The organism is Arsukibacterium sp. MJ3 (genome assembly GCF_000987765.1).
Taxonomy (GTDB): Bacteria; Pseudomonadota; Gammaproteobacteria; order Enterobacterales; family Alteromonadaceae; genus Alishewanella.
The window spans coordinates 1-57,671 of sequence record NZ_LAHP01000021.1 but is presented as its reverse complement, the minus strand read 5'-3'; the positions used below and the strand labels follow the sequence as shown (position 1 = coordinate 57,671).

The window sequence follows — 57,671 nt, the reverse complement described above, 5'->3', positions numbered from 1 at the left end:
TTAATGCTACAACCTATTGGCGAGCTAACCTTGCAGAAAAAAGGCCATCGTGTCCGTGTACGTTAAGGCTTGGGTGTAATGAACATTAACTTGCCGTTAAGCGAGAACTACCACGACATACTTTGTCAGCAGATCCCGCTGCTAGATTTACGTGCGCCACTGGAGTTTGCCCGCGGTGCTTTTAGTGGCAGTGTTAACCTGCCTTTAATGAGTGATACCGAGCGCGCGGCCATAGGCACCTGCTATAAACAACAAGGCCAGCAAGCGGCAATAGCGCTGGGCCACCAACTGGTGAATGGCGCGATAAAAGCCGTTAGGGTAGAGGCCTGGCGTAATTTTGCCCTAGCACAGCCACAAGGTATGTTGTACTGCGCCCGTGGCGGGCTACGTTCGCAAATTTCCCAGCAGTGGTTGGCAGAGGCCGGTGTGGTGTATCCACGGGTAACCGGCGGCTTTAAAGCACTGCGTCAGGCCGCCATTAACGCCATTAATTACGCTGCAACCAAACCATTGTTACTGCTTGCCGGGCCAACCGGCAGCGGAAAAACCCGTTTATTACAACAGTTAAACGCCGTTGATTTAGAAGCACTGGCCAACCATCGTGGCTCAGCGTTTGGTCGTAAGCTGGCTGCGCAGCCAAGCCAAATTCGCTTTGAAAACGATTTAGCCGGGGCGCTGCTGCGGGTGCAGGCTACTGAACCGGCTTACTTGCTGCTGGAAGATGAAAGCCTGCTGATTGGGCAGCGCACCCTGCCGCCTTCGCTGTATCAGGCGATGCAGCAAAGCCCTCAGTTATTATTGCAAGAGCCGCTGAGTGAGCGTATCGAGGTAATACTACAAGATTACATTATCGATTTACGACAAGAAGCAGTAGATTTGTATGGTGAGCAAGGTTTTAGTGAATTTAGCAGCATGCTACAACAAGCAATGGCGCGTATTCGTAAGCGATTAGGCGGCGCGCTGTACCAAGAGTTAAATGCTTTACTGCTGCAAGCGTTGTCTGAGCAACAACGCAGTGGCGATATCAGCTTACATCGCAGTTGGATAGCGCGGTTGCTGTGCGACTACTACGATCCAATGTATCTGTATCAATTGCAAAAGCGCGGCTTACCGGTGCTAATGCAGGGCAATGCCACTGAGCTTTTACAATGGTGGCAGCAGCAAGCTGAAACCGCTTAACGGGTTACCGTGGTATTTGTTATAAAAACGCTATAGTTCTGCTGTGTTTAACCTAATAAGAACAAAATGTTATGCAAAAATATCTGACGGAACTACGCTGGAAAGTAAGCGTCACTTCCGTCTTCTCACTCAACGAAGCCGATAAGCTTTGAATTGACGGGCTGTTAAGTGCCAACAGCCGTCATACGTTGTCACCTTTAAGCGCTGCTAACAAAACATTCATTAATATTGTCTACTAAGGAATTTTGCCATCAAACCTGCGGCACCAGAGTTTAAAACGAGGTCTCCTGACCCCTCTCTTACCAGTGGCTCGATTTTATCGCATATGATCCGACTTGCTATACCTGCGTCAATGGGCATGTTGTTTAACACGCTATACAATCTAACTGACATTTGGTTTGCGGGTTATTTGTCGGCCGATGCACTGGCCGGCATGTCGATTGCTTCAAGCGTATTTTTCTTACTCTTGTCGATTGGTATTGGGATCCAGTCAGGTGCTTCGGCCATGATTGCTCCTGGCGCTGGACGAAACGACACCAGCGGAGTAAAAGACTGGGTGAATAATGTCTGCGGTATGGCCATTGGCTTTAGTGCGACATCATGTGTTATTGGTTATTTTACCGCTCAGCCTTTGGTGGTTTTACTTGGCGCCGAAGCGCATATCGAACCTTTGGCGATGGAGTATTTGTGGGTAACGTTGGCCGGCTCTGTTGGCTTTATCTTGTCGTTTGGTGCCGCAGGTGTTTTGATGGCGCTTGGTGATACCAAATCAAATCGCAATGCTTTGGTCATCGGTTTTTTTGCTAACTTTATCTTAAATCCGTTGTTTACCTTTGCCCTAAGTCTGGGTGTCAGTGGCATTGCCTTGGCAACTGTCGTGATAAAGTTTGCGACGGCTTTTTACTTGTTGCGGGTGTTAGCTAAGCGCTTAGAAATACGTATCAGGCCCAGATTTGATTGGCCACGACATAAGGCTTTGTTGAGGCAAGTGCTACCAGCAAGTTTTAATATGTTGACGATTGTCTTGGGCAGCTTCATTACAGTGGCCTTAATAGGTCAATTTGGCAGTGAACATGTTGCGGGTTACACCATTGGTTTACGTCTTGAGCAAGTACTGTTGTTGCCTGCGCTGGGCCTAAATAGCGCTGTTATGGCTATCGTAGGGCAAAATATGGGGGCGGGCAAAAACGAACGCATCGTAGAGGCGTTTCAAAAAAGTTTACTGATTGGGCTTGCCATGGCGGTGGTGTCCATTCCGCTGATGTGGTTTTTATCCCCCTTTACCGTTGGTTTATTTACTGATAGCGAGAGCATCAAAAGCACAGGCATAACCTACCTTCGAATTGATACATTAGCGTTTTATGCTTATGTAGTGTTGTTTCAAAGCGTCGCGGTTTTGCAGGCCATTCAAAAGCCTATGTTCCCCTTATATTTGGGAATTGCGCGCCAACTTGTTATTCCAGGCTCGATCAATTATGTGTTGATTATGGTGTACGATTTTCCGATGATATCAATGTTTTATACGATTGTGATTGTGGTTATCGTTAGTGCCGTTGTGGCCTATTTTTATACAAAGCATGAGATTGATTTACTGCCTGGTCGTTGATGAATCAAATGGAATCATTAGGTCTACCAACTATCGGCCCAAAGCGGAAGCTCCTTAATAAAGACCTACTCAATTTGTTTAATAAATAAGCTTCCTTTTCGACAGCTTTGTGTCTATACCAAGATATCACCTAATGGCTTGTCAAATTATCGGGAGGTCATTATGGACAAACGTATTGCTTGGAATAAAGGCCGGCTTGTTGGGCAAAAAGTGCCGTTGAAACTACAAGAAATTTGGTCGATTCGAACGAGGCTTGAGATCGCCAATAATATTAGGGAATTGGCTATGTTCAATCTTGGGATTTATTCAAAGCTTAGAGCTTGTGATCTTGTTGCACTTAAAGTAGCAGATATCATGCGCTCTGGTGATATTCTGGCCAGAACCAGTATCGTTCAACACAAAACAGGTACGCACGTTCAGTTTGAAATCACGCCACTAACCCGCAAAACAGTCAAAGCATGGATAGATAATAAATCATTGAAGTATGTCGATTTTTTGTTTCCCTCCCGAATGCAAAAAGGGCATGCATATAACGACACGGAGCTATTTTCGAATGGTGCTTAAATGGATTAAGTCGATTGGTTTAGATCCTAATAATAAACTAATTGAAAATGCGACGTTTCGCTGATTCTCAGTGATAAAATTTCTGCGTTGCGTCTTTGGATAAAAATCCTCGGAGTGGACACTGTGACCTTATATTTCCTTACCGCCTTAATATTTCTCGCATTGGACGCCGTAATGCTTACCTTTGTGATGAAGCCACTTTTTACGCAACATCTTGGCGATTCAATGCGAGATGGTCTGATGTTGGCCCCAGCTGGACTATTTTATCTCGCTTATGTTGCCGGATTGGTTTTTCTTGTTTCAATGCCCGCGTTGCGTGACGCGGATCCAGCCCGCGCGGGTTTGCATGGCGCGATTATCGGCGCGATGGCTTACGGGACCTACGAATTCACGTCCATGTCGATCATGAAAGACTGGTCGTGGGTGATGGTTGTGACCGACACAACGTGGGGCGCTATGTTGACAGGATTTTCTGCATGGGCTGCTGTCTGGTTGTTGCTGCGTTTTCAAAGCTGAGGCGCAAAGGATCCGTAGGAAGTGGTTTCCACCACGAAGACCTCGCCGCAAATGTCGCCAGAACTATTTATGAAGAAACGTTAAACTTGCTCATTTTCTGCACATTTCTTACGTAATTTTTTGATCTGACCCCAATTATCTGTGACCCCAATTATCATGTGATAACTTAGCTGCGGGCAAAACGGCCCAGTTGCTGCTGGGTGCGGGCGGTGCCGCTTAGTAAGTCTTTCGCTGCCTGGTCAATAGATGCCATCTGCTGGTGGGCATCAGATGTCACCGTTTCTATGGCTGTTAAATGTTGGTGCGTTTGCTGATAGCGTTGTTCCAGCTGCAATACGGTCTGGCTGATGTTCTGAATACCACTTTTCGCTTGCTGTAATTCCTGCTGTAATTTACCAAATTCACCGCTGGTATCGGCGATTTGTTGCTGGGCCTGCTGCGCTTGCTGATTCAGGCTTTGTGACTCGGAACGGGTTTCAGCCACCAGTTGTTCCATTTCATTTAAAAAACCGGAAATTTGCTTGGTGGCATCATTTACCTTAGCGGCCAGGGTACGTACTTCATCGGCCACCACGGCAAAACCCCGACCGGCATCACCAGCGCGGGCGGCTTCAATGGCAGCGTTAAGGGCCAGCAGGTTCGTCTGATTAGAAAAGGTTTCTACCATAACCAGAATTTGCCGCACATTTTCGGAGTTTTTATGCAGGCCATTAATGGTGGTGCCAAAGGTGTCTAACAATTTAACAATACCGCCCAGCTGGTCGCTCAGTTGCTGCATCTGGCCACTGGCCACTTTTGCTTTATCTACCGCATGGCCCGATACCTGGTTAACTTCATCGCCATGCTGGACAATTTCGGCCAGATTATCTAACACCTGATCACTATCGCGACGAATTTGACCGCTGCGTTTTTCAGTATCCTGTAAATGCTGACGGGTACTTTTTACGGCAGTCGAAACCTGTTCATTTACCTGATGCGTTTCGCGTGCCTGTTGGTGAATATCAGCCAGCAATACGCCCAACTGGCTGACAAACTGGTTGTACTCTTCAGATAGGGTACGAAACTCATCAAAGGTGAACGCCGGCAGACGCAGGTTTAAATCGGTGCCTTTGCGGTTAGTATCGTGCAGCGCCGCCACCAGGGTTTTTACTGGCCGGACGAATAAGTGATGCATATAACCAATGGTAAAAATAAAGGCACTGAGGCCCAGCACCAAAAGAGTCCACCAGCGGCCATTGGCGCCACCTTCGGGGTAAGCGAGATACAGCGCCAGCAGAAAAAAAACAGCCAGAAAACTGATGTTGCCGACTATTTTCCGGCTTAATGTGCCAAAAAAGGTGCGTTCTACAAAAAGATAAAGAGAGGAAACGCTGCTCATAAAATTACAAACCCTGTCAGGCGAAACTGAGTAAAACAGCATAACACAGCGTAACCGGGCTCGCGACCTGCCAGCAGCGGATTGATATGATCTACAACAACAATCCGCTAATTTTCTACTAGCAAAAAGTGGCTGGCGTTTAGAGTAAAAAGCGCTATAGTTTTGCGGTGCCTAACCCAATAAGAACAATATGTTATGCAAAAATATCTGACGGAACTACGCTGGGGCGTTATTTTTACGCTAGTGATGTTGTTATGGCTGTGGCTGGAGCACATTGTTGGGCTGCATGGGGCTTATATTGAGCATCATGCCACCTATACCAACCTGTTTGCCATACCTGCCATTTTGATTTTCGTGCTGGCACTGCGCCAGAAAAAACGGCGGGATCACAACGGGATGATGCGCTGGAAACAGGGCATCGTTGCCGGTTTGCTGATAACCCTGGTTGTAGTAGTGCTAAGTCCGGTATCTCAGTGGTTATTCCATACTTTTATAAGCCCCGATTACTTTGCCAATGTCCAGGCTTACGCTGTTACAGAGCAGATGATGACGCCGGACGAAGCTGCTGCGTACTTTACGTTATCAAGCTATATAGTACAAAGCCTGATAGGCGCTGCGGTGATGGGTACGGTAACATCAGTAATTGTGGCATTTTTCCTGCGAAGCAGAACCTCCTGACAATCACCCGCCCCTGCGCGCAACGTAGTGGAGCTTGACGACGAGCGCAAAGCCGCCATGGTAGGAAACCTGCTGGTGGTATTGTGCGGTGATCATCACGTGCAGCCGGTAAAGCAGCAACGAAAACCGAGCGTTAAAGCGTTTTTAGCGCTTTTTCACCGCCGGGTAGCGAATAGCGCAAAATGCGCCAGAATACCGTGCCGTATTGTCTTACAAAACTGCCGCTGTTATAAGGAATGCCATACTTCACTGCTACGGCCTGTACTTGTTTTGCCATCGCCGGATAGTGCCGTGCCGGAATATCCGGAAATAAGTGGTGTTCTATCTGGCAGCTTAAATGACCGGTTAAAATATGTAGCCAAGTCGGGCCGGTAAAGTTAGATGACCCCAGCATCTGCCGGTAATACCATTGGCCACGGCTTTCGCCTTCGCACTGTGCAGCGGTAAATACATGCACGTCTTGGGTAAAATGGCCGCAAAAAATCACCGTTGAGGTCCATACATTGCGGATTAAATTGGCCAACAGGTTACCCGTTAACACCCACAGCCACATTGGGCCGGCAATTAACGGGAAAAAACCATAGTCTTTTAACAGTTGCCGGGCACCTTTACTAAAAAAGGCTTTTTTCAGTGCACTGTCGCTTACCTGAGTAAGGCGATCGGTTTTTTTCTTGCCGGCAAATACCCGTTGGCCGGCTAATTCATGGTAAGACACGCCCCACTGAAACAACATGCTTAGTAATAAATACGTGCCGCCTTGCCATAGGTTACGCAGCCGCCAGCGAAAATCATTACTTAAGCGCAGCAAACCGTAACCAAAATCACGGTCTTTGCCAATAATATTGGTGTAGGTATGGTGCTCAAAATTGTGAGTACGCTGCCATGAGCCGGCATCGCAGGCAATATCCCACTCATAGCGTTTTGAGTGCAATACAGGGTCATTCATCCAGTCGTATTGGCCGTGCAATACATTGTGGCCAATTTCCATATTGTCGAGAATTTTGGCCAGCGCTAATAACAGCACGCCAAGTAGCCACAGCCAGGGCGTAATAAAACCCAGCACCATCAATACGCGGCCGCTAAGGGCGCTTAAGCGCTGCAGCAGCAAAACGCGGCGTATATAGCGTGCATCGTGCTCGCCCAGTTGCGCCTGTACTTGTTGTTTCAGGCTATCCAGCTCGTGCTCAAGCGCCTGGTATTGTTCAGTAGTCAGTTTCATTTAATGTCCTGTTACAGCTTAATTACAAGTTCGGTTACCGGCTGGCTAACGCAAAGTTGAATTTGCTCGCTACCATGACCACTTAACACGCCGCTGCGTATATCACGCACCTGGCCGGATACTTTGTCGCAAACACATTGAAAACACACGCCCATTCGACAGCCAAAGCGAGGGCTAAGGCCATGCTGCTCGGCATTTTGTAGCAAGCTTTGCTGGTTATTAAGGGTAATTTCTGTGGCAGTGCCAGCACGAATAAAACGGGCTGTTAGCGGTTCGGTACTGCCTGCCTGCTGGCCCGGCGTTATAACTGGCATAAGCAGGGCAAGGCCAAATTGCTCTTGCTTAATATGCGCTGCACTTACCCCGCTACTGATTAGTGCAGCCCGCATGTGCTGCATAAACGCTGCCGGGCCGCACAGATAAAATTGTTTAGCATTAGCGTTAGCACAACATTCTGCTTGCAGGTGCGCTGCCGGTTCAATGCGGCTATCCGATAGCTGTAAAGAAAAAAGCGGTTGCTTGGTTGCCAGTTGTTGTAGCGCGCTTAGCAGGGCCGCGTTTTCTTCCCCGCGACAGCGATAATACAAGGTTACCGGCGCTAACCAATGGCGCTGGCTTAGCAACATAGCCGCGATAGGGGTAATACCTGAGCCCGCAGCAATAAATACCGCTGCGTTTGCAGGTTGCTGCCAGTAAAAATCGCCCTGCGCTTTACTGATACTTAGCATGGTGCCGGTTTGCAGTTGCTGCAGCAGTGGGGTAACGCCACCTTGTGCATTCACTTTGCAACACAACTGAATATGCCGTTGGCTGTGCCACAGCTTAAGCGACGAGCAAATACTAAACGTACGGCTTAGGTAACGGCCATTGTGGTTAATGCTAAGTACGATGTGCTGGCCAGGCACAAAACCAGGCCAGCGGCCAGATACCTGCAGAGTAAGCTGCAGCATGTCGTCGGTTTGCCACTGCTTATCCAGTAACGTAGCGCGATATAAATGCGGCATATAGCCTGGCCAACACCGCTGTAATAAAGGCAGAAAATACAGCCGTAAGGTTGGCTGGTTACCCAGCATCAGGCAAAATGAGCGCCACAGTCGTAACAAAAGTTGATCCACAAGTGGTTTCCCGATACTAAGACATACAGATAATTTCAGCGCACACTTGTACACTAAAATATCTGGTTTGGCCAGATCGTGATAAATTAAATTTGTGCATTTAAGTATAAGACACTAAAAATAAACATATTATTTTTTTAAGTGATTTGTGTGCTTTTCTTTTTTCAGTGTACAGATGTGTTTTTTGAAAATGTTATTGCCAGCATAAGCTGTGTGAAATGGCTCTTTCTGGCGGGGTGCTATGCTTTTTAGCAAAATCTGCTAATAACTTATGCGGCAGCTGCGTAAGATACAAAAGTTGGTCTATTCTTAGGCTATTCAGCTAGCGTATAAGTATTTATCTTATTTTGAAAAAATTATTCAGTGAGTTAAAGCGCCGCGCGGTGTTCAAATCATTATTGGTCTATCTGGGCGTATGTTGGTTAGTTTTGCAAATTATCGCGGTGCTTACTCCGACGTTAAATCTTAACCCGCTGCTAGGTTCAGCCTTGTTTGTGTTGTTAATCTGCTGCTTGCCACTGGTTATTTATTTTGCCTGGTATTTTGATATTAGCCTGGCGGGGGTTAAACGAACCCCAGACCTTAACGAGCAAGCCTCTGCTGGCAAAACATCGTGGCAACTTGGCCATTTCGCTGGTCTTACCCTGGTGATGCTGGTTAGTGTCTACCTTGGGGTGGAGTATTTTACGGCTATTAAGCAGCAGCAGTTAGCAAAACAGCAGGCCGTGGCACAAGCCCGTTTAGCCCGCACTGCCATTAGCACTATTGCTGTGTTGCCATTTAGTGATAACAGCCCGGCGCAAGACCAGGGCTATTTAGCGCTGGGTTTAGCAGAGGAAATGACCAGCTTACTGGGCAGTGCCGGTAACTTTAAAGTATCGGCTTCGCGTTCCAGCCAGTTTTTAAGTGAACAAGGCTTAACGGCACAGCAAATTGGCCAGCGGTTACAAGTCGATACCGTGCTCAGTGGCAGTGTGCAGGCGATTGGCAAGCGGTTAAATGTGCGGGTAACATTACTGAATGTTAATAGCGGCAGCACGCTGTGGAGCAATAGCTATGCGCGGGACCTAACCGAAGTATCTGATATTGAGCAGGATATTGGCCGCTCGGTGGTTAATTTGCTGCAGGATAAATACCTTGAGGCAGGTAGTTTTAACACCCTGGCCAGCACCCGCAGTGCCGATGCGTATGTAATGTACTTAAAGGGCCGCGAGCAGTATCGTAAACAAACCACCGAAGCCATGCAACAGGCCCGGCAGTTATTTGAGCAAGCGGTGGCACTCGATCCCGAGTATGCCAGAGGCTATGTTGGGCTGGCGGATACTTTATTGTTGTTGGCTGAGGGTGACACAGTTGTACAAGGCTTTGGTGTAATAAATAAAGATATAGCAGTGAGCTTAGCGCAGCAAAATATTGATAAAGCGCTGACACGCCAGCCAGAATTGGCTGAAGCTTATGCGGTAAGGGGCTTAATTGGCTTTATGCAAAATAAGTTTGAGCTAGCCATCGCAGATTATGAGCAGGCGATACAGCTAAATCCCAGCCTAGCCATTGCTTATATGTGGAAGTTTTTGGCATTAAATTCACTACAGCGCTTTGATGAGTCCTTGCTGGCGTTAGCGCAAGCACAGCAACTTGATCCGTTATTTCACAGCATTAGTCAAAACTTAGGGATAACACTGAGCAAATTTGGCCGCTTTGACGAGGCAATCGCTATTTTTAAGCAAATGCAACTAGATTTCCCACAATCACCGTTTTCTCATCAGGGTTTAGCCGATATCTATTTTGGCCAGGGCAACTTGGTTGGTGCTATTGCTGAAGCGCAACGAGCCATAAAGCTTTCGCCTGATAACCATACTTTGGGCCATAAATTGATTGGCCCGCTGGTGCAGTTGGGCTTAACCGACATTGTGAAGCAAAAAGCCAGTGATCCAGCCTGGACCAGCACCACCGATTTTTATCAGGAAACCTTATTAATTTTTGAACAAGATTTTACCAAGTTATTTTCAAGAATGGACTTTAAGCTGGCGGCAAGCCCAGACGATTACTGGCTGCAGTTTGAGGCGGGGTGGTACCAGGCAATGTTTGGTAATAAACCTCAGGCGCTGAAATTATTGACTGATAATTTAGCGTTGATTGAGGCGGAGGATATGTTTGGTATGCCACATTGCTCGCCGGCAATTGAGGTGGCCTGGGCTGAGCGTGAGCTGGGCAACAAAGCCTCGGCGCAAAGTTTAATTAAGCAGTGCAATAGCTTATTAGAGCAGCAACTACAATCGTCAATAGCTTATTTCGAACTACACTATTTAGCAGCACGGATTTATGCGTTAAATGGCCAGCCAACCGAGGCTGTTCAGGCACTGGCAAAAGCAATTGAAATAGGCTGGCGGGAATGGTGGACCAAGTATGATCCGCTGCTGCAAAGCTTGGTAGGCGAGCCTGAGTTTCAACAGTTAATTCAGTTTATGGATAAGGACTTAGCCCGGCAAAAAGCCGAAGCGCTAAAATTGTTTAGTGAGTAATAGGCTTAAAAGGGAAAACAACAAAACAAGCGAAAGCCTGTTTTGTCGTTTTTTATCCATATTTGTAAAATATTAGCTGACGGTTTTACGTTGTCGTCTTACTATAATGGTTACTAAGCCTATTAAAAACAGTGTGATAGTGGCCGGTGCGTTAACGGGCGTAATAGGGCCAGTAACTGCTGGCAGAATACGTAATATTTCAGCGTCCGAGAAAAACGAGGTTGGTGCAGAAATAATCTCCGAGTTAGACTGATAAACGCTGGTATAACCACATACGAAAATAAAGGGTTCATTATCTTCGCCAGAGCCGTCTGGATCAAAGTCAGGGTTAGGTTTTTCAATACATTTCTCTTCAAATACTATTTCATTTCCAGGCTGGCTGCTGCTCCAGAAAAACCTGCCATTAGTGGAAGATAGGCCAACGCTAACAAAGGCCAGGTAATCACCCGGCGCGAAATCGGTAGTCGGTGGCGTATTTAAAGTTACCCAACCATTTTTTATAATGCCGTCCGGGGTTGTTAAATCTCCGGCGGTATTAATATCGCCGGGTAGAGTAATACCGTTAATATTCCATTTAACGTCGTAGCTAACATCTGGCGTGTCAAAATACAGGCTAAAAAAACCAAACATATCCAGCGCATCACCCTGGGCAAACTGCCATACGCAAGGCTCGCCATAAATAGCCGCCTCTAATTGCGCGACTAGAGTATCAAATTCCGCTTCGGTAATGCGTCCCTCACTTAATTCGGATCGCAGAAAATCAATTTCTTGTTCTAAATTATTTAAATCGTCCCTGGTATAGCCTTTAATACAATCATTAGGCACTGAGCCTAAACCGCGGCCACCACCGCCCACCGCCCGTAAAATACTGTTAGCGGCAAAAGGGGCATCAAAATTAAAGGCCGATTCAATAATGCCTACTTCGTTTAGATATTGGTTATCAACATAATAAAAAGCCTGCGAGTAATTAAGCGTTAAAGTGCCTCTGCCGCTAGTTCTAACCAGGCCGGCATCGGCAAACTGGCTAAATAAAAACAGCGCTAACAAGGGCAGGGTAAGTAGTTTTAGTTTAGCAGTCATAAATATTCCTTAATAGTTACTATTGAACGTGGGCGGTTTACTTGCCGACAGCTAAACGACAGGAAAGATAAGGGCTAGCGATACTACTTTTTAAAGTTGCTTTTAAACATGGTTAAAAAATAAGCAAGATTTAAACCAGAATTGTAATAAGCTTTTTATACAAGTACTTACCCCTTTAACTTTGCTGCTAAAGTTGTAAATTGCAAAATATGCTGACACCTTTTTGCGCCAAGCAAAAAAAAACCGCTGCCGGGCAGCGGTTTTAGTGTTAAAGGCTAAGGGTTAAGGGTTAAGGGTTATAAACCCAATGTTGTTGGCATGGCTGGTGCGTTGCTAAAGTCTTTTGGTGGGTTAGCTTTTAGCTCTTTTAAGGTATGCTCAATGGCGCGCTGCAATTGCACATCTACTCCTTTATTTACGGCTATTGGGTCCAGTTCCACTTCGATATCTGGTGCTACGCCTTCGTTTTCTACCCGCCATTCATTGTCTGGGGTGTAGAAGCGGAAAAACGGTACTACGTGAAAGCCGCCATCTATCATCGGTGGGTTAGTAGAAATACCAATTAAACCGCCCCAGGTACGGGTGCCGATGGTTTTACCAAGATTCAGGCGTTTAAAGGCCCAAGGCAGAAAATCGCCGCCAGAGCCGGCGTCCTGATCTATTAACATGGTTTTCGGGCCATAAATGCCGCCGCCCGGTGTGGTAAAGACCAAACCATCACGGTCTTTCCAACCGGATAAAAATGGCCGGCCGAGAATTTCAGTAATGTAGTTCGCTGCCTGGCCGCCACCGTTTTTACGCTCATCTAAAATAATCGCCGGTTTGTCGGTTTGGGCAAAGAACATGCGGTTAAAAAAGTAAAAACCACCGTCTGCGGTATTGGGTAAATAAACATAGGCTACTTTGCCATCGGTTTGCTCTGCCACCAGCTGCCGGTTTTGCTCTACCCAGTGCCACAGCCGCAACTGGCTGTCGTTAGCTACCGGCTCAACGGTGATATTACGCTGGTTTTTGCCACGGGCATCGTCGGCAATGCGTAATACAGTCTGTTTACCCTGGGTGTTATCCAGCAAGGCAAACACATTATCGCTGGCGTTAAGTGGCTGGCCATTTATCGCCAGTAAATAATCACCGGCTTTAGCACTGGCGCCCGGAACGTTTAATGGTGCTTTTAAAAAGGGGCTCCAGCGATCGCCCTGGTATACGGTGGTAAACTGGTATTTGCCATTGTTAATGGCAAAATCAGCACCCAGCAGACCCACTTTACTGCTGCCTTCCTGATGCACATCGCCGCCACCAATACGGTTATGGCCTACCTGCAGTTCGGCAATCATTTGTACCAACACGTCGTTTAAATCTTCCCGTCGTTGCACGTGGGCTAGCATAGGCTGGTATTTGTCGTAAATGGCTTGCCAGTTAATGCCATGCATATTGGCATCGTAAAAATACGCTTGCTGCATGCGCCAGGCATCATCAAAAATTTGTTGCCACTCTTTGCCGGGGTCAATAAAACTGCGAACCTCTGCCAGCGCTACTGCTTTAGCTTCTGGCTTGGCCTTGGCATCGCCCACCTCTAATTTGTTTGGCATGCTTAACAACAGTATTTTTTTGCCATCGTCGCTTAAGCTGTAACTGGCAATATCCTGCTTAACGCTTTCAGATTTTTTTTCTTCAAAGTCAAACCGGTACAAGGTAGCATTGTTGCGGCCATCGGCGCCGGGCAATTCGTTACTGCTACCTGGCTGGTTTCGCTCCAGATAAAATAGTGCGCCGTCGCTGGCGACGCTTAAGCTGTCGTAGTTTCGCTCGGCTACCGGTAAGGCAACAATGCGGTCTTGCAGGCCGCTCAGGTCAAGCTTAACTGCTTTAACGGCAACGTTATTGTCATCCTTATCTTTTTTATCGTCTTTTTTTGCCGCTGCCTTTGCGGGCTCATCGCCGCTTTTTGCTAACAGCGGCGATTTACCGTCACTGGCCAGCACATAGGCATAAAGGGCTTTGCGCACCGGCCGCTCGCGGGTAGATAAATCTAGGCCTACCTGAGAGGGGCCGGTATTAACCGAGGCAGTAAAGTATAAATAATCCTGAGTAAATACCGGGTCATCAGCGTGGCTCATGCCGTCGGTAATGAGATTGGCACTATTGTTAGTAAAATCAAATAACGTGATCTGGCTAAAATAATTAGCCGCTGCCACGGTATAGGCCAGATAGCGGCTATCGGGCGAGAACGACACCTTAAATTCGGTGCGACGCTTTGAGGTATCGAGCTTTTGGCTGCGTTTGGTTTTCAGGTTAAAGGCGTACAGGTTTAAATGATTGTCGTGATAAACAATTAGGTTGCCATCGGGCGAAAAGCTTAACAAGTTAAAATAGCCAGTGTCGGCCAGGGCAAAGCTGTCGGGTGCACTTAACCCATCTTGAACTTCAATTACCAGCTGGTGCTTATTGCCGGCATCGGAAATATAGGCCAGTTTAGTCGCGTCCGGGCTCCATATACCGTCAAATTCACGTACACCGCTAGTTTGCGTAAGGTTGCGGGTAGAGCCATCTGCTACCGGTACCGTGAAAATATCGCCACGGGCACTAACTATAACCCGCTGGCCGGTGGTGGATAACCGGGCGCTGGTGAGGGTTTTGCTGGCATCTTTCCACTGTGGCCGTTTTTGAACTGACTGCGTGTTAATACTAATGTTAATTGGCGTGCTCTGGCCTGTGCTAACGTCAAACTGATGTAAAAAGCCACCGGCTTCATACACTATGCTGTTGCCATGGCCCGCTGCACTGCGTAGATCCCAGTCGGTATTTTTAGTGAGTTGTTGCACTTGCTTATCACGATAGTGGAAGAGGTTAACGGCAGTGTTGTCTCTATCAGATAAAAAATACACGGTGTCGCCAAGCCAGAATGGGTTAAATTCGTTGGCATTGGGGTGGGGGATTTTCTCCAGTTGTTGTTTTTCTAAATCAATAATCCACACCGGTGGTGTGCTGCCACCACGGTGCAAGCGCCAGCCACTGCTGCCACTATACGCCATATTGTTTGGCCGGTAGGCTAACTTTTTACCATCAGCTGACAGCTTACCTTCAAAGGCAACTGCTGCCATCAATTTGCTGGGGTACCCTCCATCGACACTTATCTGGTACAACTGATTACTGCGACTGTTGGCAATTTCCCGGTTGGAGGCAAATAGTACGCTTTTGCCATCCGGACTCCAGCCATTAACGGTGTCGGTACCTGGATGAAACGTTAGCCGCGTTGCTGGGCCGCCACTGGCGGGCATTACATACACATCGGTGTTGTTGTCATAACTGGCTGAAAAGGCCAGCCAATTGCCGTCGGGAGAAAACGTTGGGGCAAATTCACTGGCCGGATGGCTGGTAAGCTGGCGTGGGTTTTGGCCATCCCGGTCGGTTACCCAGATATCGCCACCATATACAAACGCTAGCTTATTTGCTGTTATATCAGGCTGTTGTAGCAGACGGGTTTGATTATCTGCGCTATCGGCCTGGGCAGTGAAGGCCGTTAGGCCCAGCCCAATGCCGCACAGCAGTGCAAGTTGCTTTGGTGTAAACATGCAAATCCTCTGAAGTTATTATTTTGCGGTTGAAGTAATATCACCCCCAAGTAATAGCACAGCACTGCGCCGGACTAAAACAAAAACACTGTAAGCAGAGATTTCTATGCGATTAAAAGCGTTAAAGCAGGGGTTGTAAGGCAGCAGCACGTTCTTGTTCGGTCAGTATGCCAGTTAGCAGGCTTTTATGACGTAAACGGCGCATCGTTTCTGAGTTTTCTAGCAAGGCTGTTTTAAAATACGCCGGATCGTCCAACGCATCAAGCAAACTAGACCAGCGTATATAAGCATAGTGTTTAATTAGGCCAGCCTGATAACGTTGCTCTAATTTTTCTACCAGGGGTGGCACCAGGCTTGGATCGGCTATCAGTTTATCGGCTATGGCACTGTGTAACGCCAGTAACTGTTGCTCATGGCCGGGTTTAAAGGTGGTTACGCGGCGGCGACGGCTTGAGTGCATTAGAGCGTGTCGCACTGGTTATTGCTGCAACGTTGCCGGCTGGCAGCCCAGCGATTATACCCCCATTTAGCAACAGGGTAGCAGAGCGGGGTACTCATTAGCCATGGCAAAAAGCGCCAACCGGCCAGCCGCCAATAGCTTAGCGTAGCGTCTATACCGGTAATAAATTGGCTACCGTCCCATAAATGAATAACGGCCAACATTTGTTGTTTACTGGCACCTTGATAACCTTGAAAATCCTGCTCGCTAATGTCTACCAGTTGTAGTTTTTGCCGCAACTTCGGACCTAACCATTTAATTTCGTGGCGGCACAGCGCACAGCTGCCATCAAAAAATAATTTTTTCATTGCCGATAACTCCAAATTTGGCGATAACAGCAACAATTACGGTTTTAGTCGCGCTGACGATCACCGGCTCGCTCAGAAGGCGGTGCTAATTAAATAACCGGTATAACCGAAAAATATCGCTAATAACAGCGCGCCTTCCAGGCGGTTAATTCGCCCGGCCTTTTTAATGCCGATACCTAATACTAATACCATAACGGTTAGGCCAAACATTAAGGTCCAATCGCGGGTTAACAGCATGGGGTCAATGCTCATTGGTTGAATTAACGCCGCAATACCGACAACGGCTAAAGTATTAAACAGATTTGAGCCAATAATATTACCCAAGGCAATATCGTGTTCGCCTTTTTTTATTGCCATTAAGGATGACGCAAGTTCAGGCAAAGAGGTGCCAATAGCCACAACAGTTAAGCCAATAACTAAATCACTAACCCCCAGGCCCTGAGCAATATAAACGGCACCATACACCAGCAAGCGCGAGGCAATAATTAACAATACTAAACCTATTACCAGCCAGCTTAAGGCTTGTTTTAGGGTCATGCTGTTACTGCTAAGTTCAGTGGTCATATCAGTTGCCAGCGCATCCTGGGGGTTGCGCATACCTTGCCAGACTGACCAGCTCATTACCGCAGCGAACACGCCAAGTAAACACCAGGCATCAACCCGGCTTAACTGATGATCAAACAGTTGCCAGCCAGCAAATAAGGTAATAGCTAATAACAGCGGTAATTCTTTTTTTAACACCTGAGAGTTGACATTAATCGGGCTTATCAAGGCCACTAAGCCAAGGATAAGTGCAATATTGGTAATGTTTGAACCGTAGGCATTCCCTAGTGCTAACGCCGGGTTGCCATCGGCAGCCGCCATGGCTGATACCACCATTTCTGGTGCTGAGGTACCAAAACCGACAACCAGCATACCGATTAGTAATGGCGGCATGCCGCCATATCGGGCAGTAGACGACGCGCCATCAACAAAACGATCAGCACTCCAGACTAATAATGCCAAGCCAGAAATTAACGCCAACACTGCTAATAACATTATGCTTTCCCTGTAAATAATAATGTCGCCTAGCATATCAGTTGTAAGTTTGCTTGCCAGCGAGCCGCCAGGGGTTTCGCGAACTATATTTTAGTTGTTACAGTGATGTGTTAGCGCAATCAATACATAAGGTGGTAAACGGTACGGCGTTTAAGCGGGCCAGACCAATGTCTGCACCACACTGGCTGCAGTCCAGATAACTACCCTGTTCCATCCGCTGCAGTGCATGGTTTATTTGCTGCAGTTCGTCGGCGGCATTATGCTCTAAACTGTTTAACACCTGCTCATTTTCCCGCTCTGCTGCTTGTTCGGCAGAGTCGGCACTGCGGCCTTGCTTAAAATCGTGAGCAATAGCCGACAGTTGGTGCTCTAACTGAGCTTTCAGAACTAATAATTTATGTTTTAGTTGTTGTAGCGGCATGATGATCCCTATTATTTTACGAGTCAGTTTAAGCATAGACTGCTTTTTGCCAACTAGCGTTGATCTGGCTCAATCCTGCTGCTGCTGTTGTAACTGCCACATTCTGGCGTATTCGCCTTGTCGGGCAATTAACTGCTGATGGTTGCCTTGTTCTGCTAACTTGCCGTCTTTTAACACAATAATATTGTCGGCATCGGTAATGGTAGATAAACGGTGGGCAATAACCAGACTGGTGTGGTTGCGGGCCACGTCACGCATGGCTTGTAAAATGGCTTGCTCGGAACTGGAATCCAGTGCTGAGGTGGCTTCATCAAATACCAGAATGGACGATTTTTTTAAAATAGCCCGGGCAATGGCGATGCGTTGCTTTTCACCACCAGAAACTTTTAAACCACGTTCGCCGACTACTGTTGCATCACCTTGCGGCAGGCTGTCGATAAACCCGCGAAGATGAGCCAGATTAATTGCCTGCTCAATATCGGCAGCGTTGGCTTCGGGGTTGCCATAGTGAATATTGTCTCTAATGCTGCTATTAAACAGCACCGTGTCTTGTGGCACGATAGCAATTGAGCGGCGCAAACTATCTAGCGTAATGCTGCTGATATCCTGCCCATCCAGCTCAATTTTACCGGCGTTTAGGGCATAAAAACGGTATAACAAGCGAGCCAAAGTACTTTTGCCGGCACCACTGGCCCCAACAATAGCCACTTTACTGCCCGCAGGTACGCTAAAGCTTAAGCCCTGCAGAATAGGACGGTCTGGCTGATAGCCAAATTGCACATTTTGAAATTGCAGCGTGCCTTGTTGTAGTTGCAGGGTTTTGGCGTCAGCAGTGTCGGCAATAGCGGGCTGGCGGTTAAGTAGCCCCAGCATATTTTCTAAATCGGTTAATGCCCGGCGAATTTCCCGATAAACAAACCCTAAAAAATTCAGTGGCAGAAATAGCTGGATCATGTAGGCATTAACCATCACCAGTTCGCCCAGGCTAATATTGCCCTGCTTAACTTCTGCCGCAGCCAGCCACATTAAACCGGTAATGGCTGCGGCAATAATTAGTGCCTGACCAGAGTTCAGTGCCAGCAGGCTTAAACGGTTTTTTAACCGTGCTTGCTCCCACTGTGCCAAAAACCCATCGTAAATGTCGGCTTCATAGCGCTCATTATTAAAATATTTAACCGTTTCATAATTTAGTAAACTGTCGATGGCTCTACTGTTCGTGGTGTTGTCAGCCTGGTTTGCTTCACGAATAAATTTATTGCGCCACTCGGTAACGGTTACGGTAAAAAAGATATATAAACCAACAGCAATAACGGTAATAACCGCATACAGCGGCGAAAACAACAGGCTGAAAATAATCGCGACTGCCAGAATTTCAAACAGGGTTGGCACAATATTGAACATTAAAAAACGTAGCAGGAAGCTTAGGCCGTTACTGCCGCGTTCAATATCACGACTAATACCGCCGGTTTGCCGATCAAGGTGAAAGGCCAACTCTAGGCTGTGTAGATGTTTGAACACCTTTAAGCCAATTTGGCGCATGGCATGCTCGGTTACCCGACCAAATAGCGCATCGCGTAATTCACCGAAAAATACCGAGGCAAAGCGTAAGCCGCCATACAGTAATAGTAAGGCGGCGGGCAATATAATGATGGTGCTGACTTTAGTATCGAGCGCGTCGATAATTTCCTTTAATGCCCATGGCATTAACAAGGTAGCGGCTTTGGCGGCTATCAATGCTAGTACTGCCAGCACAACACGGCCTTTAAATTCCATTAAATAAGGCCAGAGTGTTTTGACGGTCTGGCGTAGGTTCATGGCTTCTGAGCGTTTTAGCGGTTCAGGTTGTTTGGCAGTGCTTCGCATACCGCGCATTGCTTACTCTTAATTAATCGTAATCAACCGTCATTATGCATAAGTACACAGATAAGCGGTATCCTGAATTACTTTAACCTGAAACTTAACTTTCGCAGCTACCTGAAAATGCTGGCCACTAATATAGGTTTGCCAGTCCGTTGACCCCGGCAGTAACACCGTTAATGCGCCGCTTATTACTGTCATTACTTCATGCTGGCTGGTTGAAAATTCATACTCTCCTGCCGCCATCACACCAACAGTAGCCGGTAATTGCTCCCCGGCAAAAGCGATAGAGGCCACCTTGCCTTCAAAATACTGATTAACTTTAAACATTTTACTACTCCAATATATAAACGGCTGACTAGTAAACATGATTTGGCAAAAAGATGAAAGGCATGCCACTTAATTAAGATGTCTTGATGGCTACATTGTTTTAGGAGTAATTGTAAAACAAGGACTTGGCTGCGAGTAAAATTTGCTGACATCTAGATGTAAAAAAATAGGTTGTCCAATTTAACCAAAGTTAATGAATCTGACATAAAGGCAGTTTATATTCGCTTGTCCTTAATAATTAAAACAGGAAGAATAAATGAAAATCAGGATATTATCAGCAACCATCGCCATGTTATTGGCGCCGGCAGTTCATGCCGACTTATTTATTTCCGAATATATTGAAGGTAGCAGTAACAATAAAGCGTTAGAGTTTTTTAACCCAACGGCTGCCAGTATTGATTTAGCACCTTATGCAGTAAAGGTGTATTTTAATGGTAATGTTAATGTAGGAACCACTATAAATTTGCAGGGTATTGTTCCAGCAAACAGTACTTTTGTTTATGCCTCCAGTAATGCTGCTGCTGCACTGGTAGCGCTAGCGGATCAAACTTCTGGGCAAAGTCTTTGGAATGGTGATGATGCGATTACACTAACCAAAAATGATAGTGTTATTGACTCAATTGGCCAAATTGGTGTTGATCCCGGTTCTGCCTGGGGTAGTGGCGATATTACTACGGCAAACGATACTTTGCGCCGCAACGCGGTTAGCTATGACATTGACCCTACTGATAGTTTTGACCCTGCGGCACAGTGGGCCGGTTTTCCTCAGGACGATTTTAGTGATATTGGTTTATTTAATGGCAGCGGCGGTGGGCCAGGCGATCCAGAACCCGAACCAGAACCTGATCCGGTTTTAATTTGCGGTAACACCGCTACCGCTATTTTTACTATTCAGGGTAGTGGTGCTGCCAGCCCGTTGCTGGGAGAGGTCGTTCAGGTAGAAGCGGTAGTTACCCAAACATTACCTGGCTTACGTGGCTTTAATGTTCAGGCAGTTGGTGCTGAACAAGATGCTGATCCGGCCACTTCAGAAGGCGTGTTTGTTTTCGTAAACAGCTCGGATATTGGCGTTACAGCAGGCCAACGCGTAAGGTTGCTGGCAACGGTAGCCGAATTTAATGGCCATACTCAACTGACCAATGTTAGTGCTACCCTTGATTGTGGTGTGAGTGAGTTGCCAGCAGCAACACTGCTGACCTTGCCGGTAGCTAGCCTAGCTGAACTTGAAGCCGTAGAAGGGATGTTGGTGCGATTTGAGCAGGCGTTAACGGTTAACGATACCTTTACCCTGGGGCGTTTTGGTGAATTGACACTGGCCAATGGCCGGCGCTATACGCCAACCCAGGTGGTTGCTCCAGGTGCGGATGCCATTGCCCTGGCTGCAGCGCAGCGCTTAAACCGGATTATTCTGGATGACAATAGTACGGTTCAAAATCCGGCCCAGGTTCCTTATCCCGCGCCTGGCTTATCTGCAGCTAACCCAGTGCGTGGCGGGGACACCATAGTAGGTTTAACGGGTACTCTACATTATTCATTCAGTGAATATCGCATTATGCCAAGTGAGCCGGTAACCATCCTGGCAGACAACCCAAGAACGGCAGCTCCGACGTTACACTCAGATGGCAATGTAAAAGTGGCCAGTTTCAATGTCTTAAATTATTTTAATGGCGATGGCTTAGGTGGTGGTTTCCCTACAGCACGTGGTGCCAATTCTGCTTTCGAGTTTGAACGGCAACGAGAAAAAATTCTGGCCGCGTTGGCCGCAATGGATGCCACTGTTATTGGTTTAATGGAGTTGGAAAACGATGGCTTTGCCAGCACCTCAGCGATAGCTGATTTGGTTGACGGTTTGAGAGAAGCAAGCGGTCAACCCCAATGGCAGTTTGTACAAACGGCGGTAAGCCCGATTGGCACTGACCAAATAACGGTTGGCTTGCTTTATCGTGCTGATTTATTGCAACCGGTAGAGGCTGCCCGTTTACTTGATTCAAACAATTCGGCGTTAGACGATGCTGGCCAGCCGTTATTTGATGATAACCGCAACCGACCCATGATGGCGCAGCGCTTTCGGTTAATCGCAAACGATGCCGAGTTTGTAGTAATGGTGAACCATTTGAAATCGAAAGGTTCAGGCTGTGGTGCTGCTGATGGTGATAATGGCGATGGCCAGGGTAATTGCAATATCAGCCGGACACGTGCGGCGCAAGCTATTGGTATTTTTGCAGATGAGCACTATGCTGATATACCGGCAATGGTTATTGGTGACTTAAATGCCTATGCCAAAGAAGACCCGATCACTACTTTGGCACAAGCCGGTTACTACAATGTGTTTGAGGCGTTAGATAAAGCCGACAGTTATGGCTATGTGTTTCAGGGCTTAGTGGGATCGCTGGATCATGCCTTGCTCAATCAATCTGCGCTGGATGTACTGGCCGATGCAGCGAAATGGAACATCAATGCCGATGAGCCCATCGCCCTGGATTACAACGTTGAATTTAAAACTGAACAGCAAATATATGACTATTACGCACCTGACGCTTATCGTTCTTCCGATCATGATCCGGTCATTGTAGCGCTGCAGCTGGCACCGGTGTATCCACCGTTAACTGCAACACTGGAATTAATCCGGGTAAATCGTGGTCGCTCGGGCGCGACACTGGTGCAATTGCGCTGGAGTAGTGATGCGGAGCAAGCGCTGACCTTGTACCGGGATGACAGCCCGGTGGCAATGTTAAGTCGGCCAGGACGTTACAATGATCAGTTTAAAGATGCAGCAATTAACAGCGTGACTTATCGTTTATGTCTGGATGCTACAGCGCAGTGCTCAGAGCCGCTGGTAATTAACTTTTAATGTTAGTTGATAGCTATTTCTAAGCAATCATTTAAAAAAACCTGCCGGCTGGCAGGTTTTTTATTTTACGTTTTAAAATAGTTTATCAAGCTGCTTTGCTTTTGCTTTTAGCTTGCTCTTGGTTTAACGCATCGGCACCGTTTGGCTGTTGCGTTAAACTATTATCAGCTGCCAAATGGCCGGGTTCGAAGTCGTCAACATTGATAACAAACAAACGGCCTTCTTCAGCCAAGCATAATTTTGCAGCTTCTTCTTTACTGATCACTCCAAGCTTCAGGCCTAAATCAGCCACTTCATGCAGCCGGTAAAATGGCAGGCGCTTGTTAGCTGCTTTGCAGACTTTATCGAACAAGGGTTCAGCTGCCAGCACATCTAACAACACTTGCTCAACCCGGCCTAACTGGTTGCCTGGTTCATTCGTAAGGTATAAGTGAAGACCAAGACGAGAGCGGGCTTCGCATGGCGTTTGCATAATACGGGCAACTTGATGCTCCACTTGATCAGACGCTTTGCGTAAGGTACGGCCCCACGGGAATACTACCCGTTTTAATACAATACCCACTAAGCGGTTTGGAAAGTTGTCAAACAACTCATTTAACGCCAGCTGTGCTTTGGCCATATTATCTTCACAAGCCCATTGTACCAATGGTAAATCCTGCACCTGACGGCCTTCGTCGTTATAACGCTTTAATACCGCTGATGTTAAATATAGCATGCTTAATATGTCGCCCAGTCGCGCTGAAATGCGTTCACGGCGTTTTAATTCACCCCCAAGCGTGCCCATAGCAACGTCAGACATTAATGCTATAGCGGCGCTGAAGCGGTTCATTTGCTTATAATACTTAGCCGTTACATCGTTATAAGGTGCATGGCTAAATATGCCGCCAGATAACGATAACCAAAAGGTTCGGAAAAAATTACTGATAGCAAAACCAATATGGCCAAACAGGGCTTTATCAAACGCGGTAACAGCCGCACCCTGGTCATCTAACTGCGCAGCTTGTAATTCCGCTAATACATAAGGATGACAACGAATAGCACCCTGGCCATAAATGATCATATTACGTGTCAGGATATTGGCACCTTCAACCGTAATCGCCACCGGCGCGCCCTGATAACCCCGTGCCAGGTAGTTGTTAGGCCCCATACAAATGCCCTTACCACCGTGCACATCCATAGCATCATTAATGGCGATACGCATCCGCTCTGTCATATGGTATTTAGTAATGGCTGAAATAACCGATGGCTTTTCGCCCAGGTCAATAGCGCCAACTGACATAGTAGTCGAAGCGTCTGCCATATAGGCGTAGCCGCCAATACGGGCCATAACTTCTTCAACACCTTCCATTTTACCGATAGGCAGTTTGAACTGGCGGCGGATCCTGGCATATGCACCGGTTGCCATAGCAGCTGCTTTAATACCACCGGTGCTATTAGAAGGCAGAGTAATCGCCCGGCCAATTGACAAGCATTCCATCAGCATTTTCCAGCCTTGGCCAACCATTGGCGCACCGCCGATAATATAATCAAGCGGGACAAAAATATCATTGCCTTGAATTGGTCCATTTTGGAATGGCACATTTAATGGAAAATGACGCCGACCAATTTTTACTCCAGGTGTATTAGCAGGGATCAGCGCACAGGTAATGCCCAGCTCCTCTTTGTCACCTAATAGTTTTTCTGGGTCAAACAGTTTAAAGGCTAGGCCAATTACTGTGGCAATAGGGGCCAGCGTAATATAACGTTTATCCCAGGTCAGGCGCATGCCTAATATTTCTTTACCTTGCCATTCGCCTTTACACACTATACCAAAATCAGGAATAGCACCGGCATCAGAGCCTGCTTCAGGGCTGGTCAGGGCAAAACAAGGTACATCCAACCCTTTGGCCAGCCGTGGTAAATAATAGTTTTTCTGCTCATCAGTACCGTAATGTTGTAGCAGTTCGCCCGGGCCTAACGAGTTAGGTACACCGACAATGCTCGACAACATCATGCTTTTACTGGTGAGCTTTTGTAGCACACAAGACTGTGCAAAGGCGGAAAATTCCAACCCTCCATATTTCTTGGCGATGATCATCGCGAAGAAACCTTTGTTTTTAAGATAGTCATACACTTCAGGTGCTAAATCGGCACGTTCATGCGTACTGTGCCAATCGTCAACCATGGCCAGTAGCTCTTCAACCGGGCCATCTAAAAAAGTTTGTTCTTCCGCACTCAACCGTGGTTTGGGGAAGTTATGCATTTTGTGCCAATCTGGATTACCACAGAATAAATCGGCTTCCCACCAGGTGGTGCCGGCATCTATGGCTTCTTTTTCAGTTGTTGACATTTCAGGCATGATTTTCCGGAATAACCCTAGCACCGGCTTGGTAATATATTGCTGCCGGAAACTGGCGATATTAAGGGGCAGGGCTATCACTAAAAAAATCAACCACGTCGCCATACCAGCAGTATCGGTCAGGCTACCCACCACAAGTAAGCCAGCAATGGCGGCGGTAAACAAAGTTAAACTGGCCCGGTAATAAGCCAACACACCAATTGCCACTATTATGGCAAGTACTAAAACGAACACATTCATTGTATACTCCTGATAAGAGGTCAGACCACTAGCGATTAAGCTTAGAATGCTTTGCAATAAGTTGCAAGCACTATCCGACATTTCACGCAATGTTGTAGAAAAAATTTACATTTATTACAGACAATACGGTTAACGTTAGCAGACTGGCTCAGGCTAAACGAATATTGGCAATGATTACTGGCGAGAATATTAAGACTATAACGTTAAAATAAGCAGTGCACTGAGTTAGCAGCAGGCTGACAACTCAGGCATATAAGGCGGTAGCAGACGAAAGTTATTCAGCGGGACTGAATACAAGCTTGTTTAGTTGCACATCAAATTGTTCAACATTATCTTCACCGCGCCACAATCTTACCAGCATATAATCGAGTTCAGGTGCAACCCAGGCGTAAACTTGCTTTTCCGAATCGTCCATTCTGGCGATCCGTAAAGTACGAACGGTACCATAGGGTAAGGCGAGTGGCTCTTCCATTACCACCTTGTAGTGATAGGTTTTGTCATTACCATTGCGATTTAATACCTGATAAAAAAATTCTGTTTTACCGGCGCGTAAATCAAGAACCAGTTGCTGATGATAACTAAGCGGATCTAACCAATCTTCTTGCCAGTCAATCGCCTTCTTTTCCCGTTTTTTACCCACCAGTAATTGCTGTTCGGTGTGATCTAACAGCAACTCATAATGGCGGCTGGGCCCGCTACCTTTGCGACTCATCAAATAGTGCAGTGGTGTAACCTGGCCATCGTTAACGGTAAATTCACTGGTTTCTTGGCGTTTGTCGCTGAAAATAAGCCAGCTTATGTCACTGCTGTAGCCCATTTGATACTGACCATCATGGTAACGAAGAAATCGGTTGGCTGTACCATGACTTTTACCCGCACGGTAGACTACGTATTCTGCTGAAAATTGCAGGAATTGTGACTTATCAATTTGCGGCGTATCTACTGAAGTTGTGGGCTCGGTTTGAGCATAGGTTATTCCGGAATGAGCAAGCAAGCTGGTACAGAGTAATGACGCCAGCAGGCGCCATTTAAGTTTCGTCCTCATCGTTCGCATATCCTTGTTCTGACAATAATTTATTATCCAACCATGCTTCATCGCCGCGTTGTTGTAAACGATTTTGACAAAACCAGCGAATGACCAGAGGGTAAAGCTGGTGTTCCTGCTCATGCACTCGCGCTGCCACGGCTTTAACATCGTCTTCGGGAAATACTGGCACCTTAGATTGCAATATTACCGGGCCACCGTCTAGTTGTTCTGTGACAAAATGCACACTACAACCATGTTTGGTGTCGCCGGCATCAATTGCTCGTTGGTGCGTGTGTAATCCCTGATACTTCGGCAGCAAAGACGGATGAATGTTCAATAATTTTCCATTGTAGTGGTTAACAAAGCCAGCAGTGAGGATCCGCATAAAGCCGGCAAGTACCACCAGATCTGGCTGGTAACTGTCTATCAGCGACAGCAATTCTTTGTCATAGGCATCACGGCTGGCAACCTTTTTGTGGCTTAGCGCATGGTTGGCAATACCGGCATCAGCCGCGCGGTGTAAACCGTAAACTGCCGTTTTATTTGATATAACAGCCGTTACCCGCCCAGCGATAAAACCGCTGGCACAGGCATCGATAATGGCTTGCAGGTTTGAACCATTGCCGGAAATCAGTACTACAATAGATTTCATCAGCAACCTTACTCGTTAATAATGACTAAGGCTTCATCAGCTGAGGCAGCCTGTATTTCACCCAGATGCCAGGCTATTTCTCCGGCAGTGTGCAAGTTGGCAAGAGTAGCGTCAACGTGTGCCGCTGGCACCACCAGTAACATGCCAACACCGCAGTTAAAAGTGCGGTACATTTCATGGCGGCTAATATTTCCTTGCTGCTGTAACCAATTAAAAATGGCTGGCCATTGCCAGCTATGGCCATTAATAACCGCTTTGGTATTGGCCGGTAGTACCCGTGGAATATTTTCCCAGAAACCACCACCGGTAATATGACATAGCGCATGAACTGGCATTTGCTTGATTAATGCCAGCAGGTTTTTCACATAAATACGGGTTGGCTCCAGTAGATGGTCTGCCAAGCTTTTACCTTCAAGTAAGGTGTCGGCAGATTGGCCGCTGACGTCCAGCACCTTCCGAATTAATGAAAAACCGTTAGAATGCGGGCCTGAAGATGCTAAAGCAATAAGTTGATCGCCGGGTTTAACTTTGCTGCCATCAATAATATCGGCTTTTTCAACTACGCCAACACAAAAGCCTGCGATATCATAATCGTTACCATGGTACATGCCTGGCATTTCAGCGGTTTCACCACCGACCAAGGCACAACCTGCTTGCACACAGCCTTCGGCGATGCCCGCAACTACTGCTGATGCGGTATCTACGTCCAGTTTGCCGGTAGCATAGTAATCTAGAAAAAATAACGGTTCAGCACCTTGCACCACCAAATCGTTGACGCACATGGCAACTAAATCGATGCCGACGCCATCATGGCGCTTTAAATCCATGGCTAAGCGTAATTTGGTGCCTACGCCGTCAGTACCTGATACCAGTACTGGTTCTTTGTAACCTGCTGGAATTTGACATAAGGCGCCAAAACCACCTAAGCCTCCCATGACTTCCGGACGGGTAGTGCGTTTTACCGCACCTTTGATCCTCTCTACCAGGGCATTTCCGGCGTCTATGTCAACTCCGGCGTCTTTGTAGCTTAAAGATGTGTTGTGTTCGCTCACGGCTTTCCTCGAATGGCTAGGTTGGTTGGCAGTTTGGCGCGTATTTTACCTGCTTAATCACGCCGACAAAAGCATTTACTGCATGGCATTTGCTGCAGCTTGCTTAATGTAGTCTGCGGTACTAATGCTATTGTCTTGAGTGATCTTGTGATAACACACTGATGCAAATGGAAATTCTTTATCAGATAATTGCACACTGATATAGGGCGCAGCGTTATCAGCGGTATTGTTTAGCCAAAATCCACCATAGTTTGCGATAAATACTTCGCCAATATAAGCACCAAGGATATTACTCAGGGTAAATAACAACTCAGCAGAATGGCGTTGTTGTTGCTGTTGCTGGTGTAAGGTTGCCAGCACGGTATCTATCTGCTCTAAACTGGCCAGGCTAAAATCAAGTTGTTGCTGATGTTGCTCAGCAACATAGCTCACCGCATCGTTGGCGGCGCCTTGCATTAGCGTTGATATTTCATTAGGTTGCATAGGGATCCTTATTTGCGATGTTCAGCCAAAATTAACTGGCGTAATTGTTTGCTACCGGGCCCCAGTGTTTCTTCCTGAGGGGTTAATAGCGACATAGGGACTACTCGCTCTGAACTATTTTTCAGTTGTAACTGCACCAGGTCGCCTTTTGCTAATGCCTGAGCTGCTGTGAAATCGGGCAACCAGCAAAAGCCCAAGCCTAGTTGCAGTATGTCAATGGCTTCGCTGAAATTGTCGACCGTCCAGCGCTGTTCTGCTTTTAACCAGCCAATATTTTCCAGCGGTTTTTGGGCAGTATCGCGGATCACTATCTGCAAATATTGGCTTAGTTGGCTTTGTTCCAGCAAAGGATGCGTTGCTAACTCATGGCTGACACCGACTACCGGAATAAAGCGGCTAACATACAAGGGTTCGCCCAGGTAGCCTTTGGGCACAGAGCCGGCGATAACTAAATCAGCTTTTTTCGAAATGATAATTTCACTGGTACCGGTGAGTACAGTGTCAATTATTTGTACCCGGCTACCGCGGCTTTGCGGATAAAAAATCTGTAGTGCCCGATACAAATACTGTTTTGGATAAGCCAGTTCAACGGCAATGCGTATTTCTGGCTCCCAGCCTTGTTCAATATTATCGGCCAGCAGCTCCAGATCTTCAATTTGCTGGGTTAACACCCGCGAACGGCGCAGCATTACCGCACCGGCATCGGTTAATCTGGCTTTGCGGCCAATTACTTCGAGTAACTCTACCCCTAATTGCGATTGCAGCTTGGCTACCGCGTGGTTAAGTGAAGATTGGCTCTTATTTAGTAACCCAGCGGCCTGCGCATAACCACCGGCATCAACTACCGCTTGCAAAATACGCCATTGTTCCAGAGTTGATTTAGGGCGGTACGGCATAGATGGCCAGGTCCTGTGTGGTATTACGCGGTAGCGATGATCACCGCACGTTGCGGTGCCGGATAACCTTCAATCGTTTTACTATGGTCAGTCGGATCGAGAAAATCAATTAAACTTTCATTTTCCATCCAGCTGGTAGCGCGTTGCTCATAAAGCGTAGTGGTATTTACATCAACTACTTTCGGATTTTTAAAGCCCAGTCGCTGCAACCAATGGCATAGAGCGGCGGTGCTGGGAATAAACCAGACATTGCGCATTTTGGCATAGCGTTCACCCGGTACTAAAACCGTATGCACATCGCCGTCAATAACCAACGTTTCCAAAATCAGTTCTCCGCCCGGGCGTAATTGCTGCTTTAACTGCTGCAAAAAATCAATTGGCGAGCGCCGATGGTAAAGCACGCCCATCGAAAATACGCTGTCAAACTGGCCAAGGGCGGGCATATCATCAATACCTACTGGTATAAGGTTTACGGCGGTATCGGGATTAAAGTGTTTTATTGCCTGAAACTGGGTGTAAAACAACTGCGATGGGTCAATACCTACTACAAAAGCGGCACCGGCACCGCGCATTCGCCACAAATGATAACCACTACCACAACCGACATCCAGCACGTAGCGGCCTGTTAGTGGGCTAATATGCGGTAGCAGCCGGTTCCATTTAAAATCCGAACGCCATTCCGTGTCAATGGCAATGCCATGAATGTTAAAAGGCCCTTTACGCCAGGGTTTTAGCTGTTGTAACAGGAAGCGGATACGTTCTGCTTCACCTTCGCTGATATCATTAGCGGCACCAAACTGCACCGTATTTACTACGTCAACAACACTTACTGGTGTAGCGGGTAAATGCGCAATCACCTTCTGCCATTGTTTAAAATCGCCATGTAATGCCTGTTTTTGCCAATCAGCCAGCTGCGCTGGTAAGGTGTTTAACCAGCAATGCAACTTATTGTTGGCTAGTGCAGCGTAAAAAGGGGTGAAATTGAGCATGGGTGATCCCTTACAGCAGTGGCAAATAAAATAGCACAGGCTTAGCTACTTAATCGCGAGCATGGAACAAAAATTAAAGCATTGAAACCACAGGCTGGTTTCGCTAAATCCGGCATGTTGCAGCCGCTGCTGATGTTGTGCCAGCGTATCTGGTTTCATCACGTTTTCCAGCGCTGAACGTTTTTGGCTTATTTCCAGCTCACTGTAGCCATTAGCACGTTTAAAATCGAGATGTAAGTCAACCAGTAACGCATTGGTAATAATGCTATGAGCAACAAATTTTTCGGATAAAATCAACAACCCGCCGGGCTTTAAGCCTTGGTATATAGTGTTAATCAGGGCATCACGATGCTCTGGAGCCAAAAACTGCAGTGTAAAGTTAATTACCACTACCGCCGCATCCTGAATGTCAATATCGCGAATATCGGCTAGCTTTAAGCTTAGTGGCACGTCTGAGCGAAAGGCTAACAAATGCCGCTCGCACCGTTCCAGCATGGCGTGACTATTATCAACGGCAATAAGGTGGGCTCCCGGCATACTGATATTGCGGCGCATAGCCAGACTAGCTGTACCGAGCGAGCAGCCTAAGTCATAATAATTACTGTTTGGTTGCTGGAAGTGAGCGGTTAATTTACCAATAGTCTGAATAATAGTGTGATAACCCGGAATAGACCGCTGGATCATATCGGGAAATACTTCCGCGACGTGATCATCAAATCGAAAATCCTGGATCTGAGCTAAAGGTTCGGCATAAATATGATCTTTTTGCATAAGCGTGGTTACCAGCACAAAGCGATAAAGCGCTAAGATTAGCGCGTAGAAGAACTAAAAAGCATTTTACCTTAAATGTTGCTAAGCGCCAAAAACAAACTTGCCGCCTGGTAATTCGTGGTAGCTATTTTTTTAAGCTAAATGGTCAATATGCAGCAGGTAATAGGCGTTGCACAACGAAGCAACTTCTTGACCAAAGCATACAGGCAGAGTACAACGATGACAGGTTAGTCTGAATTTTGAATCTATGATTGCACGAATACTTTCATATGGTATTGCCCTGTTGTTTAGCGTTGCGCTTGCCACTTATACCACTACTACTGTCAGTGCTGAACAGATTGACAGTGCTGAAAATACTAAAAGTGCTGCTGCAAGTGCGACGCTTCACACATTAACCGTTGCCCTTAGTAACGATACTTACCCTTATATGTTTGTCAACCCGCAAGGACAACCGGACGGCCTTATTGTTGATTTTTGGCGGGAAATTGCTACTCAGCAACAGTTTGACATTGAATATATTATGGCGGACTGGCCTGAAACAGTCGCATTATTAGATGCCGGTAAAGTAGACATGCATGGCGGCATGGCCTACACCGAACAACGGGCCAAAGATTACATTTTAAATAGTATTAATATCACGATTTACAGTAATGTCTTTGTGCACCGGGACGTGTTGCGGGTGCACACCTTGGCAGATTTATCACCCTATGTAATTGGCGTGGTAGAGAACTCTAGCCATGTAACAACGCTGGCCCGGTTACTGCCAAATACGCCACTTCGGCCATTTGCAAGCGTTAGCCATATGTATGATGCCGCCTTGGCAGGAGAATTAAAAGCGTTTGCCGTGCTTGACCGCTTACCGCCGCGCTACCCGGCTTACCAGGAACTGGATAATCAATTTCCGCTGTATCAAAAAGTACCGTTAGAGGCGATAAATTTAGTCTATGCCCTGCCATTGCACTCTGAACTTAGCGATATACTGACACAATACACGGCAGCCATACCAGCCGAGCGTATAAACGAACTAGAGCGCAAATGGTTAGGGTTTCAGGTAGACGATGACGCTACTTTGTTACTAGGTTTATCAGTGCTAAATCAGCCTTATATGCACGTTTCTGCACAAGGTGAGGCAGCCGGTTTACTGGTTGATTTATGGCGGTTGTGGTCAGAAAAAACCGGAACTCGTATTGCTTTTGTGCCTCATAACTCAGCCATCAGTTTAACCAATTTAGCCAATAAACGGATTGATGCCCATATTGGCTTTCCGGCAGGTGACAACCTTAGTCCGCAGTTAGCAAAGGCTTACCACATTTACAGTTTTGCCACGGCTTACTTTACCTTGCGGTCCCAAACGCCGTTAGCGCTTGACCGTAATACCAGCGCTAACATTGGGATCTTTAGTGCTGCCACTTATTTGACAGAGCTGCAGCAGTTATACCCTAAAATTAACTTTATTCGTTACGCCTCGCACGAAGATTTAACCAAGGCAACCATAGACGGCGACATTAACGGTTTTTTTGGTGCGGAGGCAGTAATGGAAGCCCGGCTTAAACAACTTAATCTATGGGAAGATTTTGTCGCCTTTCCAACCCTGCGCTTGTTTTCGCCCCTATATATAATAGTGAACCGCGACAATAAAGCACTCGCGGCCAGTATTACCGATGGCTTTAATCAAATTAGCCTGGCTGAGCTGATACAAATTGAGCAAAAATGGATTACCTTGCCAGAGCATAGTTACTTTGCTGACTATAAAAATAAAATACCGCTTACCCTTGATGAGCGTGCCTGGCTTATTGCACATAGCCCGTTGCGGGTTGGGTTGGTTAATAACTGGCCGCCAATGGAGTTTGTCGATGAAGACGGCAATATTTCAGGAGTTAGCCATGATATTTTGCAAATTTTGGCCAGCAGGTTAGAGCTGCAGCTTGACCTGCAAACCTTTGACAACTTTGATGAGATGCTGACTGCTTTAGAGAATCGACAACTCGATTTTATTGCTCACGTCTCTCCACAAGCGGGGCGGGAGGCGTTTGCCCGCTTTACGGAACCCTTTTGGTCAGTAAGATGGGCGGTTATCAGCCATATTAACAGTGATAATATTTCACAAGCGAATCAGCTGCGTACCAAACGAGTGGCTATTTTCCGTGATTATCAGCTGGCACAGCATTTAATAGACGTGGTACCTGGTGTACAAGTGGTAGAGATCAGTGAGTTAAAGGATGGTATCCGCTTGCTGCAGGACAATAAAGTAGACTTTGTATTAGATTCTATTGAAGCCGGCAGCTGGGCGCTAAAACAAACCAGCTCCATTAATTTACGCATGCAAATAATTGATGATTTACCTGATTATCCTTCTTTGCTGGCGGTGCGAAGCGATTATACGCCCTTGGTAACTATTTTAAATAAGGGCCTGCGTAGCATCGGTATGCCTGAGCGTGAACAGATTTATCAGCGCTGGTTTGACTTTGAAATTACCCAAGGGGTTGATCTTATCAGGTTACGCCAAATTATTTGGCAGGTTGTTGCCGTTAGCTTGTTATTTTTAGCGGTATTTATCATCTGGAATTTATTTTTACGTCGTGAAGTAGGTTTACGCCGTAATGCGGAACAAAAAATGCGCTTTATGGCAACCCATGATGACTTAACCGGCTTACCTAATCGCACTTTAGTTAAAGAGCGGCTTGAACAAGCGTTAGCGCAACATAGCCGGCATAACGAAATATTAGCCGTATTGTTTCTTGATTTAGATGGGTTTAAAGAGGTTAATGATAGCCATGGCCATGCTGCAGGCGATGAGCTGTTACTGAAGCTTTCAGTGGTGCTGCAAGATTGTGTCCGCAAAAGCGATACGGTTGCCCGTTTTGGTGGCGACGAGTTTGTGTTGTTGTTGACGGGGTTGCTGCATCGGGATGATGCCGCTATTGTTGCCGAGAAAATACTGTTTCAGTTACAACAACAACTGCATTTGTCGTTTGCTGATGTCAATGTCGGCGCCAGTATTGGTATCGCTATTTATCCCTATGATGGTACGGATGGCAGCACGTTGCTAAAACAAGCCGATAAGCAAATGTACCAAGCGAAGCAACAGGGTAAAAACGGCTATAGCTTCACCGAACAAGAGTTTTCTTGAACGGGCAGTGACATTAAGCGCTATTTCTATATAATTGGCGGTCATTTTACGGCGGCTGGCCAAAGAGATAGAAGGAAGGGTTAATGCGTAGCCATTACTGCGGTTTATTAAATGTTGAACATGTTGGGCAACAGGTATCATTGTGTGGCTGGGTTAACCGGCGCCGGGATTTAGGCGGCGTAATTTTCATCGATTTACGTGACCGTGAAGGGATGGTGCAGGTGATCTGCGATCCTGATCTAACCGAGTTATTCGATCTTGCCTACACCCTTAGAAATGAATTTTGTATTCAGGTAAAAGGCGAAGTACGCGCCAGACCTGCCACTCAAATTAATACTGATATGGCAACCGGTGCAATAGAAGTGCATGCCGCTAGCTTAATCATTTTAAATAAAGCTGCACCATTGCCACTTGATTTTAATCATGAAAACAGTGAAGAGCAGCGGTTAAAATATCGTTATCTGGATTTACGCCGGCCGTTAATGAGCGAACGCTTAAAGTTTCGGGCTAAAGTAACCAGTTTCGTGCGTAACTTCATGGACAATAATGGTTTTCTAGATGTTGAAACACCCATTTTAACCAAAGCTACCCCAGAAGGTGCCCGTGATTATCTGGTGCCAAGCCGCACGCACAAAGGCCAGTTTTTTGCCTTGCCGCAGTCACCTCAGCTGTTTAAACAATTGCTGATGATGTCGGGGCTAGACCGCTATTATCAAATTGTAAAATGCTTCCGTGATGAAGACTTACGCGCAGACCGTCAGCCAGAATTTACCCAGATTGACATCGAAACCTCTTTTATGAGCGCCGAGCAGGTAATGGCCGTTACCGAGCAAATGATCCAGCAGCTATTTAAGCAACAATTGCAGGTTGACCTTGGTGAGTTCCCGCAGATGACGTATCACGAGGCTATGCGGTTATACGGTTCAGACAAACCTGATTTGCGAAATCCAATGCACTTTGTCGATATTGCCGATCTGGTTAAAGAGGTTGAGTTTAAAGTGTTTTCTGGCCCAGCAAATGATGCCAAAGGCCGGGTAGTCGCATTAAAAGTGCCAGGTGCTGCTGATAAAGTATCGCGTAAAGATATTGATAACTATAGCAACTTTGTTGGCATTTACGGCGCTAAGGGTTTGGCTTGGCTGAAAGTTAACGACAGCAGTGCCGGTTTAGACGGCGTGCAATCACCGGTAGCCAAGTTTTTAACCGCCAATATTGTCAATAGTATTATTGAGCGCACCGGCGCAGTTAATGGCGATATGATTTTCTTCGGTGCCGATAATTACCGGGTGGTATGCGAAGCCATGGGTGCGTTGCGGCTAAAACTGGGTGACGATCTGGCCCTTACTGTACCTGGCTGGAAACCGTTATGGGTAGTCGATTTTCCAATGTTTGAGGAAAATGACGATGGCAGCCATGCTGCTGTGCACCATCCTTTTACGTCACCGCTGGACACTGCGGCGTTTTTATCCACAGCAGTGGAGCAGCTTGACCACGCCAACCTGTTATCTAATGCCTATGATATGGTGCTAAACGGCACAGAATTAGGCGGTGGCTCAGTGCGTATCCACAGCGCAGACGTGCAAGCCAAGGTCTTTAAGTTACTGGGTATAAGCGATGATGAAGCTACTGAGAAATTTGGTTTTTTACTCGAAGCGCTAAAGTTTGGTGCACCGCCACATGCCGGTTTGGCGTTTGGCCTGGATCGTCTGGTAATGCTGATGACCGGAGCCACCTCAATTCGTGATGTGATGGCTTTTCCAAAAACGGCAACTGCAGCCTGTCCGCTAACCGACGCACCGGGTGTAGCCAATGCGGCGCAACTGGCTGAGCTAAGTATTCAGGTAGTCAGTAAACAGTAACATCGAATATCTTGTGTTATTGCGGTAGCCTACTGCTGCCGCAAGCAAGTTGTCTGTCAGCGAGGAGTTAAGTATGGCCGGCCATAGTAAATGGGCGAACATGAAGCATCGCAAAGCCCGCCAAGATGCCAAAAAAAGCAAAATATTCACTAAAATTATTCGCGAGCTGACGGTGTCTGCCCGCATGAATCCTGACGTTAGCATTAACCCCCGGTTGCGGCTGGCAGTAGACAAAGCGTTATCAGAGAACATGACCCGTGACACCATTGACCGGGCAATAAAGCGCGGTGCTGGCGCAACCGAAGGTGAAAATTATGAAGAGCTGGTTTACGAGGGCTATGGCCCCAGTGGCGTAGCTATTATTGTTGAAACCATGACCGACAACAATAAACGAACAGTAGCCGATGTGCGCAATGCCTTTACTAAAAATAACGGTAATTTAGGTACGTCGGGTTCAGTAGCATACTTGTTTGCCCGGCGCGGTGTGTTGCTGTTTGCGCCCGGTATTGATGAAGATGCCTTACTTGATGCGGCGCTGGATGCCGGCGCCGAAGACGTGCAAAACCACGACGATGGCAGTATTGAAGTTTTTACCAGCCCAGAGCAGTACAACGATATTAAAGACCGCTTATTAGCGGCTGGTTTTACTGCAGATAATGCAGAAATTGATATGATCCCGTCTATTCGAGCACAGATTGACGCTGATAATATTGGCCGGTTTTTTAAACTTATCGATATGCTGGAAGACTCAGACGACGTGCAAAACGTTTATCACAACGGCGAAATAAGTGACGAGCTGCTTGGCGAGCACCGCTAACCGTGAATATTATTCTGGGGATTGACCCAGGTAGTCGCTTAACCGGATATGGTGTGGTTCGCCAACAGGGCAATAAATTTATTTATCTGGCCAGTGGCTGTATTCGCCTTGGTACCGATGCGTTACCTGAGCGCTTGTTAAAAATTTTTAATGGTATTTCAGAAATTATTAGCCAAACGCAGCCTACAGTATTTGCCATTGAACAAGTTTTTATGGCACGTAATCCTGACTCTGCCTTAAAACTTGGCCAGGCCCGGGGCGCCGCTATTGTTGCCGCAAAATATGCCGGGCTGGAGGTGTTTGAATACTCAGCACGCCAGGTAAAACAAGCGGTAGTAGGCACCGGGGCGGCTGATAAAGCGCAGGTACAACATATGATTCGTTCGCTATTACAGCTCAGTGCCAGCCCTCAGGCCGACGCCGCCGATGCGCTTGCAGTGGCTTTGTGTCACGGGCATACTCAACAAAGTTTGGTGGCGTTGGCGGGGCAGGCCAGTAAAACCGTGCGTCGACGCTTGCGCTAAGCGTCATAAAACCGCGCTGCACATAGTATAATAACCAGCAATACGCTTAATAACGCAGAAGAAGAGCCTGATGATTGGACGTCTACAAGGGGTGTTGCTGGAGAAGCAGGCGCCGGATATTTTACTGGATGTAGCCGGAGTAGGTTATGAAGTGCAATTGCCACTAACCAGTTTTTACCAGCTACCGGAACCGAATAGCCAACTAACTATTTATACGCATTTTGTGGTGCGCGAAGATGCGCAATTACTTTATGGCTTTATTACCCGCACTGAGCGAAGCTTGTTTCGGCAGTTAATTAAAGCCAATGGTGTGGGGCCAAAGCTGGCGTTAACTATTTTATCTGGTATGACGGCTCAGCAATTTGTGCACTGTGTGTTGCACGATGAAATAAGCGTGCTGGTAAAACTGCCAGGCGTGGGCAAAAAAACCGCCGAGCGGCTGGTTATTGAAATGCGCGATCGCTTAAAAGACTGGGGCAGTAGTGCCACACCGGTAACCGATAAGCTAACCCTGGCTGGAGAAGATGCATTATTTGCACCGCCTGCCAGTGCAGAACAAGATGCAATAGGCGCCTTGCTGGGACTGGGGTACAACCAGGCACAAGCCAGTAAAGCAGTTAAGTTAGTAAAACGAGCCGACATGAGCAGTGAGCAACTGATCATGGCCGCCCTTAAAAGTATGATATAGCCAACATGATTGAAGCTGATCGCATGATCCAGGGCAAAGCGACCCGTGAAGATGAAGTAATTGACCGGGCTATCCGGCCAAAAACGTTAGCCGACTATACCGGGCAGCAACATGTTTGCGAGCAAATGGCAATTTTTATTGAAGCGGCGCGAGGCCGCGGTGATCCGTTGGATCATCTGCTTATATTTGGTCCGCCTGGGCTGGGTAAAACTACCCTGGCGATGATTGTCGCTAATGAAATGGGGGTAAATATTAAAAGTACCTCTGGGCCAGTGTTAGAAAAGGCCGGTGATTTGGCAGCACTACTAACTAACCTTGAAGAAAACGATGTGTTATTCATCGATGAAATTCATCGGTTAAGTCCGGTTGTTGAAGAAATTTTGTATCCGGCAATGGAAGACTATCAACTGGATATTATGATAGGCGAGGGGCCGGCTGCACGTTCTATCAAACTAGAGTTACCGCCTTTTACCTTAATTGGTGCTACTACCCGCGCCGGTGCGTTAACCTCACCGCTTCGCGATCGCTTTGGTATTGTGCAGCGGCTGGAATTTTATAAAGTAGAAGAATTAAGCGAGATTATTCAGCGTTCTGCTCATTACCTTAATTTACCACTAGAGATTGCGGCGGCGACTGAAATTGCCCGCCGCTCTCGTGGAACACCGCGTATTGCTAACCGTTTACTGCGACGGGTACGTGATTATGCTCAGGTTAAAGCAGACGGCAGAGTTTCTGTTGGCATTGCCGGGCAGGCGCTACAAATGGTGGACGTAGATGCTGAAGGTTTTGATTACATGGACCGCAAGCTTATTTTAGCCATTATTGACAAGTTTATGGGCGGGCCAGTTGGTTTGGATAATTTAGCTGCCGCCATCGGTGAAGAAAAAGAAACGATTGAAGACGTGATAGAACCGTTTTTAATCCAGCAAGGGTTTATTCAGCGCACGCCACGCGGCCGAATTGCTTCACCGCGGGCATACTTACACTTTGGTTTTGATTTACCAAAAACCGACTAACGAAGCCAACGCCGCTGCAGTTTTAAATAGGACAATATATACCCTATCGAGGGTAGTCAAAAAAAAGCCCGCTCAGGGAGCGGGCAAAGCAACAAGTTAAAAGAGTGCTGCAATAAATCCAGGGAACATGTTTGGAACGACAACAAAACTAACCTTAGCTATCAGTTTTGTTGAGAGGTGAACTTTGCTAAACAAGATAACCCTCTTACCTTGCTTTTGCGCTAGCTCAGAACACGAAGCATATAGTAAAGAATTCGAGCAATTACTTCAAACAAGAAAAATTATCACTTTGCCATTATATAAACTAATGCAAAGCTAATTTTCATGCGTAATTTAATTAACCATTTATGCTGGCGCACCAACAATCATACCTTTATTCATCTGCCATTAAGTTAAAATGTGGATGATCACTCGGATTGCTTTTTGTTTTTTAACTGTTCAAAAAAGCCAGCGTTTCAGCTTCCTATTACTTGCTTGCTTAACGCTTGCAGAATTTTAACTAAATAGGCAAGAGGTTGAACTTCAGTGAATACAGACAGTCTGTTATTTGAACAAATTACAATAGGTAAACGCAAATAAATATAGTTGCAACAAAGCACATCAAGCCATTGAGTTTGTTACTGCGGCTAATTATCATACGCGGCGCTTAAAGAAGTGGTTATACATGTCTGGAAATAACTTCGAGTTACCCATCCGAGTTTATTACGAAGATACAGATGCTGGCGGTATTGTTTACTACGCCAACTACCTGAAGTTTTTTGAACGTGCCCGTACAGAATGGTTACGGGCGTTGGGAATAGAGCAGGATACATTATTGTCAAATAATATCGGCTTTGTCGTAACCAAGGTGTTGATGGATAACAAAAAAAGTGCTGTTTTTAATGAATTATTGACGGTGTCCAGTCAAATAAGTACCTTAAAGTCAGCAAGTGTGGTTTTTTCTCAGCAAATTTTTAATGCTTCGGCACAATTAGTTTGTCAGGCAGAAATTAAAGTAGCCTGTGTTGATAAACAGGCCATGAAAGCCCGGCCAATGCCGGCAGACATTTTAGAGGTATTAACGCGTGTCAGGTGAAATCTCGATTCTCCATTTATTACTCGATGCCAGTATTGTTGTACAACTGGTTATGCTGATTTTAGTCGGGATGTCGGTAGCCTCCTGGAGTATGATTTTTAAACGCAAAAATGTATTAAAAAATGCGATTGCCGATGCTAGGAAATTTGAAGATAAATTTTGGTCAGGTGTAGATTTATCTAAGCTCTATGCCGAAGTGAGTGCACGGCAAAGTAACAGTGGTTTAGAGTTATTGTTTAAAGCCGGCTTTAAAGAATTTGCCCGTTTACATAAAAGCAGTCGCCAGCAACCTGCCGCGGTAATGGAAGGGGCACAACGTGCCATGCGCGTTGGTTTATCGCGCGAAGTGGAACGGCTTGAGACAAACTTACCTTTTCTGGCAACTGTTGGTTCAATTAGCCCTTATATTGGTTTGTTTGGTACGGTATGGGGCATCATGAATTCTTTTATTGCCTTAGGAGCAGTGCAGCAGGCCACGTTAGCCATGGTTGCGCCGGGTATTGCCGAGGCACTAATTGCCACGGCTATTGGTTTGTTTGCCGCTATTCCGGCCGTTATTGCGTATAACAAGTTTTCGCATGAGGTAGAACTGCTGGAAAGCAGCTACGTAAATTTTGTTGAAGAGTTTTCAAACATTTTGCATCGTCAGGCTTTTAATAGCGTAGAGGCTGCATAATGTACGTTCGAAAAAAACGGCGCATGATGGCCGAGATAAATGTTGTACCTTACATTGATGTTATGTTGGTGCTACTGGTTATATTTATGGTCACTACACCGCTTATTACTCAAGGGGTAAAGGTAGAGTTACCTAAGTCTGCGGCACAACCAATAGCCCAGATGACCGAGGGTAAAACCCCTTTGGTGGCTACGGTTGACGCTGACGGGTTATATTATTTTGAAAAAGACGGTAAACAGCAAGGGCCTTTTACTTCAGCAGAACTGCAGGTAGAAGTGGCCAGTTGGTTAACGATTGAACCCGGTACTCAGGTTATCGTTAAAGGTGACAAATCGGTTAGCTATGAAGCGGTTATCCGTTTAATTAATGTCTTGAAAAATGCTGGTGCGCCGGCAGTAGGTTTAATGACTGACAATGAAGTTTGATAAGATTAAACCAGCACTAACGACGTACCTGGCAAAATCGCTTGGGTTGCACGTTGCTATTGTTTTGCTACTTGTGTTTGGCGCCAGCATCAGTTTTACCCGCGACACACTAGAGATGTCGGTCAGTGCTGAACAAGGTGTAGAGGCTAACCCTGCACCCATTGAAGCCGTGGCTATTGATCGCAAACAGTTAGAGCAGCGGGTTGCTGAAATAAAGAAAAACCAGGATGACGCTAAAAAAGCGGAAGAAGACCGTATTCGGGCATTAGAGCGGCGCGCAGAGCAAGCACAACAGAACCGTGCAGCTGAAGAGCAGCGGTTAAAGCGGGTTGCAGAACAAAAACGTCAAGCCGATGCAGAGGCCAAACAGTCTCGTGCTGCCGCTGCAGAGGCACAAAAGAAGCAAGTGGTTGAGGCTGCTAAAGCAAAACAAGCTGAAGAATCGCGTAAAGCACGTGAGTTAGAACAACAAAAAGCGGAAGCGGCAGCCACAGCCGCTGAAGAAAGAAGTCGCCAGGCCGCTGCAGAGGAAGCCAAAGCGCAAGCTGAACGTGAACGCAAAGCTCGTGAAGATAAAGAAAAGGCCGAACGTGAACGAGTAATGCAAGAGCAAATGGCTAAAGAAGCGGAATCACGGCGCCAGGCCAGAGCGCAGCAGGCAGTAACGGAAGTGCAACGCTATACCGCGATGATCCGTGATGCGATTCAGCGTAATTTATTAGTAGATGAAAATATGCGCGGTAAAACCGCCCGCATAAATATCAGGCTGGCTAGCAACGGTTTTGTTACCGATGTGCGCTATGTCAGTGGTGATCGTCTGGTAGCAGAGGCTGCTATCAGAGCGGTAAAGCGGGCAGGTACGTTACCCGTATCAACTGATCCTGATGTTTATAATCAATTAAAAGATATTACTTTAACGGTGGCACCAGAATTTTGATGATAACTAACGTACTGAAAAAATTTTTACTCTTCGCTATGTTGCTTTGTCCAGCTGCAGTATGGGCGTCATTGGAAATAGTAATTACCGAAGGTATTGATTCTGCCAGGCCAATTGCCATTTTACCTTTTAGTTTTAATGGTACTACCCGGCCGACAGAAAATTTGGCTGAAATTGTGGCTGCCGACTTAATGCGCAGCGGTAAGTTTAGTCCGCTGGCTAATATCAAAATGCCACAGCAACCGGCTAAATCTGGCGATATTAATTATGCAGCCTGGGTGCGTGAAGGCGTTGAGGCCATTGTAATTGGCCAGATTAATGAAGTTGGCATTGACCGTTACACCGTAAGTTTTGAGCTAATTGATGTGCTTAAAGGCAATAGTGGGCCAAGCGCACAAATGCTTAATGCTGGCAAGCTGGTGAACAGTAATCAGCAGATACTGGATAGCAGAGAAACCACTATTAACGGTAACCAGTTTCGACAGTATGCGCATCGGATCAGTGATATTGTTTATGAAAAGCTGACCGGCGAGCGTGGTGCCTTTTTAACTAAAATTGCTTATGTACTGGTGCGGCCTGAACACGAGTTCCCTTATCAGCTGGTTGTTGCGGATTACGACGGCGTAAATGAGCAGATTTTGCTGCGCTCAAAAGAGCCACTGATGTCACCGAACTGGTCACCTGATGGCACCAAGCTGGCCTATGTCACCTTTGAGCGGCGCCAGGCACAAATTTTTATTCAGGATATTTACAGTGGTCGTCGTTCGGTAGTGAGCACCTTCCCTGGTATTAATGGTGCGCCGGTTTGGTCACCGGATGGTGCAAGTTTGGCGTTGGTATTGTCGAAAGACGGTAATCCTGAAATTTATACTTTGAATATCGCTACCAAAGCGTTACGTCGGATCACTAACCACCGGGCCATTGATACTGAACCTAACTGGTCGCCCGATGGCCAGGAGATTGTGTTCAGTTCCGACAGAGGTGGTAATCCACAGCTTTATAGCGTAAATTTAACAACAAATACCACAAGGCGCTTGACATTTGAAGGTGAAATGAATTTGGCGGGCGCTTTTACACCAGATGGCAGCGCTATTGTGATGGTAAACCGGACTCAAGGCCAATACCATATTGCAAAAATGGATCGGCAAAGCCGCTTTTTGCAGGTGTTAACCCGAACCAATCTGGATGAATCACCCAGTATTGCCCCGAACGGTTCAATGATTATTTACAGCACCATGCATGGTTCGTCGCAGGTGTTGGCACTGGTTTCAATGGATGGACGCTTCAAAGCCCGACTGCCGGCAATAAATGGACAAGTAAAATCGCCGGCCTGGTCACCTTTTTTATAAAACAAAAACGTGGTTAACTTACTAAGGACAACAAAATGAAATTAAACAAAGTGTTAAAGGCTTTATTAATCGCAGTACCTGTGATGACATTAGCCGCCTGTAGTTCAACATCATCAACGTCTGCTGATGATGCTAATACTTCACAGGTCACCGAAACTGTACAAGTTGAAACTGCAGCGCCAGTAATGAGTGCTGCTGAGCAAATGCGCCAGAAACTGGAAGCATTGCGCCAGGAAAACACCATTTATTTCGACTTCGACCGTGCGACTATCCGTCCTGAGTTTGTTGAAGTATTAGAAGCTCATGGTACTTTCTTACGTGCGAACCCAAGTGTTCGTGTTACCGTAGAAGGCCATAGTGATGAGCGCGGCACGCCTGAGTACAACATCGCCCTGGGCGAAAGTCGTGCACAGTCAGTGGTATTGTATTTGCAAAACCTGGGTGTTTCTGCAGGCCAGTTATCTACCGTTAGTTACGGTGAAGAAAAGCCAGTTGACAGATCACGTTCAGAAACTGGTTTTGCTAAAAACCGTCGTGCAGTACTGGCTTACTAATAGCTAATAACAAAAAAGAGTGATCATGACAGTAAATAAAAAACTGTGGATTGCTCTGTCCTTAGTGAGTACTGGTGCCTGGGCAAACCCGGCACCGGTTACTGAGCTGGGCAGAAATACCGCAACTAACCAGCAATTTGCTAGCCCAAGCTCGGGTACATTAGAGCAGCGCCTGGCGGCACTTGAACGGGTTGTTGAAGCAAGAGCCCAAGGCCAGATGCAAATGCAACAGCAATTGCAGCTGTTATTGGATGAAGTGAGCCAACTGCGTGGGGTAACTGAAACCCACACTTATCAGTTGGACGAAATGCTGCAGCGTCAACGCGACCTATATCAGGAAATTGACCGCAGAGTAGGTGCCTTGCAAAGCGCTGAACCACGCCAGCCAGTTGCACCCAATAACGTTAACACCACACCAACCGTGACTTACTCATCAAACATGTCTGAAAATGACGCCTATGATAAAGCCGTTAATATGGTGTTAAAAGACCGCAGATACGATGCTGCTATTCCTGAATTTGAAGCCTTTTTACAAAGCTATCCAACCTCTGGTTACGCGCCAAATGCTCATTATTGGTTAGGTCAGTTATTGTTTAATAATAATGAACTGGCAAAAGCGAAAACCCACTTTGAGCGGGTAGTGACTAATTTTGAGACTTCCAACAAAGTACCCGACGCCTTACTTAAACTGGGGCAGTTGGCAGAGCGGGAAAACAGCAAAGATGCGGCATTACGATTTTATCGCCGTTTAACCAGCGAGCATAGCACTGCAACCTCTGCCCGGTTGGCGCAAGAGCGTATTGACGCCCTTAAATAACCCTTATTAGCTAACGCCAAAGTTAGCTTTACTGTTTAATATTGCTGGCTTTTTGTGCAGTTAGACCATGATGATTGCCTTTTTAACAACTTTCGGTTGCACTGGCGCCGTAAATCAGTAAGATATGCCTCCGCGGTTAGGGTCGTTAGCTCAGTTGGTAGAGCAGTTGACTTTTAATCAATTGGTCGCTGGTTCGAATCCAGCACGACCCACCAAACCGCACAAACAAGTACACCGAAGTGGGTCGTTAGCTCAGTTGGTAGAGCAGTTGACTTTTAATCAATTGGTCGCTGGTTCGAATCCAGCACGACCCACCACTTCGCGTATATCCTGTTTGGGTCGTTAGCTCAGTTGGTAGAGCAGTTGACTTTTAATCAATTGGTCGCTGGTTCGAATCCAGCACGACCCACCACTTTACGTTTATCCTGTTTGGGTCGTTAGCTCAGTTGGTAGAGCAGTTGACTTTTAATCAATTGGTCGCTGGTTCGAATCCAGCACGACCCACCAAACACCACCCGTTAATTACTGTCCTTGCTAACATGCCAAGTGTATAATCTATGGCATTTCAAGCAATTTGGTAGGTATTATGGCGCAGTCAATATATTTTCGTGAGCAGGACTTTAGTTTTCCTAAAAAACCGATGCCACTGTCTGTTGATGAAAAACACGCATATAAAGCCAGAATTAAAACCTTGTTACAGCAAAAAGATGCGGTACTGGTGGCGCATTATTATACCGATCCGGAAATTCAGGCGCTGGCCGAAGAAACCGGTGGTTGTGTTTCTGACTCACTGGAAATGGCCCGTTTTGGCAGTGAACACCCCGCTACAACGCTGATTGTCGCTGGCGTTAAGTTTATGGGCGAGACCGCGAAAATTCTTACACCGAATAAAACGGTATTAATGCCAACGTTAGAGGCTACCTGCTCACTTGATTTAGGCTGTCCGGCTGGGCCATTTGCGGCATTTTGCGATGCTCATCCTGAGCGGGTAGTGGTGGTATATGCCAATACCTCAGCCGCGGTTAAAGCCCGAGCTGATTGGGTAGTTACCTCATCTATTGCGCTTGATGTAGTAGATTATCTCGACAGCTTGGGTAAAAAAATACTTTGGGCTCCTGATAAGCATCTGGGCGGCTACGTGCAAAAGCAAACCGGCGCCGATATGCTGCTATGGGACGCCGCCTGCATTGTGCATGATGAATTTAAAGCCAGCGCCCTTATCGAGCTGAAAAAGCAATACCCGGACGCTGCGGTGCTGGTGCATCCGGAATCGCCCGACAGCGTAGTGCAGTTAGCCGATGCAGTAGGCTCCACCAGCCAGCTAATTAAAGCCAGCCAAACCCTGCCAAACAAAATGTTTATAGTAGCGACCGACAAAGGCATTTTTTATAAAATGCAGCAGCAAATGCCAGACCGCATCTTTATCGAAGCCCCAACCGGCGGTAACGGCGCAACGTGCCGCAGCTGCGCGCATTGCCCCTGGATGGCAATGAACGGCTTAAAAGCCATTGAAGACGCCTTAACCGATGCTGCCGGCCATGAAATATTTGTTGATGAGACAATACGCAAGCAAGCATTAGTGCCGCTTAACCGCATGCTTAACTTTGCAAAAGAGCTGAAAATGCAAGTAAAGGGCAATGCGTAGGCTAAAACAGCCATGGCTTGTTTAAAAAGCCGCCATAAACAAGCGTGTTACACATATAACAGTTGCAGCGCGCAGTTAATTTCCCTAGTATAGCCGCGCTTGCAACGCAAGTTCCGGAGAGATGGCTGAGTGGCTGAAGGCGCACGCCTGGAAAGTGTGTTTAGGTTAACTCCTAACGAGGGTTCGAATCCCTCTCTCTCCGCCAATTAAATAAAAAATGGCCCACGCCAAAAGCGTGGGCCTTTTTTATTTAAGCGTCGAGATGAGGTCTTGGTTCGAACCCTTAGTTCGACAAAACGGCAGGATAGCCGTTTTGCATGGCTCTGCCACCCAGCGGGCGAGTGCCATGGATGGCGCGAGTGAATCCCTCTTTCGACCAAAAGCGTGGGCCTTTTTCATTTAAGCGTCGAGATGAGGTCTTGATGAGGACCCTTAGTTCGACCAATTCGCCGGGAGCACAAAATTGTCTGGAACAATTTTGGACCGTGTTAGCGCGGGTCCAGAGAACTGAGGCAGGAAAGCCTCAGCAAATTGGAACGCACTTTAGTGCGGCCCCGAAGGGGTGAAGGGCAGGAAGCCCGAAATAATCCCTAGGTGCCGCTAACGCGTGCATGTCAGCATAGGTTTCAGCTACCAAAACCGTCAACTTTACCGTTTGACCGCTTAGAGGCGTTTTTTCAGGAGAAGATTCAATCATATCTAAACGCAATTTACCCGCGCCCCAGGTTGGCCGGCCCAATGATACGCTACACAATATACTATGAAACCAAATGGCCAGCTCAAACCGCTTAGCATAAATAGCGGTGTAACGGTTGGCCCATTGCTGCCATGACCACATAACTCTTCGATCAGGGCGTGGCTCCCAACGCGTAAGTGCTATCAGCTATCAGCTATCAGCTATCAGCTTAAAAAGTGTTGTTTTGCTTAACAGTGATTGTTGCTACCCCTTTGTTTCTAAATACGTTAAATTACCTGCATATTACTGGCAACCTTGCCGGGCTATTACAAAAAACGTGCACCATGCACGATATAAGGACATACCTTTAATGCTTCAAGACATCAAAAAAACGCTGTGGGCGTCGGCCGATAAACTCGGTGAGCAAATGGCTAAGGGCGTAGCGCTAGGCCAATTGTTCCACCAGAAGTTAGCAGGGCTGGGCTATGATGTTTTAAAATTAAAGGATGTAATTTTATCAGCTAATACAGGGTGAGATGCTATCCAAAAAGCTCCAAAGATCTTTAATTGACCCCGTACATATTTCAGATACAATCGATTGATTGTCATACGGATATGAATGCGCATGAATAAAAAACCCCTTAGTGAACGTGATATTTGCTCTAAGTTTATTACCCCCGCGATACAACAAGCCGGTTGGGATCTGCACACGCAAATTCGTGAAGAATTAACCTTTACTGCCGGTCGCGTTATTGTGCGTGGCCGTATGCACACCCGTGGTGAAAAGCGTCGTGCCGATTATGTGCTGTATCATAAGAAGAATTTGCCGCTGGCGGTAATCGAAGCCAAAGACAATAAACACAGTGTCGGCTCTGGTATGCAGCAAGCATTAGCCTACAGCGAAGCGCTAGATGTGCTGTTTGTGTTCTCAAGCAACGGTGATGGCTTTTTATTCCATGATAAAACCGGTCTAAGTGGCGCTGTCGAGCGCGAGCTTAGCTTGACTGAATTTCCGTCACCAACACAGTTGTGGGCCTGGTATTGTCAGCATCACGGTTTTAAAGACAGCGCGGTGCAGTTAGTTGATACCCCATATTATGACGATGGCAGTGGCCGCAGCCCGCGTTATTATCAAATGACCGCCATTAACCGCACGGTGGAGGCGGTAGCACGCGGCCAGGATCGCATTATATTGGTAATGGCCACCGGCACCGGTAAAACCTATACCGCCTTTCAAATAATATGGCGGTTGTGGAAGTCGAAGCAGAAAAAACGCATTTTGTTTTTAGCCGATCGCAATATTCTGGTCGACCAAACTAAAAACAACGACTTTAAACCCTTTGGTCAGGCCATGACCAAAATTACCAAGCGCACTATTAATAAATCTTACGAAATTTACTTATCGCTGTATCAGGCCGTTACCGGAACAGAAGAAGAGCAAAACATCTACCGTGAGTTCTCACCCGACTTTTTCGATTTAATCGTAATAGACGAGTGCCACCGTGGCAGTGCGCGGGAAGACTCGGCCTGGCGCGAAATTCTGGAATATTTTAAAACCGCCACCCATATCGGCTTAACCGCCACCCCGAAAGAAACCAAAGATGTCAGCAACACTCATTATTTTGGCGAGCCCATTTTTACTTACTCGCTAAAACAAGGCATTGATGATGGCTTCTTAGCGCCCTACAAAGTAGTGCGCATTGATTTTGACATCGACTTACAAGGCTGGCGGCCCAAAAAAGGCCAAAAAGATAAATATGGCCTGGAAATAGAAGATCGCATTTACAACCAAAAAGACATGGACCGCACTATCGTGTTTGATGAGCGCACCCAGCTGGTGGCACAAAAGGTAACGGAATACCTGCAAAAAACCGGTGAGTTTCAAAAAACCATTATCTTTTGTGACGACATTGACCATGCCGAGCGCATGCGCCAGGCCTTAGTAAACCTAAACCCGGCGCGGGTGCAGGAAAGCGCTAAGTATATTATGCGCATTACCGGCGATGACAACGAAGGTAAAGCCGAGCTGGATAATTTTATTAACCCCGAAAGCCGCTACCCGGTCATTGCCACCACCAGCAAATTAATGACCACTGGCGTAGATGCCCAAACCTGCAAGTTGGTGGTACTGGATCAACGTATTCAGTCGATGACCGAGTTTAAGCAAATTATCGGTCGTGGCACCCGCATAAATGAAGACTACGACAAGCTGTGGTTTACCATCATGGACTTTAAAAAAGCCACTGAGCTGTTTGCAGACCCAAACTTTGATGGCGATCCGGTGGTAATTTACCAGCCTAAGCCAGGTGAAGAACCCGTGCCGCCGGAAAACATGCCAGGCGAAGTAGAAGAGTCAGGCGCGCCTTATGGTGAAGGTGAACAGCCTGAAGATATGCCGGGAGAGGTAACTGGCCCCACCGGGCCTGGCGAGAAAAGGAAAAAGTTTGTGGTAGCCGGCCAGCCAGTGACCATAATTGGCCAGCGGGTGCAGTTTTTGGGGCCCGACGGCAAGCTTATTACCGAGTCATTAACCGATTACACCAAACAGTGCGTGCAAAAGCAGTTTGCCACTTTAAGTGATTTCTTTAAGCACTGGAGTAATGCCCAGCGTAAGCAGGAAATTATTCAGCAATTAGCCGAGCAGGGCGTGTTTTGGGATGAACTGCGCGCCGATGTTGAACAAAAGCTTGGGGTAGAGCTGGATGCATTCGATTTAATCAGCCACATCGTTTACGATCAGCCGCCGCTGTCGCGCCGCGAGCGCGCCAACAACGTGAAAAAGCGCAATTATTTTACCAAGTACCAGGGTGCAGCCCGCCAGGTGCTGGAAAACCTGCTGGATAAATATGCCGACACCGGCATTGTGCACATTGAAGACATTAAAATATTGCAGCTGCCGCCGTTTAATAGCATGGGCACCATGGTAGAACTGGTGAATGCCTTTGGCGGCAAACACGGTTATGACAACGCCATAACAGAATTAGAGCAAGCTTTGTATAGCAGTCAGGAAAGCGCCTGACGCTAAGCCATTTTTTAGGAAACGTTATGTCTATCAGCAGTACCATTAAATCTATTCAAGACATTATGCGCAAAGACGTGGGGGTCGATGGCGACGCCCAGCGTATTGGCCAGTTGGTTTGGATGCTGTTTTTAAAAATTTATGATGACAAAGAGCAAGAATGGGAGCTGTTTGGTAATTACACCTCACCCATACCCGAACACTTACGCTGGCGTAACTGGGCGGCCAACGCCGAGGGCATAACCGGCGAAGAGTTAAAGCTGTTTATCGACAACAGCTTATTTCCAGGCTTACAAAACTTACAGCCAAAAGGCGACGACCAACGGGCGTTTGTGATTAAAAGCGTGTTTGAAGATGCCTATAACTACATGAAATCTGGCCAGCTGCTGCGCCAAATGCTCAATAAAATTCAAGACGGTATCGACTTTAACAAAGCACAAGAGCGCCACTTGTTTGGCGACATGTACGAGCAAATACTGCGCGACTTACAAAACGCCGGTAATGCCGGTGAGTTTTATACCCCGCGCCCGGTAACCGAGTTTATGGTGCGCATGGTTAACCCCAAGTTGGACGACAAAGTGCTTGATCCAGCCTGCGGCACCGGCGGTTTTTTAACCTGTACTATTGAGCATAAGCGTAAGCACTACGTTAAAACCACCAGCGATGAGCAAACACTACAACACAGTATTTTTGGCGTAGAGAAAAAGCCACTGCCGCATTTACTGGCTACCACCAACATGATTTTGCACGGCATTGAAGTGCCGTTTCAAATACGCCACGACAACACCTTAGCGCGCCCTTTAATTAGCTGGGGGCCAAAAGAGCGGGTAGACTGCATTATTACCAACCCGCCGTTTGGTGGCATGGAAGAAGACGGTATCGAAACCAACTTTCCGCAAGCGTTTCGTACCCGCGAAACTGCCGATTTGTTTATGACATTAATAGTTCACTTACTTCGCGACGGCGGCCGCGCCGCTGTGGTACTGCCAGACGGCTTTTTATTTGGCGAGGGCATGAAGTCACGTTTAAAAGAAAAGCTGTTAGAAGACTGTAACCTGCACACCATAGTGCGGCTGCCCAATGGTGTGTTTAACCCCTACACCGGCATTAAAACTAACTTGCTGTTTTTTACCAAAGGCACGCCCACCAAGCACATTTGGTTTTACGAGCACCCATACCCAGAAGGCGTTAAAAACTACAGCAAAACCCGGCCCATGCGCGTGGAAGAATTCGTTACCGAAGAAGCCTGGTGGGGCAATGAGGCCGATGGCTTTGCCGCACGCGAAGAAAACCAATTCGCCTGGCAGGTATCGGTTGCCGATATTAAAGCGCGTAACTATAACCTCGACTGCAAAAACCCACATATTGGTGAGCAAATAAGCCATGATCCACAAGAGCTATTAGCCAGTTATGCTCAGCAGCAGCAAGAAATACAACAGCTTCGCGACCAGCTAAAAAGCATACTCAGTGAGGCTTTAGCACCAAGTAGCCAAAACCGCAGTGACAAGGCAGGGCTCTAGCATGGCGGTTAAGGTTGAACAGCTAATTACCCAGCATTTAGACTTATGGACACAGGCACAAACCGCCAAAAGCACCGCAGGGCGCGGCAGCAATAATAAGATTGAGCTAACCGGCATAAAAAAACTGCGTGAGCTAATTTTAGAACTGGCCGTGCGCGGCAAGCTCGTGCCACAAGATCCAAACGATGAACCTGCCAATGAGTTATTAAAGCGCATTGCTACTGAGAAAGAGGCGTTGGTTAAAGCCGGTAAGCTTAAAAAGCAGAAGCCTTTTCTGCCGATATCGGATGAGGAAAAGCCTTTTGAGTTGCCAGTTGGTTGGGAGTGGTCTAGGCTTGGATCTTTGGGTTGGTTAACTTCGAGCAGTCGTGTACATCAAAAAGATTGGACATCAACTGGTATACCTTTCTACAGGACGCGAGAAATTGTATCTTTGTGCAAGTTTGGTTCAGTCGAGAATGAGTTATTCATATCAGAAGAGTTATACCAAACTCTTACAGAAACAGGCACAACGCCAGAGACCAATGATGTAATGCTAACTGGAGTAGGGACAATTGGTGTTCCTTACTTGGTAAATCAACAGGACAAGTTTTACTTCAAAGATGCAAGTGTTCTTATATTTAAGAATGTTTACAATATTGAACCTGAATTCTTTCTTCATTTCTTCAAATCGCCAACTTGGATTGAGCAGATACACAACGGAAGTATGGGCACAACAGTTCATACTCTAACAATCGCAAGGGGAACTGAGGTGTTAGTGCCGGTTCCCCCGATAACTGAGCAACATGCGATCAGTGTTAAGATTGAAGAGCTAATGGCACTTTGCGATCAACTGGAACAGCAAAGCTACCAAAGTATCGATGCGCATAACCAACTGGTCGATGCCTTACTGGCCACCTTAACCCAAAGCCACAACGCTGAAGAACTGGCCAGCAACTGGCAGCGCTTAGCAGCGCATTTCGACACGCTATTTACCACCGAATACAGCATCAACGCCCTAAAACAAAGCATCCTGCAACTGGCGGTAATGGGCAAGCTGTGTAAACAAGACCCCAACGACGAACCCGCCAGCGAATTACTAAAACGCATCGCCTTTGAGAAAGACGCCCTAGTTAAAGCCGGTAAAATCAAAAAACAAAAACCGCTACCGCCGATAAGTGATGAAGAAAAACCGTTTGAACTGCCGGAAGGTTGGGAGTGGTGTAGGTTAGGGGATTTAGCTGCATTTCAGAAAGGGTATGCATTTAAGTCAGAAAATTATTTAGATAGTGGGGTTATGATTACAAAAATCCAAAACCTAACAGATAATCATATTCAAAATTCCGTCTATATTGCACCAGAGACAGTGGCTGAATTCGATCAATACTTGCTTAGCGAAGGGGACATTGTTATGACAACTGTCGGCAGTTGGTTTTCAGCACCATTATCGGCAGTTGGAAGAACTTTTATGATCCGAAAATTATTTGATAATTCGCTGCTTAATCAAAATGCAGTGAAATTAAGAGCTTGGAAAGGAATAACTCCTTCGTTACTGCTGGCAAACCTGAGATCCCTATCATTTAAAAATTATTTATTCATAGAGGCTCAAGGCACAGCTAATCAAGCTAGTATCACCCAAGAAAGTATAAAAAAATTTCTACTTTGTTTACCTCCAGAAAACGAGCAGAACAGAATTATTAGCAAGTTAGATGAACTAATGATTATTTGTGACGCGTTATCAGGAATGATAGATACCTCCAAACACTCACAATCTGTATTAGCTGACGCATTAGTCGAACAGGTGGTGGCATGATAGAAAAAATCAGAATCTCACTCTGGGACATTTTCACGTTCTTTATGACTGGCGTATTTGCCTTGATTGCTACCTGCATTGTGCTAGCGGTAACCGCTCAAATGCCCAAGTCTGAAGTGGTTGTTGAATTCCTAATAAAGTTGCCAACTACTTATATTATTGTGGTTGCGCCAATTGTGTTGACTTTAGTTGGTTTGCTGATTGAACCGCTAGCAAACTTCTTTGAAAGATATTTGGGGAGGTTTATTTACTTTTGGTTACCAAAGGACAATCAAACACGAAAAGCTGATGAAGTGATGATGGAGCAATATATCAAGGAAAACGGATTTGGCGATTTAAATGGCCAAATTGAAAAGCCGTTTTTGTTATGCAAAGAATATGTCGAAACGAAACAGCTCAGTACCACCTTTATGGTGTTTTTAGCACGTTACGGTTTTTACCGGAACTGCAGTTTCATATTGCTTTTGTCTGGTGTGGTTTATGTTATCACCGAGCCTAATTGCGGGGCTTTCGTTTGGTTTTTCGCAAGTTATTGCGTAAGTGCATTACTAACCAAACGTGCAAATGAATTTTATAGTTATCAGGCACCTACCGTTTATAGCGCGTTTTTAATAGACAATCTTAATTGGCCTGCTAAGCAATTGGCTAAAGACGAAAAGCTTTCAGCTGAAACTAAAGAAAACTAAGGAATAACGTACAGTGGAATTAAAAGGACTTTTAGAGCGTGGCTATTTCCCCAAAGAGCTGCCCAAACCATTCACTACAGAATCTTATGCTAGGGCACTTGACGCGGCTTACGAAAAAAATGAGATTATTGGTATCGAAATGCCAGGGCATTTTGGCAAGCCAATCGTTAAAGAGTCCAAAATTCCTGTAGCCAAAGAAGTTTTTTACTCTCTTGCGCGTGGAGGACTTCTTCGTCGGCAGCTCAGTATCTGTAATCCCGTGTTATTTTTTCTGCTAGCTCGGGAGATTGTCAAAAACTGGCAAGAAATAAAGCTTGTTGTTTCTGGTTCAAAATTTGCTGCAACTGCGCCTGAATACAAAACTGAGGGGCGGGCGATAAATGGTCGCTATCCGCAAAATGGACGTATACCACTCGCTATTCGGGATAGGATAGGTGCACGTTACCTTTTAAAAACAGACATTAGTCGTTTCTATCATAGTATTTATACGCATTCAATCCCTTGGGCTTTACATGGGAAAAAGGTGGCTAAAGCGAACCGTAAACTGGATAGCCTAGGCAATAAATTAGACTATCTTGTTCGGCAAGGGCAGGACGGTCAAACTGTGGGGATACCAATCGGCCCAGATACCTCACTAGTAATTGCTGAAATGTTAATGCATAGAGTAGATAAAGCTTTAGCCAATGCATCACCAGAAGCAAAAGGACATCGCTTTATTGACGATTATGAAATTAGCTTTGTAAATCGTGATGAAGCAGAACGTGCATATCATTTACTAGACGCAGAGTTGGCTGAATTTGAGCTGGCTTTAAATATCAAAAAGACGAAAATCGAAAAATTACCACTTCGTTTAGAAGAAGAATGGGCTACATACTTCAAAAGTTTTGAGTTCAGGCATAGCGTAAAATTTCAATCATCTGATCTTGAAACTTACTTTTCTAAGGCATTTGAATATCATCGTATTCATAATGATGAACCTGTCATGCAATGGGCGATCGCTTGTCTAAGCTCTCTAAGATTACGGGAAGAAAATTGGGAGCTTTTACAGCGTTTGCTGCTGCTGTCTGTGGCACCTGAGCCTGCATGCCTGCCATTTGTCTTAACTCAGATTATTCAAAAAAGAGAAAGTAAATCTATCTTAGTAAATGAATTAACAACGCTTTTAAACACAATTATTCTGGAACATGCCAGCCTTAAGCATTCCAGTGAGGTTGCAAACGCGTTGTGGGGGTGTCTTGCGCTTGAGCTGAGATTGTTCAGTGACACCTGCGACAAAGTTTCCTCATGCCGTGACTCTTGTGTTGCGCTTTTAGCTTTGGACTGTCAGCAAAATAACCTAACTGACAAGAAGTTAAATAAAACGGTTTGGGAAGAGTATCTAAATAAAGAGGAACTGTATGGTGATCAGTGGCTGCTAGCCTATGAGTCAAATATAAAAGGCTGGTTGCAAGCAAAAAATAAGCATGATTACGTAAGCGCTGATCCTAGCTTTTCCTTTTTAAAAAGAAGGAATGTTTCTTTCTATCGAGCAAAAGCTGACTGGGATGATATGGAGCTTCCTACAACGCCCTCTTTTACACCATACGATGGTAACGCTTATTAATCTTAATGAGGAGATTGCATATGGCCGGACGCCAAAGTCAGCATCAGTTTTTTAATTTTCTCCAACATGCAGAGCGCACGGGTAAAAGCTTTACTCGTGATACGTTAATTGGCGCCTCTGGCTGGAAAGCCAGCACCTTTGCAACCTATTACATCAAAGGCCAAATCACGCAGTTTGTTACTGAAACAACTGATGGAGCGTTTCAGGCTATAAACACGCTGGATTTATCCTTCGTTGAATTTCAAAAACGTTTATCGCAAAGCAAGCACTTTCAGGAGCTTGGCCACAAGTGTAAATCACAGCTTGCTAAAGCACTACTTAAGAAAGCTCGCGATAACATGATGCTAGCGCTAGAGCTATATAACAGACCATCACTGGAAAATAAGCTAGACGGTTTTGTGCTGCTGTTTTGCACTGCGTGGGAACAGTTGGCCAAAGCGCGGTTAATTGAGCGTGATGGCGAAGATAGTATTTTCGAAGCTGCTAATAAAAAAGGTATCCGACACACAGTCTCATTACGAGTTTGTTTAGCCAGGCTATATAATGAAAAAGATTTAGTACGCAGAAATATCGAAATAGTAACCGACTGGCGTGATCAAGCCGTACACTTATTGATGCCTGAATTACAAGCTATTGCCTCGCGCATTTTTCAATCAGGGGTACTTAATTTCTCGTCAGAGTTTGAGAGCTTCGCACAAGTTCCTTTTTTAGCCGTTCAACACACTGGCATGATGACAATTGTCGGCGACTTTAAGCTACCAGCGATGTCGATGTTAAAAACACAATATGGCTCCGCTGCACAAGAAATACTAGAATTAGCCGCAGATATTCAGCGTGAAGTTGAACAAGCAGATGATATGGCTTTCGCCATACCGCTCAAAGTACATCTTGTTTTTGCGCATGGTGAAGGTGATGCCCAGGTTGTTCTAACGAAAGCCACCGGCACAGCAAACGATCTTAGCGATCTTCGGCAAAGACTTACAGTTATTGAGAAGCCGGTAGATTTAGATAAATCACATCCTCATTCACTTAAAAAGTTGCAACTCTTAGTTAATAACCAATTAATTGATGAGCGAGATGTGCAGAAACTTGAAAAGTGCATACCCGGGCGAAGTAAAAAGACAGGAAAACCTGAATTAAATACCCATTGCATACAAGCATCTATTGCCCGACTCGGTTGGAGAAACTCGAATAATACCTATCATCATCATGCGAAATTTGCCGATAGGCATCAATATTCTGATGGAGCAGTCTCGGAGTTAGTAAGACGAATTACCCAAGAGGATGATTTTGTCGCAAAAGCTAAGAAAATGATGAGTAAGAAAAAACATTCCTAGTAAATTTCTGATGTGCCTATTAAGCGACAATTACGGTGGCCGGTCTAGCGACAATTATCTTGGCCGGTTGATCTGATAAGGTTCGGTGCAGCAGAACGAAGGAGTTTACTGTGCCGGGAACACGAATCACTGATCAACAGGTCACTATTTACATGAAACATAAAAAGCGTAATAGCCAAGTTGTCGCCGCTGCGAAAGCAGGTATTTCAGAGCGTTCCGCAAGGCGTATCGATAAACAGAATGAATCGCCTTCGGCCATTAAACGTCAATGGCGAACACGTACAGATCCACTTGAGTCTATTTGGGATAGTATTGTGTTGCCGCTACTTCAAGGTGATGAAACCG

Annotated in this window: 47 protein-coding genes, 5 tRNA genes and 1 pseudogene (1 of these 53 running past the window's edge); 34 read left to right on the top strand and 19 right to left on the bottom strand. The window is 46.3% G+C overall.

Going from position 1 to position 57,671, the window contains the following annotated elements; translation table 11 throughout:
• From selD to VT06_RS14130, 5 genes are all read left to right on the top strand, one after another.
• Positions 1-66: the end of a selenide, water dikinase SelD gene (selD, locus tag VT06_RS14150; RefSeq protein ID WP_046554972.1), read on the top strand. 975 nt of this gene lie to the left of the window's left edge; 66 of the gene's 1,041 nt are visible here — the last part of the coding sequence; its start codon lies off the left edge, out of view; it ends in the stop codon at positions 64-66.
• 12 nt (positions 67-78) lie between these two features.
• Positions 79-1,179 (top strand): tRNA 2-selenouridine(34) synthase MnmH, encoded by a 1,101-nt coding sequence (gene mnmH, locus VT06_RS14145; protein WP_046554971.1) that lies wholly within the window; start codon positions 79-81, stop codon positions 1,177-1,179.
• A gap of 325 nt (positions 1,180-1,504) precedes the next feature.
• The gene (locus tag VT06_RS14140) at positions 1,505-2,785 is read left to right on the top strand and encodes an MATE family efflux transporter (RefSeq protein ID WP_046554970.1); all 1,281 of its coding nucleotides are present in this window, start codon (positions 1,505-1,507) and stop codon (positions 2,783-2,785) included.
• A gap of 162 nt (positions 2,786-2,947) precedes the next feature.
• Positions 2,948-3,349 (top strand): hypothetical protein, encoded by a 402-nt coding sequence (locus tag VT06_RS14135; protein WP_052750288.1) that lies wholly within the window; start codon positions 2,948-2,950, stop codon positions 3,347-3,349.
• A 114-nt stretch (positions 3,350-3,463) separates the two neighbouring features.
• Positions 3,464-3,865 (top strand): DUF2177 family protein, encoded by a 402-nt coding sequence (locus VT06_RS14130; protein WP_369796919.1) that lies wholly within the window; start codon positions 3,464-3,466, stop codon positions 3,863-3,865.
• 166 nt (positions 3,866-4,031) lie between these two features.
• On the opposite strand, the gene VT06_RS14125 is transcribed toward VT06_RS14130, so the two are convergent.
• On the bottom strand, positions 4,032-5,243 hold the full coding sequence (locus VT06_RS14125; RefSeq protein WP_046554968.1) for a methyl-accepting chemotaxis protein: 1,212 nt from the start codon (positions 5,241-5,243) through the stop codon (positions 4,032-4,034).
• A gap of 195 nt (positions 5,244-5,438) precedes the next feature.
• On the opposite strand from VT06_RS14125, the gene VT06_RS14120 reads away from it, so the two are divergent.
• Positions 5,439-5,921 carry a DUF4199 domain-containing protein gene (locus VT06_RS14120; RefSeq protein ID WP_046554967.1) on the top strand — a complete coding sequence of 161 codons (483 nt, stop codon included), beginning with the start codon at positions 5,439-5,441 and terminating at the stop codon, positions 5,919-5,921.
• 133 nt (positions 5,922-6,054) lie between these two features.
• Here the strand turns inward: VT06_RS14120 and VT06_RS14115 are convergent, their stop codons facing one another.
• Both VT06_RS14115 and VT06_RS14110 read right to left on the bottom strand, forming a co-directional pair.
• A complete protein-coding gene (locus VT06_RS14115; protein WP_082122542.1) occupies positions 6,055-7,140 on the bottom strand; it encodes an acyl-CoA desaturase in 1,086 nt (361 codons plus the stop codon).
• A gap of 11 nt (positions 7,141-7,151) precedes the next feature.
• Positions 7,152-8,255 carry a flavin reductase family protein gene (locus tag VT06_RS14110; protein ID WP_152659034.1) on the bottom strand — a complete coding sequence of 368 codons (1,104 nt, stop codon included), beginning with the start codon at positions 8,253-8,255 and terminating at the stop codon, positions 7,152-7,154.
• Between the two features lie 347 nt (positions 8,256-8,602).
• On the opposite strand from VT06_RS14110, the gene VT06_RS14105 reads away from it, so the two are divergent.
• Complete coding sequence (locus VT06_RS14105) at positions 8,603-10,777, top strand: tetratricopeptide repeat protein (RefSeq protein ID WP_052750287.1); 2,175 nt, start codon at positions 8,603-8,605, stop codon at positions 10,775-10,777.
• Positions 10,778-10,849: 72 nt separating this feature from the next.
• Here VT06_RS14105 and VT06_RS14100 read toward each other — a convergent pair whose 3' ends face one another.
• From VT06_RS14100 to VT06_RS14065, 8 genes are all read right to left on the bottom strand, one after another.
• On the bottom strand, positions 10,850-11,857 hold the full coding sequence (locus tag VT06_RS14100) for a hypothetical protein (protein ID WP_046554964.1): 1,008 nt from the start codon (positions 11,855-11,857) through the stop codon (positions 10,850-10,852).
• 296 nt (positions 11,858-12,153) lie between these two features.
• Positions 12,154-15,429, bottom strand: coding sequence for a S41 family peptidase (locus VT06_RS14095; RefSeq protein ID WP_046554963.1), 3,276 nt, complete (start codon positions 15,427-15,429; stop codon positions 12,154-12,156).
• Positions 15,430-15,550: 121 nt separating this feature from the next.
• Complete coding sequence (locus tag VT06_RS14090) at positions 15,551-15,904, bottom strand: hypothetical protein (protein ID WP_200897992.1); 354 nt, start codon at positions 15,902-15,904, stop codon at positions 15,551-15,553.
• Entirely contained in the window at positions 15,889-16,236 is a 348-nt protein-coding gene (locus VT06_RS14085; protein ID WP_046554961.1) for a thiol-disulfide oxidoreductase DCC family protein, read from the bottom strand. Before VT06_RS14085 ends, VT06_RS14090 begins: the two co-directional genes overlap by 16 nt.
• 72 nt (positions 16,237-16,308) lie before the next feature.
• Positions 16,309-17,274, bottom strand: a complete 966-nt coding sequence (locus VT06_RS14080) for a calcium/sodium antiporter (RefSeq protein ID WP_046554960.1) — start codon at positions 17,272-17,274, stop codon at positions 16,309-16,311.
• A gap of 97 nt (positions 17,275-17,371) precedes the next feature.
• Complete coding sequence (locus tag VT06_RS14075; protein ID WP_235357437.1) at positions 17,372-17,731, bottom strand: TraR/DksA family transcriptional regulator; 360 nt, start codon at positions 17,729-17,731, stop codon at positions 17,372-17,374.
• Positions 17,732-17,764: 33 nt separating this feature from the next.
• The gene (locus VT06_RS14070) at positions 17,765-19,567 is read right to left on the bottom strand and encodes an ABC transporter ATP-binding protein/permease (RefSeq protein WP_046554958.1); all 1,803 of its coding nucleotides are present in this window, start codon (positions 19,565-19,567) and stop codon (positions 17,765-17,767) included.
• Positions 19,568-19,600: 33 nt separating this feature from the next.
• A complete protein-coding gene (locus tag VT06_RS14065) occupies positions 19,601-19,882 on the bottom strand; it encodes a pyrimidine/purine nucleoside phosphorylase (RefSeq protein ID WP_046554957.1) in 282 nt (93 codons plus the stop codon).
• Between the two features lie 256 nt (positions 19,883-20,138).
• Here VT06_RS14065 and VT06_RS14060 point away from each other — a divergent pair, with 256 nt between their 5' ends.
• Positions 20,139-22,733: an ExeM/NucH family extracellular endonuclease gene (locus VT06_RS14060; RefSeq protein ID WP_046554956.1), complete on the top strand. Its 2,595-nt coding sequence runs from the start codon at positions 20,139-20,141 to the stop codon at positions 22,731-22,733.
• An 85-nt stretch (positions 22,734-22,818) separates the two neighbouring features.
• On the opposite strand, the gene fadE is transcribed toward VT06_RS14060, so the two are convergent.
• From fadE to cmoA, 8 genes are all read right to left on the bottom strand, one after another.
• The gene (gene fadE / locus VT06_RS14055) at positions 22,819-25,311 is read right to left on the bottom strand and encodes an acyl-CoA dehydrogenase FadE (RefSeq protein WP_046554955.1); all 2,493 of its coding nucleotides are present in this window, start codon (positions 25,309-25,311) and stop codon (positions 22,819-22,821) included.
• A 274-nt stretch (positions 25,312-25,585) separates the two neighbouring features.
• Entirely contained in the window at positions 25,586-26,356 is a 771-nt protein-coding gene (locus VT06_RS14050) for a DUF3108 domain-containing protein (RefSeq protein WP_052750286.1), read from the bottom strand.
• Positions 26,340-26,990, bottom strand: a complete 651-nt coding sequence (gene purN, locus VT06_RS14045; protein ID WP_046554954.1) for a phosphoribosylglycinamide formyltransferase — start codon at positions 26,988-26,990, stop codon at positions 26,340-26,342. The genes VT06_RS14050 and purN overlap by 17 nt, the downstream gene beginning before the upstream one ends.
• Positions 26,991-26,998: 8 nt before the next feature.
• The gene (purM, locus tag VT06_RS14040) at positions 26,999-28,042 is read right to left on the bottom strand and encodes a phosphoribosylformylglycinamidine cyclo-ligase (RefSeq protein ID WP_046554953.1); all 1,044 of its coding nucleotides are present in this window, start codon (positions 28,040-28,042) and stop codon (positions 26,999-27,001) included.
• A gap of 75 nt (positions 28,043-28,117) precedes the next feature.
• Complete coding sequence (locus VT06_RS14035; RefSeq protein ID WP_046554952.1) at positions 28,118-28,525, bottom strand: hypothetical protein; 408 nt, start codon at positions 28,523-28,525, stop codon at positions 28,118-28,120.
• An 8-nt stretch (positions 28,526-28,533) separates the two neighbouring features.
• A complete protein-coding gene (locus tag VT06_RS14030; RefSeq protein WP_046554951.1) occupies positions 28,534-29,421 on the bottom strand; it encodes a LysR family transcriptional regulator in 888 nt (295 codons plus the stop codon).
• Positions 29,422-29,444: 23 nt separating this feature from the next.
• Entirely contained in the window at positions 29,445-30,410 is a 966-nt protein-coding gene (gene cmoB / locus VT06_RS14025; RefSeq protein WP_046554950.1) for a tRNA 5-methoxyuridine(34)/uridine 5-oxyacetic acid(34) synthase CmoB, read from the bottom strand.
• A gap of 45 nt (positions 30,411-30,455) precedes the next feature.
• A complete protein-coding gene (gene cmoA, locus VT06_RS14020; RefSeq protein WP_046554949.1) occupies positions 30,456-31,181 on the bottom strand; it encodes a carboxy-S-adenosyl-L-methionine synthase CmoA in 726 nt (241 codons plus the stop codon).
• A 247-nt stretch (positions 31,182-31,428) separates the two neighbouring features.
• Here cmoA and VT06_RS14015 point away from each other — a divergent pair, with 247 nt between their 5' ends.
• From VT06_RS14015 to VT06_RS13880, 26 genes and pseudogenes are all read left to right on the top strand, one after another.
• Positions 31,429-34,311, top strand: a complete 2,883-nt coding sequence (locus VT06_RS14015; RefSeq protein ID WP_082122541.1) for a transporter substrate-binding domain-containing protein — start codon at positions 31,429-31,431, stop codon at positions 34,309-34,311.
• Positions 34,312-34,394: 83 nt separating this feature from the next.
• Complete coding sequence (gene aspS, locus VT06_RS14010; RefSeq protein WP_046554948.1) at positions 34,395-36,170, top strand: aspartate--tRNA ligase; 1,776 nt, start codon at positions 34,395-34,397, stop codon at positions 36,168-36,170.
• Positions 36,171-36,243: 73 nt separating this feature from the next.
• Positions 36,244-36,987: a YebC/PmpR family DNA-binding transcriptional regulator gene (locus VT06_RS14005; protein ID WP_046554947.1), complete on the top strand. Its 744-nt coding sequence runs from the start codon at positions 36,244-36,246 to the stop codon at positions 36,985-36,987.
• Positions 36,988-36,989: 2 nt separating this feature from the next.
• A complete protein-coding gene (ruvC, locus tag VT06_RS14000; protein ID WP_046554946.1) occupies positions 36,990-37,511 on the top strand; it encodes a crossover junction endodeoxyribonuclease RuvC in 522 nt (173 codons plus the stop codon).
• Positions 37,512-37,581: 70 nt separating this feature from the next.
• Entirely contained in the window at positions 37,582-38,199 is a 618-nt protein-coding gene (gene ruvA, locus VT06_RS13995; RefSeq protein ID WP_046554945.1) for a Holliday junction branch migration protein RuvA, read from the top strand.
• 5 nt (positions 38,200-38,204) lie between these two features.
• Positions 38,205-39,215, top strand: a complete 1,011-nt coding sequence (gene ruvB / locus VT06_RS13990) for a Holliday junction branch migration DNA helicase RuvB (RefSeq protein ID WP_046554944.1) — start codon at positions 38,205-38,207, stop codon at positions 39,213-39,215.
• A 664-nt stretch (positions 39,216-39,879) separates the two neighbouring features.
• The gene (gene ybgC, locus VT06_RS13985) at positions 39,880-40,290 is read left to right on the top strand and encodes a tol-pal system-associated acyl-CoA thioesterase (RefSeq protein WP_046554943.1); all 411 of its coding nucleotides are present in this window, start codon (positions 39,880-39,882) and stop codon (positions 40,288-40,290) included.
• Position 40,291: 1 nt separating this feature from the next.
• Entirely contained in the window at positions 40,292-40,966 is a 675-nt protein-coding gene (gene tolQ / locus VT06_RS13980; RefSeq protein ID WP_304413424.1) for a protein TolQ, read from the top strand.
• On the top strand, positions 40,966-41,391 hold the full coding sequence (gene tolR / locus VT06_RS13975) for a protein TolR (protein ID WP_046554941.1): 426 nt from the start codon (positions 40,966-40,968) through the stop codon (positions 41,389-41,391). Before tolQ ends, tolR begins: the two co-directional genes overlap by 1 nt.
• Positions 41,381-42,328, top strand: a complete 948-nt coding sequence (tolA, locus tag VT06_RS13970) for a cell envelope integrity protein TolA (RefSeq protein WP_046554940.1) — start codon at positions 41,381-41,383, stop codon at positions 42,326-42,328. Before tolR ends, tolA begins: the two co-directional genes overlap by 11 nt.
• Positions 42,328-43,677, top strand: coding sequence for a Tol-Pal system beta propeller repeat protein TolB (tolB, locus tag VT06_RS13965; RefSeq protein WP_046554939.1), 1,350 nt, complete (start codon positions 42,328-42,330; stop codon positions 43,675-43,677). The genes tolA and tolB overlap by 1 nt, the downstream gene beginning before the upstream one ends.
• Before the next feature lie 35 nt (positions 43,678-43,712).
• Positions 43,713-44,231, top strand: a complete 519-nt coding sequence (pal, locus tag VT06_RS13960; RefSeq protein ID WP_046554938.1) for a peptidoglycan-associated lipoprotein Pal — start codon at positions 43,713-43,715, stop codon at positions 44,229-44,231.
• Between the two features lie 25 nt (positions 44,232-44,256).
• Positions 44,257-45,048 (top strand): tol-pal system protein YbgF, encoded by a 792-nt coding sequence (gene ybgF / locus VT06_RS13955; protein ID WP_046554937.1) that lies wholly within the window; start codon positions 44,257-44,259, stop codon positions 45,046-45,048.
• Positions 45,049-45,187: 139 nt separating this feature from the next.
• A tRNA-Lys gene (locus VT06_RS13950) sits at positions 45,188-45,263 on the top strand.
• 26 nt (positions 45,264-45,289) lie between these two features.
• Positions 45,290-45,365: transfer RNA gene (locus tag VT06_RS13945), tRNA-Lys, on the top strand.
• Between the two features lie 19 nt (positions 45,366-45,384).
• Positions 45,385-45,460: transfer RNA gene (locus tag VT06_RS13940), tRNA-Lys, on the top strand.
• A gap of 19 nt (positions 45,461-45,479) precedes the next feature.
• A tRNA-Lys gene (locus tag VT06_RS13935) sits at positions 45,480-45,555 on the top strand.
• Positions 45,556-45,634: 79 nt separating this feature from the next.
• Positions 45,635-46,693 carry a quinolinate synthase NadA gene (gene nadA / locus VT06_RS13930; RefSeq protein ID WP_046554936.1) on the top strand — a complete coding sequence of 353 codons (1,059 nt, stop codon included), beginning with the start codon at positions 45,635-45,637 and terminating at the stop codon, positions 46,691-46,693.
• Between the two features lie 115 nt (positions 46,694-46,808).
• Positions 46,809-46,898: transfer RNA gene (locus VT06_RS13925), tRNA-Ser, on the top strand.
• Between the two features lie 1,096 nt (positions 46,899-47,994).
• Complete coding sequence (gene hsdR, locus VT06_RS13910; protein WP_046554973.1) at positions 47,995-50,388, top strand: EcoAI/FtnUII family type I restriction enzme subunit R; 2,394 nt, start codon at positions 47,995-47,997, stop codon at positions 50,386-50,388.
• A 26-nt stretch (positions 50,389-50,414) separates the two neighbouring features.
• Entirely contained in the window at positions 50,415-51,908 is a 1,494-nt protein-coding gene (locus VT06_RS13905; protein WP_046554934.1) for a class I SAM-dependent DNA methyltransferase, read from the top strand.
• Position 51,909: 1 nt separating this feature from the next.
• The gene (locus tag VT06_RS13900) at positions 51,910-53,700 is read left to right on the top strand and encodes a restriction endonuclease subunit S (protein ID WP_046554933.1); all 1,791 of its coding nucleotides are present in this window, start codon (positions 51,910-51,912) and stop codon (positions 53,698-53,700) included.
• Positions 53,697-54,386 carry a hypothetical protein gene (locus VT06_RS13895; protein WP_046554932.1) on the top strand — a complete coding sequence of 230 codons (690 nt, stop codon included), beginning with the start codon at positions 53,697-53,699 and terminating at the stop codon, positions 54,384-54,386. The genes VT06_RS13900 and VT06_RS13895 overlap by 4 nt, the downstream gene beginning before the upstream one ends.
• 13 nt (positions 54,387-54,399) lie before the next feature.
• Positions 54,400-55,989: an RNA-directed DNA polymerase gene (locus VT06_RS13890; protein ID WP_046554931.1), complete on the top strand. Its 1,590-nt coding sequence runs from the start codon at positions 54,400-54,402 to the stop codon at positions 55,987-55,989.
• 20 nt (positions 55,990-56,009) lie between these two features.
• Complete coding sequence (locus tag VT06_RS13885; protein WP_046554930.1) at positions 56,010-57,326, top strand: DUF3644 domain-containing protein; 1,317 nt, start codon at positions 56,010-56,012, stop codon at positions 57,324-57,326.
• Positions 57,327-57,436: 110 nt separating this feature from the next.
• Positions 57,437-57,671 (top strand): annotated as a pseudogene (locus VT06_RS13880) (IS21 family transposase); the annotation flags it as partial.

Coding starts and splice junctions, on each gene's coding strand:
- mnmH (WP_046554971.1), top strand. CDS start 79: ATGAACATTAACTTGCCGTTAAGCGAGAACTACCACGACATACTTTGT.
- VT06_RS14140 (WP_046554970.1), top strand. CDS start 1,505: ATGATCCGACTTGCTATACCTGCGTCAATGGGCATGTTGTTTAACACG.
- VT06_RS14135 (WP_052750288.1), top strand. CDS start 2,948: ATGGACAAACGTATTGCTTGGAATAAAGGCCGGCTTGTTGGGCAAAAA.
- VT06_RS14125 (WP_046554968.1), bottom strand. CDS start 5,243: ATGAGCAGCGTTTCCTCTCTTTATCTTTTTGTAGAACGCACCTTTTTT.
- VT06_RS14120 (WP_046554967.1), top strand. CDS start 5,439: ATGCAAAAATATCTGACGGAACTACGCTGGGGCGTTATTTTTACGCTA.
- VT06_RS14115 (WP_082122542.1), bottom strand. CDS start 7,140: ATGAAACTGACTACTGAACAATACCAGGCGCTTGAGCACGAGCTGGAT.
- VT06_RS14100 (WP_046554964.1), bottom strand. CDS start 11,857: ATGACTGCTAAACTAAAACTACTTACCCTGCCCTTGTTAGCGCTGTTT.
- VT06_RS14095 (WP_046554963.1), bottom strand. CDS start 15,429: ATGTTTACACCAAAGCAACTTGCACTGCTGTGCGGCATTGGGCTGGGC.
- VT06_RS14085 (WP_046554961.1), bottom strand. CDS start 16,236: ATGAAAAAATTATTTTTTGATGGCAGCTGTGCGCTGTGCCGCCACGAA.
- VT06_RS14080 (WP_046554960.1), bottom strand. CDS start 17,274: ATGTTATTAGCAGTGTTGGCGTTAATTTCTGGCTTGGCATTATTAGTC.
- VT06_RS14075 (WP_235357437.1), bottom strand. CDS start 17,731: ATGCTTAAACTGACTCGTAAAATAATAGGGATCATCATGCCGCTACAA.
- VT06_RS14070 (WP_046554958.1), bottom strand. CDS start 19,567: ATGCGCGGTATGCGAAGCACTGCCAAACAACCTGAACCGCTAAAACGC.
- VT06_RS14065 (WP_046554957.1), bottom strand. CDS start 19,882: ATGTTTAAAGTTAATCAGTATTTTGAAGGCAAGGTGGCCTCTATCGCT.
- VT06_RS14060 (WP_046554956.1), top strand. CDS start 20,139: ATGAAAATCAGGATATTATCAGCAACCATCGCCATGTTATTGGCGCCG.
- fadE (WP_046554955.1), bottom strand. CDS start 25,311: ATGAATGTGTTCGTTTTAGTACTTGCCATAATAGTGGCAATTGGTGTG.
- VT06_RS14050 (WP_052750286.1), bottom strand. CDS start 26,356: ATGAGGACGAAACTTAAATGGCGCCTGCTGGCGTCATTACTCTGTACC.
- purN (WP_046554954.1), bottom strand. CDS start 26,990: ATGAAATCTATTGTAGTACTGATTTCCGGCAATGGTTCAAACCTGCAA.
- VT06_RS14035 (WP_046554952.1), bottom strand. CDS start 28,525: ATGCAACCTAATGAAATATCAACGCTAATGCAAGGCGCCGCCAACGAT.
- VT06_RS14030 (WP_046554951.1), bottom strand. CDS start 29,421: ATGCCGTACCGCCCTAAATCAACTCTGGAACAATGGCGTATTTTGCAA.
- cmoB (WP_046554950.1), bottom strand. CDS start 30,410: ATGCTCAATTTCACCCCTTTTTACGCTGCACTAGCCAACAATAAGTTG.
- cmoA (WP_046554949.1), bottom strand. CDS start 31,181: ATGCAAAAAGATCATATTTATGCCGAACCTTTAGCTCAGATCCAGGAT.
- VT06_RS14015 (WP_082122541.1), top strand. CDS start 31,429: ATGATTGCACGAATACTTTCATATGGTATTGCCCTGTTGTTTAGCGTT.
- aspS (WP_046554948.1), top strand. CDS start 34,395: ATGCGTAGCCATTACTGCGGTTTATTAAATGTTGAACATGTTGGGCAA.
- VT06_RS14005 (WP_046554947.1), top strand. CDS start 36,244: ATGGCCGGCCATAGTAAATGGGCGAACATGAAGCATCGCAAAGCCCGC.
- ruvA (WP_046554945.1), top strand. CDS start 37,582: ATGATTGGACGTCTACAAGGGGTGTTGCTGGAGAAGCAGGCGCCGGAT.
- ruvB (WP_046554944.1), top strand. CDS start 38,205: ATGATTGAAGCTGATCGCATGATCCAGGGCAAAGCGACCCGTGAAGAT.
- ybgC (WP_046554943.1), top strand. CDS start 39,880: ATGTCTGGAAATAACTTCGAGTTACCCATCCGAGTTTATTACGAAGAT.
- tolR (WP_046554941.1), top strand. CDS start 40,966: ATGTACGTTCGAAAAAAACGGCGCATGATGGCCGAGATAAATGTTGTA.
- tolA (WP_046554940.1), top strand. CDS start 41,381: ATGAAGTTTGATAAGATTAAACCAGCACTAACGACGTACCTGGCAAAA.
- tolB (WP_046554939.1), top strand. CDS start 42,328: ATGATAACTAACGTACTGAAAAAATTTTTACTCTTCGCTATGTTGCTT.
- pal (WP_046554938.1), top strand. CDS start 43,713: ATGAAATTAAACAAAGTGTTAAAGGCTTTATTAATCGCAGTACCTGTG.
- ybgF (WP_046554937.1), top strand. CDS start 44,257: ATGACAGTAAATAAAAAACTGTGGATTGCTCTGTCCTTAGTGAGTACT.
- nadA (WP_046554936.1), top strand. CDS start 45,635: ATGGCGCAGTCAATATATTTTCGTGAGCAGGACTTTAGTTTTCCTAAA.
- hsdR (WP_046554973.1), top strand. CDS start 47,995: ATGAATAAAAAACCCCTTAGTGAACGTGATATTTGCTCTAAGTTTATT.
- VT06_RS13905 (WP_046554934.1), top strand. CDS start 50,415: ATGTCTATCAGCAGTACCATTAAATCTATTCAAGACATTATGCGCAAA.
- VT06_RS13900 (WP_046554933.1), top strand. CDS start 51,910: ATGGCGGTTAAGGTTGAACAGCTAATTACCCAGCATTTAGACTTATGG.
- VT06_RS13895 (WP_046554932.1), top strand. CDS start 53,697: ATGATAGAAAAAATCAGAATCTCACTCTGGGACATTTTCACGTTCTTT.
- VT06_RS13885 (WP_046554930.1), top strand. CDS start 56,010: ATGGCCGGACGCCAAAGTCAGCATCAGTTTTTTAATTTTCTCCAACAT.